The sequence below is a fragment of the Modicisalibacter coralii genome, from assembly GCF_004117855.1.
Lineage (GTDB): Bacteria > Pseudomonadota > Gammaproteobacteria > Pseudomonadales > Halomonadaceae > Modicisalibacter > Modicisalibacter coralii.
Map to the genome: position 1 here is coordinate 1 of NZ_QWBW01000001.1, position 51,831 is coordinate 51,831.

Genomic DNA, 51,831 nt, shown 5'->3' on the forward strand with positions numbered 1-51,831 from the left:
CGTGGGGCAGACCGCCCAGGATCGACGCCTGGCGGGCCGGGTTCTGGCCGCAGGCGGCGGTCAAGACGTGGCCGAGCAGGACTTCGTCGACCTGCTCCGGGGCGACGCCGGTATTGGCGAGGATATCCTGAATCACCTTGGCGCCCAGCTCGGCGGCGGGAATCCCGGCGAGCGACCCGCCGAAGGTGCCGATGGCGGTGCGGCGTGCCGCGACGATGACCACGTCTTGCATGTGAGACTCCTTGACTCGAGGACGAAATGCCCAGTCAGCATAGGAGAACCTTGTGCGCCGCGACAATTGCCAATCCGTCGAAATTTGACGGTGGGCAGCATTGTCGCGGCGGCGTGCCGGGCAGGCGACGCGGGCGTCTCTCCGCTTGCGCTCGCCCGGCGGCGGTCAGCGCGGCAGCGTGACCCTGACGTTGTCGATCAGGCGCGCCGGCCCCAGATGGGCAGCGGCGAGCAGCACGGCGTGGCGGGTGGTGTCGGTGACCGGCCCCAGATCGTCGGCGCGGCGCAGTTCCAGGTAGTCGGGCTTGAAACCCGCCTCGACCAGATGCGCGGTCCCCTCGCGCAGCGTGGTGGCGGGCTCGTCGCCACGCTCCAGCGCCTCGCGGGCCTGGGCCAGCATGGCGTAGAGACGCGGTGCCCGGGCGCGCTGACCGGCATCCAGGTAGCCGTTGCGCGACGACAGGGCCAGCCCGTCGTCGGCCCGCACGATGGGCACGCCGACGACCTCGATGGGGACGTGCAGATCGGCGACCATCTTGCGGATCACCGCGAGCTGCTGGTAGTCCTTTTCGCCGAAGCAGGCCAGGTCGGGCTGGAACAGATTGAACAGCATCGTCACCACCGTGGCGACGCCGTCGAAATGACCGGGGCGGCTGGCACCGCACAGGCCGTCGGAGACCCCGGGCACGCTGACCGTCGCTTGGCGGTCGGTGCCGTTGGGGTAGAGGGCCTCGGCGGGCGGCGCGAAGACCAGGTCGCAGCCGGCGGCCTCGAGCGCGGCGCAATCCGCGTCGAGGGTTCGCGGATAGCTGGCGTAATCCTCGCCGGGACCGAACTGCAGGGGATTGACGAAGATACTCGCCACCACGAAATCGGCACGCTGCCGGGCGGCGGCGACCAGCGCCAGGTGGCCGTCGTGGAGGTTGCCCATGGTCGGCGCCAGACCGATACGCCGTCCGCTGCGACGGACATCCGCCAGGGTGCGGCGCAGGCTCTCGATGTCGCTGAGGGTCTGCATCAGAAGGAGTGCTCCTTGGCCGGGAAGCGACGGGTCTTGACCGCGTCATGGTAGGCCCGGAAGGCGCCCTCGATCGACCCCGTATCGGTCAGGAAGTTCTTCGCGAAACGCGGGATGTAGCCGCTGCTCACGCCGATCACGTCGTGCATGACCAGGATCTGGCCGTCGGTATCGGCGCCGGCGCCGATGCCGATCACCGGGACGTCGAGCGCCGCCTGGGCGGCGCGGCCCAGGCTGGCGGGCACGCACTCGAGCAGGATCACCGAGGCGCCGGCCTCGACCAGGCGCCGGGCATCGGCGATCAGCCGCTCGGCGTGCTCGGCATCGCGCCCCTGGACCTTGAAGCCACCGAACTGATGCACCATCTGCGGGGTCAGGCCCAGGTGGGCGCATACCGGCACGCCGCGGCGGGTCAGCTCGCGGATCCCTTCGGCCATCCAGGCCTCGCCCTCGATCTTGACCATCTCGGCGCCCGCCCGCATCAGCGCTCCGGCGTCCTTGAGGAGACCCTCGAGGGAGGCGTTGCTCATGAACGGCAGGTCGGCCATCAACAGGCTCGTGCCCTTGGTGCGGGCCACGCAGCGGGTGTGGTAGACGATGTCGTCGAGCGTTACCGGCAGCGTGCTGGTATGGCCCTGGAGGACCATGCCCAGCGAGTCGCCGACCAGCAGGACCTCGATACCGGCCTGATTGGCGGCCTGGGCGAAGGAAGCATCATAGGCGGTCAGGCAACTGAACGGTTCGCCGGCGCGCTTGGCCGCCTGCAGCGTGCTCAGAGTGACGGTTTTCATGACTGGCGTTCTCGTCGGCTTGGCAAATGGCGCCCGGCTCGGGGACGCCAACGGGCGTGAGCGTTACTGCTGCTGTTACCCGTTACAGGGCAGGAAGTGTGGAATGGTAACAAAAGCGCTGCAACCCTACTTTCGCGGTGACACCCGGTGCAACCCGTCGTCGCCGAGGGTCGCCGCCAGACGGGCGACGGGAACGCCGTCGAGTTTGAGGTCCGGGGCGATGTCGGCCAGCGGCACCAGCACGAAATTGCGCTCGCCGATGCCGGGATGCGGCAGCGTCAGCCGCGGCGAGGTCTGACGACGTTGTGCGTAGAGCAGCAGATCGAGATCCAGGGTGCGCGGCCCCCAGTGGCGCTGGCGGCGGCGGCGGTGGCGCTGCTCGAGCGCCTGCAATTGATCGAGCAGCGCCAGTGGCGACAGCCGCGTGATCAGCTTGGCGACGGCATTGATGAAGTCGGGCTGGTCCGCGGGACCCATCGGCGTACTGGCGTAGAGCGGCGATGCGCTGACCAGCCGGGTCGTCGGCAGGCGGTCGAGTTCCGAGAGGGCTCGTGTCACCTGGTCCCGAGGCCCCTCGAGGTTGCTGCCCAGGCCGACATAGGCCACCGGCAGCGCCTCTTCAGTCATGGTTGCCGGAGTCCGGGCGCGTGTTGTTGCGCCGACGCTTGCGGGGGCGGCGCTTGCGCGGGGCCGCAGTGCCCGCCGGGTCGGCGTCGACCTTGCCGAGCAGGCGCCGCTGGTCGTGCTCGTCGCCCTCCTGGAAGGCGGTCCACCAGTCGCCGAGGCCGGGCTTGACCTCGCCGGCCGCCTCGCGCAGCAGCAGGAAGTCGTAGGCGGCCCGGAAGCGCGGGTGCTCGAGCGTCTGGTAGGCGCGCTTGCCACGGCGGCGCGGCAGACGCTGCTGAAGATCCCAGATGTCGCGCATCGGCAGGCTGAAGCGCTTGGGGATCGAGGTGTGCTGGAGCTGGCGGGCGATGGCCTGCTGGGCGGCGGTCTGCTGGGCGGGGATCGGCGGCATGCCTTCCGCCTGCAGGCGCTGGACGCGCTGCTGCACGCCGGGCCAGAGCAGGGCGCCGAACAGGAATGCCGGCGTCACCGGGCGCTCCCGGCGCACGCGGTCGTCGGTGTTGGCCAGGGCCTGAATGATCAACGGCTCCGCCCAGTCGAGTTCGTCCAGGGTCTCGTCCGCCTCGGGGAACAGCATGGCGAACAGCCCGTAATCGCGCAGCAGATGATAGGTGGCGACGGCCTGGCCCGACATGAACAGCTTGAGCACTTCCTCGAACAGGCGTGCCGGCGGAATCTGCAGCAGCAACGGGGCGAGCTCGCGAATCGGCGCCTCGGTCGCCGGCGCCAGGGTGAAGTCGAGCTTGGCGGCGAAGCGGATGGCACGCAGCATGCGCACCGGATCTTCGCGATAGCGCACCTGAGGATCGCCGATCAGGCGTAGCGTGCGGTGCTCGAGGTCGTCGAGGCCGCCGGCCCAGTCGTGAAGCGAGAAGTCGGCAATGTTGTAGTACAGCGCGTTGACGGTGAAGTCGCGGCGCAGGGCGTCTTCCTCGACGTTGCCCCAGACGTTGTCGCGCAGCAGCAGCCCCGCTTCGGACTGTTGCGAGACGTGTTCGCCGTGGTCGTCGGTGTGGCGGCCGCGGAAGGTGGTGACCTCGATGATCTCGCGACCGAAGCGGACATGCACGATGCGAAAGCGCCGGCCGATGATCCGCGAATTGCGGAACAGGTCGCGCAACTCTTCCGGGGTGGCGTTGGTGGCGACGTCGAAGTCCTTGGGGGTCTGGCCGAGCAGGGCGTCGCGCAGGCAGCCGCCGACCAGATAGGCCTCGTACCCCGCGTTGTGCAGCCGATAGAGGACCTTGAGCGCGCTGTCGCTGAACAGCTGGCGCGAAATGTCGTGTTCTTCTCGGGGAATGATGCGAAGCCCGGGAGCCTTGCCGGTGCCATCCTGATTGCCGAACAGAGTCTTCAAACGTTCACCGGGGCGTTGGAGAAAGCGAGTAAATCCTTTGAACATGCCGCGATAGTGTCTCGCCGTTCGCGAAAAGGCCAGTGTAGCCGAGCGTCCGGAGGATGCAAAGCGTTACGACCATCGTCCGGCCAGGAACCATGAGAAAGGGGAGACCTTTCGGCCTCCCCTATCAAGCAATTCGACAGCATCCGTGCTGTTGATTCTTCTTCGTGATGGCGCATCGCCTTGAATACGCACCACAGTCACCAATTCGGAGTCATCAGGCAAGCAATGGTCTTGTTATTGGTCATCTTCCTGATGGCGACCGTCTCGTATTCAAAACAATAATCCAACCACGACGGCAGGGTGTCTGCCTTCCCCCGGCGATTTGTTGTTGTTGCCGGAGGTGCTCCTCAGACAGGTATTTGTCGTTGTTCGACCTGTGCGCGGAGCGTCGCGTCCCGATACGGTTACCGGATCGTCGCGGCCATTGTCGTTATTGTGGTCGCTCGCTTTCTCGACAGGCGGTTTATGGTTGTTGGGCCTGGAGAACGCGTGTCGTCGTCTCGGTTGTTCTTGTTGTTGCCGGACTGACGAAAATCCTTCCGACGAGCCTGTTGTTATTGTTGCCGTCGGTGGCATCCGGTTGTTGTTCTTCTTGCCCTGGTAGTTGCAGTGGTCATGCCAGATTCAGGTTTTTTCTTTAAAAACAATAGATTAAAGATATATGGTCGGAATCGGCGCCTCGGGAGGCCGTGCTGTGTTACCCCGAGTGCGCCGTTATGGGGAAAAAGCTGTGTGGGATGGTAACAAGTGGTGCGAACCCGCTGTCCGGGCCGGCCTTCGCGAGGCGCTCGGCGACGAAAATGCGTGTTAGACCATGGTATTGCCTGCCCAGCGGCGGCTCAGGCGGAGCGGGTGCGGGGGCTCTTCTTGCGGGGGATTCCCAGGCGCTGGCGACGCTCCCAGAGGCACTTGCGGCTGATGCCGAGCTTCTGGGCGAGCTCGGTCTCGCTCATCTGGTCCTGGTGCTCGAGCACGAAGTGCTGGAAGTAATCCTCCAGCGACAGGTCTTCTTCGGCCGCCTCCGGGGACGCCGCGCCACCCCCGCCCGGCGCGCTGCCGCGGGATGCCGCGGTTCTGGCGGGCATCGACACCGGATTGAGGCCCAGGTCCTCGGGGTGGATGAGGTTGCCCTCGGCCAGGATCACCCCGCGCTCGAGGGCGTTCTCCAGCTCGCGCACGTTGCCCGGCCAGGGGTAGTCGCGAATGTCGCGCCGCGCCGCGCGCGAGAGCTTCAGGCCGTCCCGGGCGTGGCGCCGGCAGGCGGCGGCGAGCAGGACATCGGCGATCTCGAGGATGTCGTCCTCGCGCTCGCGCAGCGGCGGCAGATCGATCTGCATCACGTTGAGGCGATAATAGAGATCGAGCCGAAACTCCCCGTTACGCGACAGCGCGTGCAGGTCGCGGTGCGTGGCGGCGATCAGGCGGACATCGACGTGGCGGGTCTCCACCGAGCCGATCTTGCGAATCTCGCCCTCCTGCAGCACGCGCAGCAGGCGCGCCTGGGCATCCAGCGGCAGCTCGCCGATCTCGTCGAGGAACAGCGTGCCGCCGTCGGCCGCCTCGACCAGGCCGGTGCGTGCCGCGCTGGCGCCGGTGAAGGCGCCCTTCTCGTGGCCGAACAGCTCGGACTCGATCAGCGTCTCGGGGATCGCCGCGCAGTTGACGCAGATCAGCGGCGCCTGGGCGCGGCGGCTCTGGCGGTGGATGGCCCGGGCGACCAGTTCCTTGCCGGTGCCCGATTCGCCCTGGATGAGCACGGTGACGTCGGCCGGGGCGGTCTTGCGAATCCGCGTGTAGACCGCCTGCATGGCCGGGCAGTCGCCGATCATGTCCTGGGGCGTGGCGTCCGCGGGGGCGGGCGGCGTGGCGGACGCCGGGGGCTCGCGGGTCGGCTCGTGAGCGTCGAGCGTTCTGGCCACGGTGGCGAGCAGCTCGTCGTGATCGAAGGGTTTGGCGATGTAGTCGACCGCGCCCTGCTTGAGGGCGTCGACCGCCGAACGCATGCTGGCATAGCTGGTCATGATCAGCACCGGCACCGGCGCAGCGGCATCGATCAGCGCGGTGCCGGGGTCGCCGGGCAGGCGCAGGTCGCTGATGATCAGGTCGAAGTTCCTGAGCTCGAGACGACGTGCCTCGGCCACCGACTCGGCTTCGCTGACGATATACTCGTGACGCTCCAGGAGCCGACGCAAGGCGGTACGGATGATGGCTTCGTCTTCAACGATCAGGATCTGGCTCATCAGCATCTCTGTCAGCGTGAGGGGCTTGGGGCAGCCACAGGCTTATGCGGGTGCCGTGACCGAGTTCGGGCAGGGGCGATTCGACGCGTACCTGGCCATGATGCTCCTGGACGATGCTGTAGACCAGCGACAGACCGAGCCCGGTGCCCTCGCCCGGGGGCTTGGTGGTCGTGAAAGGCTCGAAGAGGTGGTCGCGGATCGAGGCGTCGATGCCGTGACCGGCGTCCGTCACCGTGATCCGCACGCCACCGTCGTGACGTCTCGCGTCGACCACCACCAGACCGCCGGGAGGACTGGCGTCCCGCGCATTGCCGAGCAGGTTGACCAGCACCTGGACCAGGCGCTGGGCATCGCCCTGCACGGTCAGGGCCGCGGGGCATGCATTGCGATATTCGATATCCTGGCCCGAGCGGGCCAGACGTATCAAGTGCAACGCCTCGTCGGCGATCGCCTGCACGTCGAGGGTGGCATGGCGTGATCCGGCGTTGCCACGATCGCCGCCATGGGCGAAGCCGACCAGCGAGCCGACGATGCGCGAGACACGGTCGGTGAGTGCCTGGATCTGGTGGGCGGTATCCAGCACCAGGGCGTCGTCGGTGTCGTAGCGCAGGTTCTGCGCCAGCGAGGAGATCCCGGTAATGGGGTTGCCGATCTCGTGGGCGACGCCGGCGGCGAGACGCCCGATCGACGCCAGTCGCTCGGCGTGGACCAGCTCGTCCTCCAGCCACTTCATCTCGCTGTGGTCCTCGATCAATACCACCGTGCCGCCGCGTTCGTCGTCCTCGACGGCCAGGTCCGCCGTGTGCAGGGTCAGGTAGCGGGTGCCCCCGACGAGTTCCACCGGCTGCTTGTAGAGGTGGCTGCCGGGGCGCTCGAAGGTCCGCTCGAGCAGTCCCGCCCAGGGCGCCGGCAGGCTCTCGCGCCGCGCGCCGATCACGCTGGCGCCGGCGATGCCCGAGAGCCGGGCCAGGGCGTCGTTCCACATCAGCAGTTCGTCGTCGTCGCCGAACGCGCACAGGCCGATGGGCAGCTGGGTCAGCGTGCGGCGATGGTAGCGGCGCAGGCCGTCGAGTTCGCGGGCGAGGCCGGTGAGCCGCGAGCGGTAGGCCTCGAGCAGGCTTTCCACGTAATGCACGTCGTCGGTCGCCGCCTTCGGCCCCTGCTGATAGGGCAGGAAGCGGTCGACGATGTCGCGCGCCACCGAGGGGCCCATCAGCCCCGAGAGGTTGGCCTGCAGGCGGCCACGCAGGCGCCGCAACGCATAGGGCCGGCTCTCCTGGGGCGACATGCCCAGCGCGTCGAGCGCGGCGTCCACCTCGCGGTCGGCGACCTCGGGGCCCAGGGCGTCACTGAGATGACGCTTGAAGTCCTCGCCGGTGCGCGCGCTGAGCGGCAGTCGCTTGGGCCGGATCACCGCATCCACCGAGCAGGCCTCGGCGGCGGCGCGCTCGGCCTCCGAGGTACGGGTGACCAGCGAGACCAGGATCAGCGTCAGGGTGTTGGCGGCCAGCGAGATCAGCGTCACCGTGTACCACACCGGCTCGCCGGCGAGCAGTTCGAGGCCGGGCGGGATGAACAGCAGCGCCGGCCAGCCGGTGAGCATCGGCAGCCACTGGCCGGCCAGCCACAGCAGGCTGCCGGCGATCAGCCCGCAGACCATGCCCTTGCGGTTGGCGCCCGGCCAGTAGAGCAGGGCCAGCATGCCCGGCAGGAACTGGGCGATACCCACGAAGGCCACCAGGCCCAGGCTGGCGAGGTCGTGCTCGCCGCCCAGCGCCCGGTAGAACACCCAGCCGCCGAGAATCACCGCGACGATCAGTACCCGGCGCAGCCCCAGCAGCCAGCGGTAGAGGTCGTCGTGGCGGCCGGGCGGGTGCGCGACCAGCACCAGATGGTTGAGCACCATCCCCGCCAGCGACAGGGCGATCACGATCAGCGTGCCGCACACGGCGGCGAGACCGGCCAGCAGGGCGAGGCCGGCGAGCCCGGGGGTGTCGAACAGCGTGAACACCAGGTAGGCGAGCCCGGCCTGGGGGGGCGCGACGTCGCGATACTGCGCCGCCCAGAGAATCAGCGGGGCCGGCAGCGCCATCAACAGCAGATAGAGCGGCAGTTGCCAGCTCGACTGCAACAGCGCCTGGCGAGACGGGGCCTGGGCGAAGGCCATGTGGAACATGTGGGGCGACAGGAAGGCGGCGGCGAAGAACAATAACAGCAGGGTGCGCCATTGCCCCGGATCGAGACGCCGGGCGATCACCTGGAAGGATTGCCCCGGGCCGTCGAGCCAGTGCTGGAGATCGCCCGGACCGGCGAACACACCGTACAGGGCGACGCCGGCCAGCACCAGCAGTGCCACCAGCTTGACCAGCGACTCGACGGCGACCGCGGCGACCAGGCTGGCATGGTCGGCGGTGAGATGCGTGCGTCGCGCGCCCAGCACCAGGGCCATCGCCGCCACCAGGGCACAGAACAGCAGCGCCAGGAGGGCGGGCGAGGCGCTGCCGGTGAGCAGGTGAGCGACATCGCCCACCACCCGGACCTGCTGGGCGAGCAGCGGCAGCACGGCGAGCAGGGTGATCAGCGTGACCAGGGCGCCGATCCAGCGGCTGCGGAAACGAAAGGCGAACAGGTCGGCCAGGGACGCCAGCTGGTAGGTGCGGGTCAGGCGCAGGATGGGCACCAGCAGCACCGGGGCCAGCAGGAAGGCGCCGGCCACGCCCAGGTAGAAGTCCAGGTAGCCGTAGCCGATCTGCGTCGCCAGGGCGACGCTGCCGTAGATCCCCCAGGCGTTGACGTAGATGCCCAGCGACAACCCGTAGACCAGCGGATGATGGACGACCCGGGCCGGAATCCAGCCGCGCCGCGTCGCGCCGGCGACGACGAGCAGCAGGGCCAGGTAACCGACGACCAGGGCCGTCAGGCCGGCCAGGCTAATGCTCATCGAGCTTCCTCTTTTGCTCCAGCCATACCGACAGCGCGATCAGCGCGCCCCAGATCAGAAACGGCCGGTACCAGGCCATGCCGGGGACGGCCCAGCCGCTCATCAGCATCGGCGACAATAGATAGCCGCCGAAGACCAGGAACAGCATGATGCGGTAGACGTACATCCGGGTACCTGCAGGAAAGCGGAGGCCCGAGTGTAGGGAGGGGCGTTGTCCGGCTCAACCCGACCTGAGTCGCAGGGGCCCGGGCCCGGTGGCGTCACGGCTCAGGGGCGGGGCATGCGGTGGTGCTTCTGCGCGCGCAGGCGCGCGGGGTCCCAGCGCGCGATGGCGTGAGCCAACTGCTCGGCGACCGGTGCCTCGCGCAGGGTTGTCGGGGGCTGCTGCTCGAGGGCGATCAACGCCTCGTGAAGCCAGCGATTCACCGCGCCCGGCGCTGTCGGCAGGGCCGGGGCGAGGTTCTGCTTGGACAGCTTCTGGCCGTTGGCGGCGACGATCAGCGGCAGGTGCAGGTAGCGCGGCGTGGCCATGCCCAGGGCGGCCTGTAGCTGTAGCTGCCAGGGGGTGTTGTCGAGCAGGTCGACGCCGCGCACCACGTCGGTGATGCCCTGGTCGGCATCGTCGACCACCACCGCCAGCTGGTAGGCCCACAGGCCTTCCTTGCGCTTGAGCACCACATCGCCGAAATCGACGGGGTCGAAGCGCTGCTCGCCGAACAGCCGGTCCTGCCAGCCGACCGGACGTGGCCCGCGGTCGGTGCGCAGGCGCCAGGCCACCGGGCGGTGAGGATGACGCAGGCCGTCGCGACACCAGCCGGGGTAGATCGGGTAGTCGCGCCATTCCTTGCGCGAGCAGCTGCAGGGATAGGCGAGGCCGGTCTCGGCGAGCCGTTCGAGAGCGGCCTGGTAGGCCACGTCGCGAGCGTGCTGGTAGCGGATTTCGCCGTCCCAGTGAAGGCCGTAGGTCTCGAGCTGGCGTCGGATCGTCTCGCTGGTGCCGGGCGGGCAGCGCGGCGGGTCGACGTCCTCGATGCGCAGCAGCCACTCGCCACCGGCGTGGCGGGCATCGAGGAAGCTCGCCAGCGCGGCGACCAGCGAGCCGAAGTGCAGTGGCCCGGAGGGGGTGGGCGCGAAGCGGCCTCGATAACCGGACATCGGGCTCTCCTGAAAGGCAAACGGGCGCCCAGGGGCGCCCGTGATATCGAGAAGCGGGAGCGATCAGCCGCCCAACTGCTTCTCCTTGAGTTCCGCCAGGGTCTTGCAGTCGACGCACAGGGTGGCGGTGGGGCGCGCCTCGAGGCGGCGGATGCCGATCTCGACGCCGCAGGCCTCGCAGAAGCCGTAGTCGTCCTCGTCGATCTTCTCGAGGGTCTCGTTGATCTTCTTGAGCAGCTTGCGCTCGCGGTCCCGGGTCCGCAGTTCCAGGTTGAAGCCCTCTTCCTGCGTGGCGCGGTCGGCCGGGTCGGCGTAATTGTTGGCGTCTTCCTGCAGGTGGCGAACCGTGCGGTCCACCTCCTCCATGAGATCCTGTTTCCAGCCGAGCAGGATCTGGCGGAAGTGCTCGAGCTGATTGTCGTTCATGTACTCTTCACCCGGCGCCGGCTCGTACGGGGTGAATTTCTTGGGCGCTTCCGTTTTCTGTTCCGCTACTGGCATGGGGCTGCCTCATTACTCACAGTGACTTGGGCCGGGGCCCGGCCGCTCGGATCGCGCGTCGGCGTGCCCGACGGGTCCGCGGATGGCATGCCCACCCGAAGCCTTGCTTATTTAGCGAAAAAGCCGGCGCATTGCAACCACCGGCGTCGCCCGAGCGGCCCGGGATTGACGCGGGTCGTTACCACGGGCCAACTGGTCGGTCCGCCCCGATGGCGGCAACGAAACGAGGACAGCCATGAACTGGAATCCACGCGTCGAGCGGGTGCAACCGTTTCGCGTGATGCATCTGCTGGAGCAGGCCCAGGCCCGCGAGGCGGCCGGCCACGACGTCATTCATCTGGAGATCGGCGAGCCCGATTTCGCCACGCCCCGGCCGATCATCGAGGCCGGTCGGCAGGCGCTGGCCGAGGGCCATACGCGCTATACGCCGGCCGGCGGCATCCCCGCCCTGCGCGAGGCGATCGCCGGGCATTACGCCGAGCGCTTCGGCGCGACGGTCGATCCGGCCCGGATCCTGGTCACCCCCGGCGCCTCCGGCGCGCTACTGCTGGCCAGCCAGCTGCTGGTGGGGCGCGGCGACCGGGTATTGATGGCCGACCCGACCTACCCGTGCAACCGTCACTTCATGGCCCTGGCCGATGCCGAGGTGGATTGCGTGGCGGTGGGCGACGACAGCGGCTGGCAGCTCGACGCCGGCCTCGTCGAGCGCCACTGGCAGCCGGCGACCCGTCTGGCGATGCTCGCCTCGCCCTCCAACCCCACCGGGCACGTGCTCGACGCCGAGGCACTGCGCGCCGTGGCCGATGTCGTCGCGCGGCGCGATGGTGCCCTGCTGGTCGACGAGATCTATCAGGGGCTGAGCTACGACGTCGAGCCGGTCAGCGCGGCGGCGGTGGCCCCCGAGGCGTTCGTCGTCAACAGCTTCTCGAAGTACTTCGGCATGACCGGCTGGCGACTGGGCTGGCTGGTGGCCCCCGAGGCGGCCGTGGAACCGCTGAGCCGGCTGGCGCAGAACGTCTTCCTCGCCGCGCCGACGCCGTCGCAGCATGCCGCGCTGGCGGCCTTCACGCCGGCATGCACGGCGGAACTCGAAGAGCGCCGCCGCGAGTTGCACCGCCGCCGCGACGCCCTGCTGGCGGGACTCGGGCGCCTCGGGCTGGCGCCGGCGGTGCCGCCCCAGGGCGCCTTCTACCTGTGGCTCGACGTGTCGCAGTACACCCGCGACAGCCAGGCCTTCTGCCAGCGGCTGCTCGAGACCGAGAACGTCGCCATCACGCCGGGCGTCGACTTCGCCGTGCGCGGCGGCGAGCACCACGTGCGCATCGCCTTCACCAACGACGTCGCGCGGCTCGAGGAAGCGGTGGAGCGCCTCGGCCGCTTCCTGGCGCGGGAGGGGCGCTGACGTGGACTACCCCGAGCTCGTCCCCGGCACCCTGCGCCGGCGCTACAAGCGCTTCCTCGCCGATGTCGAGCTGGCCGACGGCACGCTGGTCGTGGCCCACTGCCCGAATACCGGCTCGATGCGTGCGGTCAATGTGCCGGGCTGCCGAGTGTGGCTGTCGCCGAGCACCAACCCGGCCCGCAAGCTGGCCTGGACCTGGGAGCTGATCGAGCTGCCGCAGGCGGCGGGCGGGGTGGCGACGGCCTCCGTGCATACCGGGCGCACCAACGCCATCGTCGAGGAGGCGCTGCGTGCCGGGCGCATCGAGCCGCTGGCCGGTTACGCCGCGCTCAAGCGCGAGGTGAAGGTCGAAGGCGCCCGACGTAGCGACGCCCGACTCGACTTCCGGCTCGACGACCCACAACGCGGCACCGCCTTCGTCGAGGTCAAGCAGGTCACCCTCAAGGAGCGCGACGGTCACGGCTACTTTCCCGATGCGGTGAGCGAGCGCGGTACCCGGCACCTCGAGACGCTGGCCGGGCTGGCCGCCGCCGGGCAGCGCGCGGTGCTGCTTTTCTGCGTCGCCCACGAGGGCATTCACGATGTCGCCCCGGCCGCGCATCTCGACCCGCGTTATGCCGAGACCCTGCGACGCGTCGCGGACGCGGGCGTCGAGGTGCTGGCCTACGGCTGTCGGGTGGGGCGGCGCGACGAACGGCCGGTGACCATCGAACTGGCTGGCCGTCTACCGGTGTCACTGCACCGCGAGATACACGACCCCGGCCTCGTCGACTGACACCGCCAGGGCGTCAACCGCTCGCCCTGGCAGGGGCTGGACAGGCATTCGCCGCTAGCGGTCAGCTCTGCTGGCGCGCATGGCCGCGGCCGACCCGGAAGATCGCGATCTCGCCGAACAGGTTGGGCCACAGCCGACTGCTCCAGTGGCTCTGGTGCGCGCCGTTGCCCACCGCGCGGTCGGTGATGACCAGCTGCTTGTCGAGACACAGCCGTTCGAAGTCGTTGAAGGTCGACAGGTGGATGTTGGGGGTGTCGTACCAGGCATGGGGCAGGGTGCGCGACACCGGCATGAAGCCCTTGAAGCCCAGGTAGAGGCGGTGGCGCCAGTAGGCGAAGTTGGGGAAGGTGATGATCGCCTCGCGGCCGATGCGCAGCATCTCGTCGAGCATCAGGTCGGGGCGCCGCAGGGCCTGCAGTGCCTGGGTCATGATCACCAGGTCGTAGGCGTCGTCGTCGAAGTTGGCCAGGCCCTGATCGAGGTCCTGTTCGATGACGTTGACGCCGCGCTCCAGACAGGCGGTGATGCCGTCGGGGTCGATCTCCAGGCCGTAGCCGAAGACGTCCTTGTCGCGGGCCAGGGCGTCGAGCAGCGTGCCGTCGCCGCAGGCCAGGTCGAGCACCCGGGCGCCGTCGTGGACCCAGTCGTGAATCAGCGTGAGATCGGCGCGCATCACGAGCCCTCCAGGCCGAGGTCGCGGGCCACGCGCTTCATGAAACCGCCGAACACCGCCTGGTAGCGGGTATCGGGGAGCAGGAAGGCGTCGTGGCCGTACAGGGAGTCGATGGCCGCGTAGCTGACCGGCTTGCCGGCGCGCACCAGGGCGTCGACCAGCTCCTGAGAGCGTTCCGGGGCGAAGCGCCAGTCGGTCGAGAAGCTGACCACCAGGAAGCGACAGGTGGCCGGCGCCAGGGCCGCGGCCAGGTCCCCCTGGTGTGCGGCCGCCGGATCGAAGTAGTCGAGCGCCTTGGTCATCAGTAGATAGGTGTTGGCGTCGAAGGCGGTGGAGAAGGTGTCGCCCTGGTAGCGCAGATAGGATTCGACCTGGAACTCGACGTCATAGCCGAAGTTGAGCTCGTCGCTGCGCAGGTCGCGACCGAACTTGGCGCCCATCGAGTGCTCGGAGAGGTAGGTGATGTGGCCGACCATGCGCGCCAGCTTGAGCCCGCGCTTGGGCACCGTGCCCTCGAGCGCGTACCAGCCGTCGTGGAAGTCGGGGTCCGAGCGGATCGCCTGGCGGGCGACCTCGTTGAAGGCGATGTTCTGCGCGGTCAGGCGCGGCGTGGCGGCGATCACCACGGCGTTGGCGATGCGTTCGGGATAGGCCAGCGCCCACTGCAGCACCTGCATGCCGCCCAGGCTGCCGCCGACCACCGCGGCGAAGCGTTCGATGCCCAGCCGGTCGGCGAGCCGGGCCTGACTGTTGACCCAGTCGCCGACGGTCATCACCGGAAACTCGGGGCCCCACAGGCGGCCGGTATCGGGGTTGACGCAGCATGGCCCGGTACTGCCGTGGCAGCCGCCCAGGTTGTTCAGCGAGATGACGAAGAAGCGCTCGGTGTCGATGGTCTTGCCGGGACCGATATGGGCGTCCCACCAGCCGGGCTTGCGCTCGTCCGCGCTGTGATAGCCGGCGGCATGGTGATGGCCCGACAGGGCGTGGCAGATCAGCACCGCGTTGTCGCGTGCGGCGTTGAGCTCGCCGTAGGTCTCGTAGACCAGATCGTAGGCCGGCAGGGTCTTGCCGCAGGCCAGCGGCAGCGGGTCGTCGAAGTGCTGCTGCTGCGGCGTCACCAGGCCGACCGAGTCGGCGGGAAGCGTCTCGGGCATGAAGCGTCAGTGTCCAGTTCGGCGCAGGGCCTTTGCGGCCCTGTCTCTCGTTGTCTTGGCCGCGCGGCGGTTACAGGCCGACCAGGACGCCGGAAATGCCGGCGGCGCGGGTCAGCGAGCCGACCACGATCCCATCGATCAGGTTGATGACGATGAACACCACGATCGGCGAGAGGTCGATCATGCCCAGCGGCGGAATCACCCGGCGCACCGGCGCCATGATCGGTTCGACCAGTTGCATGATCAGCAGGGCCCCCGGATGGCTGGCGTTCGGCGCCACCCAACTGAGGATGATCATGCCGATCAGCGCGAAGAAGTAGATCTTGAGGATCGCACTGGCCAGCGCCGCCACCGAGGCGATGGCGATGCCGCCCAGCGGCGGAAGACCGCCGATCGCCACCTGCACGATCAACGCGATGCTCAGCGCCTTGATGATGAAACCGGCGCCCAGGGTGGCGAGATCGATGCGGCCCATCGGGCGCAGGAAGCTCTGCAGCGGCTTGACCACCGGCTGGGTCACCTTGACCACCGCCTGGCTGATCGGGTTGTAGTAGTCGGCACGCGATGCCTGCAGCAGGAAGCGCAGCATCAGCAGGAACAGGTAGATGTTGATCAGGGTGTTGACCAGCATCAGGCCGGCGCTTCCCAGTTGACTGCCCATGAATCCCCTCCGTTATCGGTTCGGCGTCTTGCCCAGTTCGCTGGCCATCTCGCGGGCCCGCGCGGCACAGGCCTCGGTCGCCTCGGCGAACAGGGCCCGCAGGCCGCCGTCTTCCAGGCAGTGGATGGCACGTTCGGTGGTCCCGCCCGGCGACATCACGTTCTGGCGCAGCCGGGCCGGCTCGACGTCGCTGCGTTGCGCCATCGTGGCGGCGCCGAGGCCGGTCTGCAAGGCCAGGCGGCGGGCGGTCTCGGCGGGCAGGCCGAGGCGCTGACCGGCTTCCTCGAGGGCCTCGAAGATCAAGAAGAAGTAGGCCGGGCCGCTGCCCGACACCGCGGTGACCGCCTCCAGCAGGGCTTCGTCGTCGACCCACTCGACGAGACCCACCGCCTCCAGCAGGGTGGTGGCGAGCTCGCGCTGGGCGTCGCTGACGCGGGCATTGGCGAACAGCCCGCTGGCGCCGGCACCCACCAGCGACGGGGTGTTGGGCATGCAGCGCACCACGGCGAGACCGCCGCCGAGCCATTCGTCCAGCGTCTCGGCGGTGAGACCGGCGGCCACCGAGACGATCAGCGGGCGTCGCGCCTGGATGGCGTCGCGCAGGCCGGCGCAGACGTCGTGCATCATCTGCGGCTTGACCGCCAGGACCACCACGTCGGCCTCGGCGACCGCGGCGGCGTTGTCGGTCGCGGTATGAATGCCGTAGTCGGCGGCGAGCGTCTCCAGGCGCTGTTCATCGGGGCTGGTCGCGGTGATCGCGGTGGCCGGATAGCCGCTGTCGATCATGCCGCCGAAGATGGCGCTGGCCATGTTGCCGGCGCCGATGAAGGTGACTTGGCTTGCCATGCGGGAGTCCTCTGCTTGGCGTGAATTGGGTCAGGGATGCGGCGCGCGGGCGCCGAAGATGGCGGTGCCCAGCCGGACCAGCGTGGCCCCTTCCAGGACGGCGGCTTCCAGGTCGTCGCTCATGCCCATCGACAGGGTATCCAGGGCGAGGGACGGATGCCGCGCATTGAGGGTGTCGCGCAACCGACGCAGGTGGGCCAGCGGGCGGCGTTGGGCCTCGAGGTCGTCGCTGGGCGCGGGAATCGCCATCAGGCCGCGCAGTGTCAGGTTGGGCAGATCGGCGACCGCCAGGGCCAGGGACTCGAGTTCCTCGGGGGCGACGCCCGACTTGCTGGACTCGCCGCTGACGTTGACCTGCAGGCAGACGTTGAGCGGGCCATGGTCGGCGGGGCGCTGTTCCGAGAGCCGCCGGGCGACCTTGAGGCGGTCGACACTATGCACCCAGGTGAAGTGCTCGGCCACGGCGCGCGTCTTGTTGGATTGCAAAGGGCCGATGAAATGCCAGACGATAGCGTCGAGATCGGCGAGTTCGGCCTGCTTGTCGAGGGCTTCCTGAAGGTAATTCTCGCCGAAGTCGCGCTGGCCGGCGTGGTAGGCCTCGCGGATCGCGCCGGCGGGCTTGGTCTTGCTGACGGCCAGTAGTTGGGCGTCGTCGTCGGGGCGCTGCGCTCGTTCCAGGGCCGCGGCCAGACGTCGACGGGCGCGCGACAGTGATTCACTGACCTGAGCGTCTGGCATACTGGCGTCGACCTCAACAAGAAACAAACGAAAGCAGGGGAGTGCATGGATATTACCGAATTACTGGCGTTCTCGGCAAAGCAGAACGCCTCCGACCTGCACCTGTCGGCGGGCCTGCCGCCGATGATCCGCGTCGATGGCGACATCCGGCGCCTCAATGTGTCGGCGCTGGAGGACCGCGAGGTCCGCAAGATGATCTACGACATCATGGGCGACAAGCAGCGCCGCGACTACGAGGCCTACCTGGAGACCGACTTCTCCTTCGAGGTGCCGGGCGTGGCGCGCTTTCGTGTCAACGCCTTCCACCAGGATCGCGGTGCCGGCGCGGTGTTCCGGACCATTCCCGGACGCGTGCTGACCCTCGAGGAGCTCGAGCTGGGCGAGGTGTTCCGCCACTTCTCGCAACTGCCGCGGGGGCTGGTACTGGTGACCGGCCCCACCGGCTCGGGCAAGTCGACGACGCTGGCGGCGATGATCGACTACATCAACGACACCCAGCACCACCATATCCTGACGATCGAGGATCCGATCGAATTCGTGCATGCCAGCAAGCGCAGCCTGGTCAACCAGCGCGAGGTCCATCGCCATACCCAGGGCTTCACCCAGGCGCTGCGCTCGGCGCTGCGCGAGGATCCCGACGTGATCCTGGTCGGCGAGCTGCGCGACCTGGAAACCATTCGGCTGGCGCTGACCGCGGCGGAAACCGGCCATCTGGTGTTCGGCACCTTGCACACCACCTCGGCGGCCAAGACCATCGATCGCGTCATCGACGTCTTCCCGGGCGACGAGAAGGCGATGGTGCGCTCGATGCTTTCCGAATCGCTGCAGGGGGTGATCTCGCAGACGCTGCTCAAGCGTCACGGCGGGGGGCGGGTCGCCGCCCACGAGATCCTGGTGGCGACCTCCGCGGTGCGCAACCTGATTCGCGAGGACAAGGTGGCGCAGATCTATTCGGCGATCCAGACCGGCGGCAATCTGGGCATGCAGACGCTGGATACCGCGCTGGCCAAGCTGGTCAGCCAGAACGTGGTCAGCCGACAGGAAGCCCAGGCCAAGGCCAAGGGGCACCTGCCGGAAGCCTGACCATGACCCCGGGATGCCACGGACGAGGAGCGCGGCGATGACCCCCGCTGAATGGCTGCAGCAGTTGCTGGACATCATGATCGACAAGCAGGCCTCGGACATGCTGATCTCGACCAACGCGCCGGCCTCGCTGAAGATCAGCGGCAAGCTGGTGGCGCTGGGCGAGACGGCGCTGTCGATCGGTCAGGTGCGCGAACTGGTGTTGGCGGCATTGCCCGAGGGGTTGCGCACGCGCTTCGAGGCCGAGCACGAGGCCAACTTCGCGCTCAGCCTGCAGGGCAAGGGGCGCTTCCGGGTCAGCGCCTTCTACCAGCGCAGTCAGATGGCCATGGTGATTCGCCGCATCGCCTTCGACATCCCCGGCCTCGACGCGCTCGCGCTGCCGGCCGCGCTGGGCGAGCTGGCGCTGCTCAAGCGCGGCCTGGTGTTCGTCGTCGGCGGCACCGGCACCGGCAAGTCGACCACCCTGGCGTCGATGATCCAGCATCGCAACGAGACGGCCGGTGGCCACATCATCTGCATCGAGGACCCGATCGAGTACATTCATCCGCACCGCCGCGCGATCATCAACCAGCGCGAGGTGGGCATCGACACCGAGTCCTTCGAGGTGGCGCTGAAGAACGCCCTGCGCCAGGCACCGGACGTGATCATGATCGGCGAGATCCGCACCCGGGAGACCATGGAACAGGCGCTGACCTTCGCCGAGACGGGCCATCTGTGCCTGGCCACGCTGCATGCCAACAATGCCAACCAGGCGCTGGAGAGGATCATTCACTTCTTCCCCGGCGAGCGCCACGAGCAGGTCTGGCTGGACCTGTCGCTCAACCTGCAGGCGGTGGTCGCCCAACAGTTGTTGCCGCGGCAGGATGGCAAGGGCCGCGTGGCGGCGATCGAGGTGCTGCGCCGTTCGCCGCTGATCGGCGACCTGGTGCGCAAGGGGGAGGTGGGCGAGATCAAGGCGCTGATGGCGCGCTCGCGCGACCTGGGCATGCAGACCTTCGATCAGGCGCTGTTCGAGCTGTATCGACGCGGCGATATCAGCGAGGACGTGGCGCTGGTGCACGCCGAATCGGCCAACGACCTGCGCATGATGATCAAGTTCGCCGATGGCGAACAACGCGGCGTGGACGAGGCGATGAATGCCGCCGACCGGTTGTCGCTGCGCGACAGCGACGACTACTGAGCGTCTGGCGCGCCGGGCGACTCAGGCGCTGTAGACACCGCCCAGCACGCGCGGCCCGGCGGCGCCCGTCACCGCGGGGAGGTTGCCGGGCAGACCTTCCAGGCGTCGCCAGGCCAGCCAGGCGAAGGCGCCGGCCTCCAGCCAGTCGGCCGACCAGCCGAACGTCTGGCAATCGGCCAGCATCAGGGTCGGCAGCTGGCGGCCCAGGCGTTGCAGCAGATCGGCGTTGTGGGTGCCGCCGCCGCAGGGAATCAGGGTGGCGGGCACCGGGCCGAGAGTCTGAGCGACGCCCAGTGCGACACTCCTTGCGGTCAGTTCGGCGAGGGTCGCCTGCACGTCCTGCGGCGCTTCATGACCGCTCAGGTGGGCCTCCAGCCAGGCGAGGTGGAAGTATTCGCGGCCGGTGCTCTTGGGCGGGTGCCGGGCGAAGAAGGGGTCGGCCAGCAGACGCTCGAGCAGGGCGGTATCGACGCTTCCGCCGGCGGCCCAGCGGCCGTCGGCATCGTAGTGGCCGTCGCCGTGATGACGGGCGTACCAGGCGTCGAGCAGGGTGTTGGCCGGCCCGGTATCGAAGCCGGTGACCGGCATCGCCCTCGAGCGGGGCGGCAGCAGGGTCAGATTGGCGAAGCCGCCCAGGTTGAGCACCACCCGCCATTCGGCGTCGTCCGCGAACAGCGCGGCATGAAAGGCCGGTGCCAGTGGCGCGGCCTGCCCGCCGGCGGCCAGGTCGCGGCGGCGGAAGTCGCCGACCACGCGGCAGCCGGTCAGCTCGGCGAGCAGGCTGGGGTTGTCGAGCTGGCAGGTGTAGGGCGCTTCGCCCTGCGGGGCGTGCTCGATGGTCTGGCCGTGGCTGCCGATCGCGGCGATCGCGCCGGCGTCCAGCCGGTTGCGCTCGAGCAACTGCTCGACCGCCTCGGCCTGCACGTGGCAGAAGGCCTGTTCGGCGCTCGCCAGATCGGCGAAGCGCACTGCCTCGGCCTGGCACAGGGCCAGGAGCTGCTGGCGCAACGCCCCCGGCATGGCCACGCCCACGGCGTCGAGCAGTTCGACGTGCTCGGTGTCGCAGCGGACCAGGGCCGCATCGATACCATCCAGACTGGTGCCCGACATCAGGCCGACAAACAGGGGCATGGGCGTTTCTCTCCTTCGTTGACCGCGCTCAACCGTCACGTCGAGACATGCTACCATCTTGCTCCATTCGCCAGACCACCCTTATGACGGGCCACCATTTACGAGAGAGGGGTACGATGACCGACGTCGCCGATGCGCTGGCGCTGCTCAAGCGCGGCGCCCACGAGATCCTGCTCGAGGAGGAGCTGGAGAAGAAGCTCGCTTCCGGGCGCAAGCTGCGTATCAAGGCCGGCTTCGATCCCACGGCGCCGGACCTGCACCTCGGTCACAGCGTGCTGCTGACCAAGATGCGCCAGTTCCAGGACATGGGGCACGAGGTGATCTTCCTGATCGGCGACTTCACCGGACGGATCGGCGATCCCACCGGCAAGAACGTCACCCGCAAGCCGCTCACCGAGGAAGAGGTCAAGGCCAACGCCAGGACCTACCGGGAGCAGGTCTTCAAGGTGCTCGACCCCGACAAGACCATCGTCGCCTTCAATGCCGACTGGATGGGCAAGCTCTCGGCGGCGGACATGATCGAACTCGCCGCCCAGTCCACCGTGGCGCGGATGCTCGAGCGCGACGACTTCGAGAAGCGCTACAAGGCCAATCAGTCGATCTCGATCCACGAATTTCTCTACCCGCTGGTCCAGGGCTACGACTCGGTGGCCCTGGAGGCCGACGTCGAGCTGGGCGGGACCGATCAGAAGTTCAACCTGCTGATGGGGCGCGAGATCCAGAAGCACTTCGGCCAGGAGCCGCAGGTCGTCATCACCATGCCGCTGCTCGAGGGGCTGGATGGCGTGCAGAAGATGTCCAAGTCACTGGGCAACTACGTGGGGCTCGACGAGGCGCCGGGCACCATGTTCAACAAGCTGGTGTCGATGCCCGACAGCCTGATGTGGCGCTACTTCGAACTACTCTCGCTGAAGTCCAACGAGGAACTCGAGGCCCTCAAGCGTGACGTCGAGGCCGGCGCCAACCCGCGCGACATCAAGATGGCGCTGGCGCGCGAGCTGATCGGCCGCTATCACGGGGAAGACGCGGCGGCCAACGCGCATCGCAGTGCCGGCAACCAGCTCGCCGAGGGCGAGCTGCCCGAGGACCTGCCGGAGGTCACCGTCGATTTCGACGGTGAGCAGGCGCCGATCGCCGCGGTACTCAACCGCGCCAATCTGACCAACAACAGTGCCCAGGCCAAGGACATGCTCGGCAACGGCCGGGTCAAGGTCGATGGCGAGGTCGTCGCCAAGGACCACATGCTCGACACCGGCAGGAGCTATGTGATCCAGGCCGGCAAGAAGCGTTATGCGCGGGTCATTCTGAGCTGATGCGCATCGGCCCAGTCGCTGCTGAACGCCCGCCTCGCGCGGGCGTCTTGTTATCCACAAGGGGTTGGCGGGCGGCGGTCGTGACCGGGTGTGGATAAGCCGTCTCGGGCGGTCGTGAAATTTTTCTCGAACGAGGGCTTGTCAGGGCCGAATGTGAGGCGTAAAGTACGCATCCGCTGCCGACGACGGGACACGTCACCGGCGGTGACGGGAGAAGCAAGTGGCTGTTTCTTCGAGGGTTTTGGAAAACGGCGGTGAACAAATCGCTTGCCGGATCGCCTCGAAGGCTGTAGACTTCGCTCCCACGATTCGCCGGCCTTTCGGGGTCAGCGGTCAAGCGCGGCCGAGATCGATGGCTGATCTCATCCGGTGTTCGGCACCGGCCACCGAGGCTTGACAGCGCAGCGCGAATCGGTAGAATACGCCTCTCTCGCGGCGAGGCGCCTTCGGGCAAACGACGCGATGCTCTTTAACAAGTCGATCAGGTAATTCATGTGGGCGCTTGGCCACGATACGGTGACACTGTCACATGATATCAAGGCAAGCGACTCGTCAAGAGACGTTTGAACCTTGAGCCAGGTTTGGTCCGCCTAACGGACCATCAGACTTTCAACTGAAGAGTTTGATCATGGCTCAGATTGAACGCTGGCGGCAGGCTTAACACATGCAAGTCGAGCGGTAACGGGTCCAGCTTGCTGGATGCYGACGAGCGGCGGACGGGTGAGTAATGCATAGGAATCTGCCCGGTAGTGGGGGATAACCTGGGGAAACCCAGGCTAATACCGCATACGTCCTACGGGAGAAAGCAGGGGATCTTCGGACCTTGCGCTATCGGATGAGCCTATGTCGGATTAGCTGGTTGGTGAGGTAACGGCTCACCAAGGCGACGATCCGTAGCTGGTCTGAGAGGATGATCAGCCACACTGGGACTGAGACACGGCCCAGACTCCTACGGGAGGCAGCAGTGGGGAATATTGGACAATGGGCGCAAGCCTGATCCAGCCATGCCGCGTGTGTGAAGAAGGCTTTCGGGTTGTAAAGCACTTTCAGCGGGGAAGAAAGCGTGCCGGTTAATACCCGGTACGGACGACATCACCCGCAGAAGAAGCACCGGCTAACTCCGTGCCAGCAGCCGCGGTAATACGGAGGGTGCAAGCGTTAATCGGAATTACTGGGCGTAAAGCGCGCGTAGGCGGCTAAGTAAGCCGGTTGTGAAAGCCCCGGGCTCAACCTGGGAATGGCATCCGGAACTGTTTAGCTAGAGTGCAGGAGAGGAAGGTAGAATTCCCGGTGTAGCGGTGAAATGCGTAGAGATCGGGAGGAATACCAGTGGCGAAGGCGGCCTTCTGGACTGACACTGACGCTGAGGTGCGAAAGCGTGGGTAGCAAACAGGATTAGATACCCTGGTAGTCCACGCCGTAAACGATGTCGACTAGCCGTTGGGTCCCTTGAGGACTTAGTGGCGCAGTTAACGCGATAAGTCGACCGCCTGGGGAGTACGGCCGCAAGGTTAAAACTCAAATGAATTGACGGGGGCCCGCACAAGCGGTGGAGCATGTGGTTTAATTCGATGCAACGCGAAGAACCTTACCTACCCTTGACATCCTCGGAATCCGCCGGAGACGGYGGAGTGCCTTCGGGAGCCGAGAGACAGGTGCTGCATGGCTGTCGTCAGCTCGTGTTGTGAAATGTTGGGTTAAGTCCCGTAACGAGCGCAACCCTTGTCCCTATTTGCCAGCGATTCGGTCGGGAACTCTAGGGAGACTGCCGGTGACAAACCGGAGGAAGGTGGGGACGACGTCAAGTCATCATGGCCCTTACGGGTAGGGCTACACACGTGCTACAATGGCCGGTACAAAGGGTTGCAATCCCGCGAGGGGGAGCCAATCTCGGAAAGCCGGTCTCAGTCCGGATCGGAGTCTGCAACTCGACTCCGTGAAGTCGGAATCGCTAGTAATCGTGAATCAGAATGTCACGGTGAATACGTTCCCGGGCCTTGTACACACCGCCCGTCACACCATGGGAGTGGACTGCACCAGAAGTGGTTAGCCTAACTTCGGAGGGCGATCACCACGGTGTGGTTCATGACTGGGGTGAAGTCGTAACAAGGTAGCCGTAGGGGAACCTGCGGCTGGATCACCTCCTTAACCGACACGTCAGCAGTTCGAGTCTGCCCAGACCCACCAAAACAAGCTGTAAGCCATAAGCTGTCAGCTTTAAGTCAAGCCCGCCAGGCATGGTGTTGGTTTTTCTTACAGCTTAAAGCTTCCCGCTTAAAGCTGATGTTCAGGGGCCTTAGCTCAGCTGGGAGAGCGCCTGCCTTGCACGCAGGAGGTCACCGGTTCGATCCCGGTAGGCTCCACCATCCTCCCGATGTCCCAACAGTCTTTCCAATAAGTCCTAAGCTATAGGTTTTGGGTGACATGTCGATGACTGTCACGTAAAGCTTACAGCTTAGAGCTTATGGCTCTAAACGCTCTTTAACAATGTGAATCAAGCTGACAACGTTTCTTCCGARAGGAAGAGACAAACGAGATACGACTCTCGAGCGTATCCGGCGATCGTGTCATCGCACCAGACCCCTTGGGGTTATATGGTCAAGCGATGAAGCGCACACGGTGGATGCCTAGGCAGCCAGAGGCGATGAAGGACGTGACAGCCTGCGATAAGGTTCGGCGAGGTGGCAAATGACCTGTGACCCGGACATCTCCGAATGGGGCAACCCACTCAGGGTAACCTGAGTATCGCCATGTGAATCCATAGCATGGCGAGGCGAACCGGGGGAACTGAAACATCTAAGTACCCCGAGGAAAAGAAATCAACCGAGATTCCCCCAGTAGCGGCGAGCGAACGGGGAGTAGCCCTTAAGCGTTGTGACCGATAGGCGAACAGGCTGGGAAGCCTGACGATACAGGGTGATAGTCCCGTAGCCGAAATCCGATCAGCGTGAAATCGAGTAGGTCGGGGCACGTGAAACCTTGACTGAAGACGGGGGGACCATCCTCCAAGGCTAAATACTCCTGGCTGACCGATAGTGAACCAGTACCGTGAGGGAAAGGCGAAAAGAACCCCGGAGAGGGGAGTGAAATAGACCCTGAAACCGTGTGCGTACAAGCAGTGGGAGCACTYNYGTAGTGTGACCGCGTACCTTTTGTATAATGGGTCAGCGACTTATATTCAGTGGCGAGCTTAACCGNATAGGGGAGGCGTAGGGAAACCGAGTCTTAACTGGGCGACCAGTCGCTGGATATAGACCCGAAACCGGGCGATCTATCCATGGCCAGGGTGAAGGTTGAGTAACATCAACTGGAGGCCCGAACCGGGATCTGTTGAAAAAGATTCGGATGAGCTGTGGATCGGAGTGAAAGGCTAATCAAGCTCGGAGATAGCTGGTTCTCCTCGAAAGCTATTTAGGTAGCGCCTCACGTATCACCGCCGGGGGTAGAGCACTGTTTCGGCTAGGGGCCCATCCCGGGTTACCAAACCGAGGCAAACTCCGAATACCGGTGAGTGCAGCGTGGGAGACACACAGCGGGTGCTAACGTCCGTTGTGAAAAGGGAAACAACCCAGACCGTCAGCTAAGGCCCCCAAATTCTGGTTAAGTGGGAAACGATGTGGGAAGGCTTAGACAGCTAGGAGGTTGGCTTAGAAGCAGCCATCCTTTAAAGAAAGCGTAATAGCTCACTAGTCGAGTCGGCCTGCGCGGAAGATGTAACGGGGCTAAACCAGATGCCGAAGCTACGGGTTCGCCGAATGGCGAGCGGTAGAGGAGCGTCGTGTACGCCGATGAAGGTGTGTCGAGAGGCATGCTGGAGGTATCACGAGTGCGAATGCTGACATGAGTAACGATAAGGGGAGTGAAAACCTCCCCCGCCGGAAGACCAAGGGTTTCTGTTCGACGTCAATCGGAGCAGAGTGAGTCGGCCCCTAAGGCGAGGCCGAAAGGCGTAGTCGATGGGAAACGGGTCAATATTCCCGTACCTCGCGTGATTGCGATGGGGGGACGAAGAAGGCTAGGTGAGCCGGGCGTTGGTTGCCCCGGTGAAAGTGCGTAGGCCGAGGGCTCAGGGAAATCCGGGCGCTCAAGGCCGAGACACGAGACGAACRGACTACGGTCCGGAAGTCATCGATGCCACGCTTCCAGGAAAAGCCTCTAAGCTTCAGATCACGTGAGACCGTACCCCAAACCGACACAGGTGGTCAGGTAGAGAATACCCAGGCGCTTGAGAGAACTCGGGTGAAGGAACTAGGCAAAATGGTGCCGTAACTTCGGGAGAAGGCACGCCGGCATTACGTGAAGCCCCTCGCGGGTGGAGCGGAAGCCGGTCGAAGATACCAGGTGGCTGCAACTGTTTATTAAAAACACAGCACTCTGCCAACGCGTAAGCGGACGTATAGGGTGTGACGCCTGCCCGGTGCCGGAAGGTTAAGTGATGGTGTTAGCGCTTGCGCGAAGCTCCTGATCGAAGCCCCGGTAAACGGCGGCCGTAACTATAACGGTCCTAAGGTAGCGAAATTCCTTGTCGGGTAAGTTCCGACCTGCACGAATGGCGTAATGATGGCCACGCTGTCTCCACCCGAGACTCAGTGAAATTGAAATCGCAGTGAAGATGCTGTGTACCCGCGGCTAGACGGAAAGACCCCGTGAACCTTTACTATAGCTTCACACTGGACGCTGATGTTGCTTGTGTAGGATAGCTGGGAGGCTTGGAAACCCGGACGCCAGTCCGGGTGGAGCCGACCTTGAAATACCAGCCTGGCATCATTGGCGTTCTAACTTCGCACCGTGATCCGGTGTAAGGACAGTGTGTGGTGGGTAGTTTGACTGGGGCGGTCTCCTCCCAAAGCGTAACGGAGGAGCACGAAGGTACCCTCAGCACGGTTGGAAATCGTGCATTGAGTGCAAGAGCATAAGGGTGCTTAACTGCGAGACAGACACGTCGAGCAGGTACGAAAGTAGGTTCTAGTGATCCGGTGGTTCTGTATGGAAGGGCCATCGCTCAACGGATAAAAGGTACTCCGGGGATAACAGGCTGATACCGCCCAAGAGTTCACATCGACGGCGGTGTTTGGCACCTCGATGTCGGCTCATCACATCCTGGGGCTGAAGTCGGTCCCAAGGGTATGGCTGTTCGCCATTTAAAGTGGTACGCGAGCTGGGTTTAGAACGTCGTGAGACAGTTCGGTCCCTATCTGCCGTGGGCGTCGGAAGTTTGCGAAGTGCTGCTCCTAGTACGAGAGGACCGGAGTGGACGTACCGCTGGTGTTCCGGTTGTGATGCCAATCGCACTGCCGGGTAGCTATGTACGGACGGGATAACCGCTGAAAGCATCTAAGCGGGAAGCCCCCTTCAAGATGAGACTTCCCTGGGGCCTCGCGCCCCCTGAAGGACCCTCGAAGACGACGAGGTTGATAGGCGCGATGTGGAAGCGCTGCGAGGCGTTGAGCTAACGCGTACTAATGGTCCGTGAGGCTTGACCATATAACACCCAAGGGGCCTGAGTGGCCCTGTGGGCGAGACACGACGGATACGTCGCGAGAGTCGACTCGATCAGCTTGATCACGTTGTTGAAGCGCACCAGGTACTTGGGTGCTGCAGAGCCTGCAGCACGCCACGGTTACGCCTGACGACCATAGCGAGCGGGTCCCACCTGACCCCATGCCGAACTCAGCAGTGAAACCGCTCAGCGCCGATGGTAGTGTGGGGTCTCCCCATGCGAGAGTAGGTCATCGTCAGGCATCTTTTCGGAAAACCCCAGCCAATCGGCTGGGGTTTTTGCGTTTCGGGGCGGCGAAAGGGCGCGTCAGGCCCATGAGCCGGGTACCCCTGCGAGAGTCCCGGGGCGGCGGCCGCCGGAGCGCCGGCCGAGACATCCTCAGGCATCTTTTCGAAACCCCAGCCAACTGGCTGGGGTTTTTGCGTTTCTGGGCAGCGGAAACCGCGAGCCGGCCCTGGTGACCGTCGTTGCTTGAAGTTTGCGAGATTTCTTACATCGGCTGTGAGAGATCTCGGACAGCCCATGTCCCGAGCATCCCGTATCGTGACCCCGAGCGAGGGAGATGCTCAGGGAAAGTCCTCGGCCGGGATGGCTGAGGCACTACCCATCTCTGGCCTGCCGGCGGCTATCGCCGCGGTATCTCATCGAGCCCGGCCGCACGGAACAGCGCATTGAGCGTCTCGAGCAGCATCGCGTACTGGCGTTCCTCATGGGGCGTATCGGCCATCGCTAACAGGGTTGCCTGCGTCATCTCCGGCGGGATGCCGCCAAACCCGACGATGCGACGGCACAAGCGGTTGTACCAGCTTTCGAGTCTTTCATTGTCACGACCGCGCTCCGGTCGACGGGTAAGCGTCAGGCTCCTGGCCATCTGACGGAGGATCGCGGCGTAGGACGTCATGGTCAGGCCGTCGTGAGGTGCCAGTAAGCAGCGCGCAGCCTCGCTATCCGGGTGGCAGACATCGGCGATTTCCCCGTCTGGCGTATGAGCCGCCTGGCTGCGGTGCGGGGAAGCCTCGTCCTGCTGCGGAGTCATGTCGATCGTTTGCCGGACCATTGCCGAACATCCCTTTGTTGTATGACCTTCAATTCGCCTCGAGGTAATAATTCCGATAAGAAAAGATTCTTAGTGTAATCATTTGTCAGCATGATTGGCCAATCTACCGATGTCCTGGTTACCGCCTGCCGCCGATCGAGTCCGTCGATGCGGCGTGAGTTCTCAGCTCAGGCGTGTAACGCATTCGCGTCACGCAAAGACAAGGTCTCCGTGCGCCGACAGCTCAGGCAGGTGACGCAGGTGAGGGTACCGATGAGGGGCTGATGTTCGAACCTTGCCCACCGATGCGGCTCTCCGTTGGCAGGCTCCCGATTACCGCAGTCGCACATGAGTATCGGATTGCCCTGCGGATCGTAACTACTGACGATGCGTTTCATGGCGGTCTTCTCCCTGGTCATGGGGAGAGACTACGCGTATTGCCGATAAGGTGTTGTCAGCCAGGGGCGGGAGAAAATGTAGGCGATTTCCTACAGATCGTTCGGGAATTCTCCTATCCTCTCCGGGCGCGTTATGCGCCATGATGTCATTGATCTGTCTGGATCAGGGCTTTCGAATGTGTCAGAAAGCTCAACGGCTTGAGTCCCTTTCTTGCCCCGCCTTCATGGCGGGGCTTTTTATTGACGGGATTGCCGTACTGGTGTCTGCATGTGGAGCGATCAGCCGATCTGTACGGAGCCGCGGGCGTACTTGAGTCCCCGCTGACGGCGGGCTGCCATGAAATAACCCAGCGACAGAGGGCCGACACGGCCCAGCAACATGGTCACGATGAGTGCCAGCTGACCCGGCATGGACAACTCCCCGGTGACGCCCCGCGACAGGCCCACGGTGCCGAAGGCGGAAACCGTCTCGAATGCCAGATCGAGAAATGGCTTGCCGGGTTCCGTCATCGTCAGTACGAACAGGCAGGTGAAGATCAGCAGCATCCCGGCCAGGGCCACGGCAACCGCCTTGATGACCGTCTCCTGGGGGATCGAACGACCGAAGACCACCGGCTGGGCGTTGCTGCGCAGGAAGGCACGCGCCACCAGCAGCAAAACGACGAAGGTCGTGACCTTGATCCCGCTGGCCGTGGAACCCGACCCGGCACCGATGAACATCAACAGCATGGTCAGCAGGGTCATGGGGTCGGTCAGCGAACCGGTGTCGAGGGTATTGAAACCGGCCGTGCGTGGCGTGACGGCCTGGAACCAGGCGGCCTGAAGCTTGGCCCCGAGACCGTCCAGGGCTCCGAGCGTGGCGCTGTTGTCCCATTCCAGCAGCAGCATGGCTGCCATGCCGGCCAGAGACAGCCACAGCGTGGCATGCAGCACGATGCGTGCATGCAGGGAAAGCGATCGACCGCGCCGCCATTCGAGCAGTTCGCCGATCACCGTGAAGCCCAGTCCGCCGACGATGAACAGGGCGCTGACGACGACGTTGATCAGTGGATTGGCCACATGGTCGGTCAGGCTGTCGGGCCAGACCGAGAAGCCGGCATTGTTGAAGGCGGAAACGGCGTGAAAGAAGCTGACCCACAAGCCTCTTTGCAGCCCGTATTGCGGCACCCAGCTCAAGGCCAGCAGGGCGGTGCCGATGGCCTCGGCGATCAGGGCGAAGGCGATCACCAGGCGCACCAGGCTCATCAATTCACCGAAGGAGGTGTGGTTGAGGCTCTCCTTGACCAGGTTGCGTTGATAGAGCGGCAGGCGCATGCCCATCAGGGCCAGCGTCAGTGCCGCGAACGTCATGAAGCCAAGACCGCCGACCTGGATCAGGCATAGCAGCACCCACTGGCCGAACAGGGTCAGGTCGGCGGCCTTGACCACGCTGAGACCGGTCACGGTGACGGCGGATGTGGCGGTAAACAGTGCCTCGTGCCAGGACAACGGGTCGCTCGCCGAGACCGGTAACCATAACAGCAAGGTACCGATGCCGCTGAGCAGGGCAAAGCCGAGCAGCAGGATCTCGGGTGGCGAGAGCTGAATGATGCGACCGTGGGGCAGTTGACGCAGCGGATGGGCAATGCGTTGGCGATATCTCATGGTGATGTATGGCTCAGATCGGCATCAGAGCTTCTTGCCCAGTTCGCGCAGATCATCGAGGTCGCCCATCAGCACCAGATGATCCTTGTCGTGAAGTTCCGCCTCGCCGCTCGGCGCGTGAAGGACCTCCTTGCCGCGCTTGATGGCAACCAGGGCCAGGTTGGCCTTGTCGAGTTCCAGGTCGGCTACGGTGGGGCAATTGTCGTTGAGCTTTTCGGTGGTCTGCAGTTCGACGATGAACTGGCGATCGCCGAGCTGAATGAAATCCACCATGGCACGATAGTGCAGGCTTTCGGCGACGCGCAGGCCGGTATCGTACTCGGGGTAGACGACATGGTCGGCGCCGATGTGCTTGAGCAGGCGATAGTGGGTATCGGAGTGGGCCTTGACCCAGATCTCCTGAGCGCCCTGCTCGCGGGCCAGCAGCGTGCAGATCATGCTGGCCTCGATGTTGTCGTCGACATCGACCACCACGGCGTCGTACTCACCGAGGGAGAGTTCGGCGAGTGCCTTCTCGTTGGTCACGTCGGCGACCACGGCATGGGTGAGCAGGTCGGACAGCGCATTGACGCGATCCTCGCTGTGGTCGACGCCGAGCACGTCGTTGTGTTGGCGACGCAGCTCCTGGGCAACGGTGACGCCGAAATAGCCCAGCCCCAGAATCGCGAACTGATGCGTCATGTGAACTCCTTTCGTCCCTGATGAGATGGCAGCGACCGGCTAGTCGTCGGGGATCGCCGGTGCCCGGGAATCCAGTCCGGCTTCGAGCTTGGCCAGCAGGCGGAAAAAATCACGATACTCCGCCTCGCTCAAGGTCGCCACCAGATCGCTTTCCCAGGCCAGGGCGCTGGGGATCACCGAGTCGAGCAGATCGTGGCCGGCATCGCTCAGGGTCAGCCAGCGCGTGCGCTGGTCGGCCTCGTCGCGGCGTCGCTGGATCAGGTCGCGCGCGAGCAGTTGGGCAACGGCGCGGGACACCCGGGCCTTGTCCATGGCCGTCAACTGGCAGATCCGCTTGGCGGTGAGCGGTTGAGATTGTTGCAACCAGGCCAGCACCCGCCACTGAGCGATGGTCAGATCGTACCGCTCGGCGTAGATGGTCGACAGTGCCTGGCTGATGCGTTCGGCCAGGTTGGCCAGGCGGTAGGGGAGAAAGGTCTCGAGGTCGAGTTCACTGCGCGGGGTCGACGGTGTCGGGGGCAAGTCACCCTCCTGAAAGCCGGTATCATGAACGTTACCCGAGTGTAGCGGGCGGTTCGGGGTGTGGCAGACGAGCCTCTCGATCGTATCAAAAACTTGACACTAGTGGGGCGCTTCTACGACCAACGGTAGACGAGGTTGGCTTGTGACCGGCGCAGTCTTTCCATATGGTTTCAATTGAAACTTTATCGGGCGCTCGGTGGAGTCGCACCATGAACCGATGCCGTGCAGCTAGCGTTTTTCGCTGCAAAAGGTTCAAGTTCTGGCAAGACGGTGCGCTGCATTGGTGCACGATTCCCGGAAGGCGCTACAATCGGCGGCTTGTGCGCAAAAACGTGTTGGCGAGATTTGGCACAACAACAAAACCCGCAAGGTGTTTCTATGACGACGAGAGAGAAACCTCAGAACCTCTGGATAGGCCGCTGGGGCTTCGTGCTGGCGGCGACCGGCTCCGCGGTGGGGCTGGGCAATATCTGGAAGTTCCCCTACATGACCGGTGAGTACGGCGGCGGCGCCTTCGTGCTGGTCTATCTGCTGTGTATCGCCGCCATCGGTATCCCGATCATGATGGTCGAGATCGGCTACGGGCGCCGGGGGCGCGGCAGTCCCATCGACGCCATCCGCCGGGTGGCGCGTGAGTCGGGGCAGAGCGCGGGCTGGTCGCTGATCGGCTGGATGGCCATGCTCTGCGGCTTCATGATCCTGTCCTTCTACGTGGTCGTGGCCGGCTGGTCGGTCTCCTACCTGTGGAAGACCGTCACCGGCGGGCTGACCGCGGACAGCGTCGACGGCATGGCGGCGATCTTCGGTGCCAACAATGCCAATCCCCTGAACCTGGGCTTCTGGAGTACGCTGGTGACGGTGGTCACCATGCTGATCGTCGGCAAGGGCGTTCAGGAAGGCATCGAACGCAGCGTGCGCTGGATGATGCCCGGCATGGTGATCATGCTCGGGATCATGATCGTCTACGCCATGTTCTCCGGCGGTTTCGGTCAGGCGCTCGACTTCCTGTTCGCCTTCGAGATCGGCAAGCTCTCCAGCGCCGGTCTGCTGGCGGCCATGGGCCACGCCTTCTTCACGTTGTCGCTGGCCTCGGGGGCGATCCTCACCTACGGCTCCTACCTGCCCGACGGCAAGTCGATCGCGCGCACCACCTTCACCGTGGCGGTCTGCGATACCCTGGTCGCCCTGATGGCGGGCCTGGCGATCTTCCCGGTGATCTTCGCCAACGGGCTGGATCCGGCGAGCGGCCCGGGGCTGATCTTCATGAGCCTGCCACTGGCCTTCGAACAGATGCCGCTGGGCCGGGTGCTGGAAGCGATCTTCTTCGTCATGCTGACCATGGCCGCGTTGACCTCGGCGATCTCGATGATCGAGGCCACCGTCGCCTGGCTCAACGAGAGCAAGGGCATCCCGCGCGCCAAGGCGGCGTGGGGCACCGGCATCGTGCTGTGGATCGTCAGCACGCTGGCCATGCTGTCGTTCAACATCGGCGCGGACTGGACCCTGGCCGGCAAGAATTTCTTCGACTGGCTCGACTATCTGACCTCGCGCTGGATGATGCCGCTGGGCGGTCTGGGCATGGCCATTCTCGCCGGCTTCGTGCTGCGTAACGAGATCTTCAAGTCCGAGCTGGGCCTGAGCGATGCCCAGCACGCCCTGTGGCTGTTCATGATCCGTTATGTCAGCCCACTGGGCATCGTGGTGATCTTCATCGATGCGCTGGGCCTGATGTCACTCGACATGGCCAGCCAGTGGCCCTGGTTCCTGGGGATCCTGGTGGCGATCACCCTGATCGGCGAGACACTCAGCCCACGGCTGCGTCGTCAGTCCGCCAAATGACGATCGCGCCACCCCTGTGTCATCGTGCCCCGGCCGTGTGCCGGGGCATGCTTGCATTTGGACGTTGCGTTATAAGCTGGCAACCAGACGTTACTGGCAATCCGCCCGGTTGATCATTATTTTGGCGTCTAAAGCAGGTTTTTCTCCTTTGATTTCGTTATATAGGCCGATCGATGACCCGGACGTCCTTCTCACCGGAAACCGCTTCGACCCCGACTCGGCTCGCGGCGCTCCGCGACTTTCCGCGGGGGCAGGTGTGCCTGGTGGGCGCCGGCCCGGGCGACCCCGAGTTGCTGACGCTCAAGGCCTTGAAGCGTCTCCAGGCCGCCGAGGTGATCCTGCATGATCGCCTGGTGAGTGGCGAGATCCTGGCCATGGCCAACCCGCGGGCGCGCTGTTTCTACGTGGGCAAGGCTCGCTCCCGGCACAGCCTGCCCCAGGAGGGGATCAACCGGGCGCTGGTCGACTGGGCGCGGCAGGGCAAGCGTGTCGTGCGCCTCAAGGGGGGGGATCCCTTCATCTTCGGCCGCGGCGGCGAGGAGCTGCAGACCCTGGCCGAGGCAGGTGTCGACTTCGAGGTGGTGCCGGGGATCACCGCGGCGTCGGGGTGTGCCGCCTATGCCGGGATTCCGTTGACCCACCGCGATCACGCCCAGTCGGTGCGCTTCGTCACCGGGCATCTCAAGAGTGGCAGCTGCGACCTGGACTGGGCGACGCTGGCCCGACCCGGTCAGACACTGGTGTTCTACATGGGGCTGGGCAGTCTCGAGACCATCCGTCGCGAACTGCTGGCCCACGGTCTCGCCGCCCAGACGCCGCTGGCGCTGATCGAGCAGGGCACCACGGCGCGCCAGCGGGTACACGTCGGCTCGCTGTCGAGCTGGCCGCCGGGCTTCGACCGCGAGCGGGTCAAGCCGCCGACGCTGATCGTGGTCGGCAGCGTGGTCGCGTTGCATGAGTCGCTCGCCTGGTTCGACGACAGCCGTTCGGCCAGTCGGGGCTGGGAAGAGGGCAAGCATCCCACGCCGCTCAACGATGCCGATAGCGCCTGAGCGGCGTGACATTGACGCCGCCGGAGGTGCTCCCGAGAATGAGGGTATCAGGGACGTGGAGGGCGGCATGAACGTCGAACAACTGGATATCCGGGACCATCTGGCGCGCTACGCGCCGTTCGATAGTCTCCCCGACGCCTTGCTGGATCGCATCGCCGAGGGTATCGAGGTGCGCTATTTCCAGGCCGGCACCGATCTGCTGGTCAAGGACCAGGCGGTCGAGGAGCTCTGGTACATCCGTAGCGGTGCCGTGGAGATGTTCCAGCGTAGCGGACGGCTATTCAACCGCCTGGGCGAGGGCGACGTCTTCGGCTATTCGGATCTGCTGCGCAATCGTCGCGTGCGCTACCCCGTGCGGGCGCTCGAGGACACGCTGATCTATTTCATCCCCGCCGCGATCTTCGATGAGGTCTGCGAGCAGGACGACGACTTCGCCGAGTTCTTCGATACCGGCGGTCGGCGGCTCAAGGCCACGGTGGAGCAGCATCGCGACGACAGCGACATGATGTCCACCCGCGTTCGCAAGCTGATCGATCGCCCGCCGGAGATGGTCGACGTCGATACACCGCTGCAGACGGCCGCTCAGCGCATGCGCGACACCAATGCCACCAGCCTGCTGGTTCTCGATACGGCGATGGAAGCGTCGGCGCGGACCTTCACCGACCGCGACGGTCACAATCGCCAACTGGTCGGCATTCTCACCGATCGCGATTTCTGCGCCCGGATGGCGGCCGGGGGGCTCTCACCGGACGTGCCGGTGGGCGAGGTGATGTCCCGACGGGTGATCGTCGTGCAGTCCGACGAGACGGTGCACGAGGCCATGCTGAGCATGTTGCGCAATCAGGTGCACCACCTGCCGGTGCTGCATCGCCGGCAGCCGATCGGGGTGCTGCACATCTCCGACATCGTCCGCTACGAGACCCCCACCAGTCTGTTCCTGGTCAACAACATCTTTCTCCAGAACGACATCGATCAACTGGCCCGGCTGTCCGGTGAAGTGCGTACCGCCTTCGCGCGCATGGTCGCCGACGGCGCCAACTCGGAAATGGTCGGCCGTTCCCTGGCAACCATCGGCCGCAGCTTCACCCATCGCCTGATCGAGCTCGCGGAAGCCGAGCTGGGGCCGCCGCCGGTGCCGTACTGCTTCATGGTGCTGGGCTCGATGGCGCGTGACGAGCCGACCATCACCGCCGATCAGGACAATGCCCTGGTGCTCGACGATCGCTTCGATCCCGAGCAGCACGATGCCTATTTCGCGGCACTCGCCAAGTTCGTCAGCGACGGCCTGGCGGCCTGCCGCTACCCGTACTGCAAGGGCGACGTGATGGCCACCAACCCGCGCTGGCGTCAGCCCCTGGCGGTCTGGAAGCGCTACTTCACCGAGTGGATGGACGAGCCCAATCCCGAAAGTCTGCTGCACAGCTCGATCTTCTTCGACCTGGCGGCGGTACATGGCGACGAACCGCTGGTCGAGGCCCTGCAGGATCTGATCGCCGAACTCGCCCCCAAGCGGCCCTACTTTCTCGCCGCCATGGCGCGCAACGCCCTGGGGCGTACGCCACCGCTGGGCTTCTTCCGCACCTTCGTCATGGAACAGGACGGCAAGCATCGCAAGTCGATCAATCTCAAGCGGCGTGGCACCGCGCCGCTGGTCGATCTGGTGCGCGTGCATGCGCTCGCTTGCGGTTCCAAGGCGCAGAATACCTTCGCCCGGCTGGACGATATCGCCAGGACCCGGCTGCTGGCGGACGGCGTCAACGATCGGCTGCGCTACGCCTTCGAGTTTCTTTCCATGGTACGCATTCGCCATCAGGCCCATGACATCGAGCAGGGCGACGAGGCGGACAACAACGTCGAACCCGAGAACATCGCCAGTCGCGAACGTCACCACCTCAAGGATGCCTTCGAGGTCATCAGTCATGCCCAGAAGTTCCTGGGCTTTCGCTATCCGATGCCCTCGAAGACCAAGAAGGCCCGCTGATCAACATGAGCAACGCGATGCGATTCGGCGAGCAACGCCCCGATTGGCCCGAATACCTGGCCGGACGGGCCAATCAGACCCGCAACCGGAAGCTGGCCGACTATTTCTCGACGGGCTCGCTTTCCGCCGACATGGCGATCGGCGAGGCACCGCTGGTGGCGCTGGATCTCGAGACCACCGGCCTCGACGCCACGCGCCACGACATCGTCAGTATCGGGGTGATGCCCTTCACCCTCGAGCGTATCCGGGTCAGCGACGGCCGTTACTGGGTCCTCTCGCCGCGCCGCGCCCTGAGCGACGAGTCGGTGGCCTTCCACCACATCACCCATACGGAAGTGGCCCAGGCGCCGGACTTTGCCGCGATCATCGACGAACTGCTGGCGTGCCTGAAAGGACGCCTGGTGGTCGTGCACTACCGACAGCTCGAGCGCAGTTTCATCGATGCGGCGGTTCGCGAACGGCTCGGCGAGGGCCTGCTGTTCCCGGTGATCGACACCATGTCGCTGGAGGCGCGCATTCATCGTCAGTCATGGTGGGCACGACTGCGTCGCTGGGCGGGGCGGCCGGTTGCCTCGATACGGCTGCACGAGAGCCGGCTGCGCTACAATCTGCCGGCCTACACGGGTCACCATGCGCTGGTGGACGCCCTGGCCACCGCCGAGTTGCTCCAGGCGCAGATCGCTCGCCACTATCGCTGGGAAACGCCGGTCGGTGAACTCTGGCGCTGACCGGCCCGATCCTCCCTCGATGTCCGGTGGTCCCGCCCCAACTACTCATCAGGCCTGCCTGGCATAAAAAAGGAGCGGCCCCGTAGGGCCGCTCCCGCTGGTGATGCCAGGACGGCGAACGTCAGATCTTGGGTTCGGAGCGCAGCCCCTGGATGATGGCGTAGCAGGCCGCCAGCAGTACCAGGGTGAAGGGCAGGCCGGTCGAGATCACCGCGGCCTGCAGGGCCGTCAGCCCGCCGCCGAGAAGCAGCGCGATGGCGATGGCGCCCTCGATCAGGGCCCAGAACACCCGCTGTGACTTGGGCGCGTCGACCTTGCCCCCGGCGGTGATCGAGTCGATCACCAGCGAGCCGGAATCCGACGAGGTGATGAAGAACACCATCACCAGCACGATGCCGACGAAGGAGGTGATGGCGGTCAGTGGCAACTGGCCGAGCATGGTGAACAGCTGCAGTTCCAGCGCCGCATCCTTGACCCCCTGGAAGCCGTCGTTGACCAGCTGGCTGATGGCCGTGCCACCGAAAGCGGTCATCCACAGTACCGAGACCAGCGACGGTACCAGCAGTACCGCGATCAGGAACTCGCGCACCGTGCGGCCGCGACTGACGCGGGCGATGAACATGCCGACGAACGGTGACCAGGAGATCCACCAAGCCCAGTAGAAGGCGGTCCAGCCGTGCACGAAGTTGACGTCGTCACGCCCGAACGGATTGGACAGGGCCGGCAGGTATTTCAGATAGGAGAACAGGTTCTCGAAGAATCCGGTGGCGATCATCAGCGTGGGGCCGACGAAGATCACGAAGGCCAGCAGCAGGAAGGCCAGGGCCATGTTGAGCTGCGACAGTCGTTGCACGCCCTTGTCGACGCCGGCGACCACCGAGCCCAGTGCCACCAGGGTGATCCCCATGATCAGGATGACCATGACCACGTTGTTGTTGGGCGTGTCGAACAGGTAGTGGAGCCCCGCGGACGCCTGGGTGGCGCCGAGCCCCAGCGAGGTCGCCAGACCGAACAGGGTGGCGAACACCGCCAGGATGTCGATGATGTGGCCCGGCCAGCCCCAGACGCGCTCACCCAGGATCGGGTAGAAGATCGAGCGCATGGTCAGTGGCAGCCCCTTGTTGTAGGAGAACAGTGCCAGAGCCAGCGCGACCACGGCGTAGATGCCCCAGGGGTGCAGGCCCCAGTGGAAGATCGTCGCGGCCATGCCCAGCGAGATGGCACCCTGCTCGTTGCCCTGGGCGCCGCCCAGCGGGGCCCAGGAGTCCCCGGAGAGAGAGGTGCCGAAGTGGGTGATCGGCTCCGACACGCCGTAGAACATCAGGCCGATGCCCATGCCGGCGGCGAACAGCATGGCGAACCAGCCGGCGTAGCTGAAATCCGGTCTGGCGTGCATGCCGCCGATACGCACCTTGCTCAACGGCGTGAAGATCAGCACCACCGCGAGGATGACGAAGATATTGGCGGCCAGCAGGAAGAGCCAGCTCAGGTTGCTGGTCAACCACTGGCGGGTGCCGTTGAAGATCGGCCCCATCTGGTCGGGCAGTGCCAGCGTGATGATCACGAAGAACAGGATCAGCAGCGACGAGATGGTGAAGACCTTGCCATGCAGGTCCACATCGAAGCCGAACTTTTTGGTGGTGATGTTGTCCTGACCGATCACGTAATCGGTATCGATGAGATTGGAAGGGCCTTCCGGCGCAGGAACGCCCTCCTGAGGCGGTTCCGGCTGGTTGTTGGTATTTCGATCCACGGGACTTCTCCGTTTTTCTGTACGATGTGCAAAGCGCCAAGCTCGAGACGGAATGCCGTCTTTGCAGGCCTCGCCGGGTCTCCTGGCTCGTCTCCGGCAAGGGCGCAGTAACAACAGGGATTATCCTGAAGCAATCTCTCGTCGCATGCCACCGCCAAACGCCTGACTGGCGCGATCGGCGATGAAGCGTGTCGCTGTCGGGGTTACCCGGTCGCTAGACGATGCCGGCGTCCAGCGCGGCGGCCAGATAGAGACCGAGTTCCTCCGTCTGGTCCGCGAAGGACGGCTGCCACTCCCCGCGCAGTCGCAGAGGCGGCTGCACCCACTGCCAGCCGAGGCCCGCCACGATCGCTTCCACCGCGCGACAGGTGCCGGTGCCGTCGTGACCGGCACGCACGTAGAGGGCACAAGGCAGCCCGCGACATTCTTCGAGCAGCGGGTAGTAGCTGCGGTCGAAGAAGTCCTTGAGCGCGCCGCTCATGGTTCCCAGGTTCTCGGGGGTACCCAGCAGGATGCCATGGCAGCCCAGCACGTCGTCGGGGCCGGCCTCGAGCGGGGCTCTGACCGACACCGATACCCCCTCGATGGCCTCGTGGCGAGCCCCTCGCTCCGCGGCGTCGCGTAGCCGGCGGGTGTTGGGCGAGGGCGCATGGGCGACGATCAGCAGATGCCTGGACATGCGCCCATGGTGGCACGTCGCGGCCCGATGTCCAGCCAGGGCGCCACTGGCGGGTGACGCTTCCCGGGGTTGTGGGCTATATTCAAGCGATCGTTTGAATACAGTCGTCCGGGAGAACAACAGCCATGGCTTACTATCAGGCGCCGTTGCGCGACATGCGTTTCGTGCTCAACGAGGTCCTCAAGGCCGGTGACGAGTGGGCAGCCATGCCCGCTACCGTCGAGGTCACCCCCGACCTTGCCGATGCCATTCTCGAGGAGGGCGCGCGGGTCACCCGGGCCGAACTGTTCCCGCTCAACCAGAGTGGCGATGCCGAAGGCTGCCGGTTCGAGGGCGGTCGCGTCAACACCCCGTCGGGGTTCAAGGCCGCGTTGCGTACCCTGGCCGACGGTGGCTGGCTGGGGCTGGGTGGCAATCCCGATCACGGCGGACAGGGGCTTCCCAAGCTGTTGACCGTGGCTTTCGAGGAGATGCTCTACGCCACCAATGCCAGCTTCGCGCTATACCCGGCGCTGAACACCGGCGCCACGCTGCTGCTCGATCAATACGCCCCCGAATCGATCAAGCGTGTCTACCTGCCACGCATGTACGCCGGTGAATGGCTGGGCACCATGTGCCTCACCGAACCGCACTGTGGTACCGACCTGGGGCTGATAAAGACGCGTGCGGTGCCGCTCGACAAGGCCGGCGGCGAAGGGCCGAAGCGTTACGCGATCACCGGCAGCAAGATCTGGATTACCGGCGGCGAGCACGACATGGTCGACAACATCGTGCATCTGGTGCTGGCCAAGCTGCCCAATGCGCCGCCCGGGACCAAGGGCATCTCGTTGTTCCTGGTTCCCAAGTACCGGGTGAACGCCGATGGCGAACCGGACGCCCCCAACGGGGTGAGCTGCGGGGGGCTGGAGCACAAGATGGGCATCCAGGGCAGCGCCACCTGCGTGATGCATTTCGAGGACGCCGAAGGGGTCTTGATCGGCGAACCGCACCAGGGGCTGGCGGCAATGTTCACGATGATGAACTACGAACGTCTGTCGATCGGTCTTCAGGGGTTGGGGCTCGGCGAGGTGGCCCATCAGAGCGCCATGGATTTCGCCCGCGAGCGGCGCCAGAGCCGGGCGCCGGGCGGCGCGAAGGCGCCCGATGCCGACGCCGATCCCATTCTGGTGCACCCCGACGTGCGTCGCATGGCGCTCAATGCGCGGGCCTGGAACGAGGGCGGCCGGGCCTTCGCCGCCTTCGTCGCCAGCCAGCTCGACCGCGCCAAGTTTCATGCCGACGCCGAGGTGCGCGACGAGGCCGAGGCGCTGGTGGCGTTGCTCACGCCGGTGGCCAAGGCGTTTCTCACCGATCGCGGCTTCGACACCACGGTGGAGTCCCAGCAACTCTACGGCGGCAGCGGCTACTGCGTGGAGTGGGGCGCCGAGCAGTACGTGCGCGATGCGCGAATCGCGATGATCTACGAAGGCACCAACGGCATCCAGGCCATGGACCTGGTGGGGCGCAAGCTGTTCCGCAATCAGGGGCGTTACGTCAAGCGCTTCGCGAGTCTCATGCAGGCCGATCTGGGCGAGCGCCCCGACCCCGCGTTGGCCGATGCCCACACCCGCGCGACGCTGGCGCTGGTCCTGCTCGAGAACGTCACCGTCGATCTGCTGCAACGCGCCAAGAACCACCCCGAGGAACTGGGCGCCGCGGCCGCCGACTATCTCTCGCTGTTCGGCCATGTCGCCTATGCCTGGATGTGGTGGCGCATGATGCGCGCGGCCCAGCACGGTCTGGAGACGCAGGGGCCCTCCGGCGAGGCCTTCTACCGGGCCAAGCTGGCGGTGGGGCGTCACTATCTGACCCGCATGCTGCCGCGTATCGAAGCCCTCGAGCGTCAGATCGAGGCGGGCGCCGAGCCGCTGATGGCCCTGCCCGAGGAGGCCTTCCATCCGCAGGGCTGAGATGCCATGATCCCGCGCCCGAGACTCCATTAGCAGGGCGTGTTATAACGACGTCGGACTCGAGACGGCAGGCAAGGCGGGCCGACGGTGACCTGAGCGATGGGGCGGCGGGACATGGTGACAACGTGGCGGCGAATCCAGGCGGCGTGCTGGCGGCTCGTGGCGGGCGAGGCCTTGTCGCCGTTGCAACGCATGCACCTGGCCTTCCTGTTCGTCGCCGCCTTGACCGCCGCCATCTCGGGGGCCTTCAACGTCATCGTCGGGCTGAGTTCGCCGACCTATGCCCTGGTGCTCGAGGGCATCGCCCTGGCCGTGCTGTGGATGTGGTATCGCTCGCGCTGGCATGGCGACGTGGTGCGCATGGCCTGGTGGTTCTGCCTGCTGGCGATCTTCGGCATCATGCCGCTGAACTGGTTGTTCAACCAGGGCATGAGCGGCCCCACCTCGATGTTCTTCCTGATGGGCGCGGCCTACGCGCTGGGTGTGATCCCGTCCTGCGGCTTCCGGCGCTGGGTCGTGCTGGCGGGAATCGTGGGCATGCCGCCGCTGATGATCCTGCTCGAGTATCACCACCCGGGTTGGGTGACGGATTATCCCGACCGGTTTTCCCGGGCACTGGACCTGGGGGTGAGCTATCTGATGAACGTGGCCATTCTGCTGATCCTGGTCAGCGGTCATCTGAAGCGGGTCCGTCGCGAGCAGCGAGTGAGTCGCCGTTACGCCGAGCGGCTGCGGGAACTGGCGCGACGCGACAGCCTGACGGGGCTGCTCAATCATGCGGCCTTCCACGAACGGGTCGCCATCCGGCAGGGCGAGTGTCGACACGACGGCACCTCGGCGGCGCTGCTGACCTACGATCTCGATCACTTCAAATGGCTCAACGATACCCATGGCCACCCCTATGGCGACACGGTCATCGTCCGCTTCGCCGACTGTCTGAACGACGTCGCGAGCGATTTCGGTGCCGTGGTGGGGCGTTGCGGCGGCGAGGAGTTCTCGGTCCTGATCGCGCCGGCGACACCGGCGGAGATGCTGGCGTTCGATACCCGATTGCGTGAGGCGTGTCGGGCGCGGCCGCTCGCCCACGGCGATATCCAGTTCAGCGGGGGTGGAGCCCTGCTGGAAACGGACGGGCCGGTCAGCCGCTGGTTCGAGCGGGCCGATCGCTCACTGTATGCCGCCAAGTCGGCGGGCCGACAGCGTTTCTCGATGGATGACTCGCTGGATAACGAGTGCCTGCCCGGATAAGAGGGTGTTTACAAATTAGGCGAGCGAAGGCAAGACAAGGCAAAATCGGCCGAAAAAGCGGAGTTTACACGGGGTAAATGAGCATTTTGAGGCCGATTTTAACGCCGTATTGTCGAGCGCAGGCATTTTGTAAACACCCTCTAAGAACGCCTTTCACAACCGCTAGACGAAGTGAGCTTCTCCGGCGGCAGGACGTCGCGAGGGCGCTGTGAACCCCTCCCTGGGCGCTACCTTTGCCATCCATGGCAAAGGACCCTCGCTTTGCCCTGCCACCGGTGCCCCTCATCAGGGGGTTTGGAGATGCATTCCAAGCCCTCCTGCTTCTTTCCAGCCCTTGCCGTGGACGCGCCCGAATTCCCTGCGTTGCCGGGGCGGGTGCGCCTTTCCAGGACGCCCGGTCGCCGCTGCACCATTATAGTGCGATGCGCTGCCCGAATTCGGGCGTTTTCCGAACCCGTGGCAAACGCCATGCACCATTGTGGGGCGTCGAGGGGCTGCGGTGTGGCTGTCGTATTTCTGTAAGTCTCTAAATTTAAAGGGTTAATGGAGGATTTCAGGAGGTTGGCATGTCCCTTGCGCTTTGTGAGGTGATGGCTCCGTGAATGGGGGCGCTCGTCGCTGGACACGATGAACAACCATAAACGCAAGGAGACTCAAGTGAACGCATCCAAGTCCCATCGCTGGATCGCCGCCGGCCTGCTCGGCCTGGGTATCTCGGTTCCTGCTCTGGCCCAGGAGGACACCATCAAGGTCGGCATTCTCCATTCGCTGTCGGGCACCATGGCGATCAGCGAGTCGACGCTCAAGGACGAAATGCTGATGCTGATCCAGCAGCAGAACGACAAGGGCGGCCTGCTCGGCAAGCAACTGGAGCCGGTGGTGGTGGACCCGGCCTCGGACTGGCCGCTGTTCGCCGAGAAGGCCCGTCAGCTGCTGGCCAAGGACAAGGTCGACGTGATCTTCGGCAACTGGACCTCGGCCTCGCGCAAGGCGGTCCTGCCGGTGGTCGAGGAACTCGACGGTCTGCTGTTCTACCCGGTGCAGTACGAGGGCGAGGAGTCTTCCGAGAACATCTTCTACACCGGCGCGGCGCCCAACCAGCAGGCGATTCCGGCCGTCGACTACCTGATGAACAATGTCGGCGTGCAGCGCTGGGTGCTCGAGGGCACCGATTACGTCTACCCGCGCACCACCAACAAGATCCTCGAGACCTATCTCAAGGAGCACGGGGTCGCCGACGACGACATCATGATCGACTACACCCCGTTCGGTTATTCGAACTGGCAGAACATCGTCTCCAACATCAAGCAGTTCGGCAGCCAGGGCAAGAAGACCGCCGTGGTCTCGACGATCAACGGCGACGCCAACGTGCCGTTCTATCGTGAGCTGGCCAACCAGGGTATCGACGCCGCCGACATCCCGGTCATGGCCTTCTCGGTGGGCGAACAGGAGCTGTCGGGTATCGATACCGCGCCCTTGGTCGGTCACCTGGCGGCCTGGAACTACTTCATGAGCGTCGATACCGACGCCAACTACGACTTCATCGACAACTGGATCGCCTATAACGACGGCGACGACACCGTGGTCACCAACGATCCGATGGAAGCCCATTACATCGGCTTCAACATGTGGCTGCAGGCGGTCAAGAAGGCCGGAACCACCGAGGTCGATGCGGTCAAGGACGCGATCATCGGTGTCACCGTGCCCAACCTGTCGGGTGGCTACGCGACGATGATGCCCAACCACCACATCACCAAGCCGGTGATGATCGGCGAGATCCAGGACAACGGGCAGTTCTCGGTGGTCTGGCAGACGCCGTCCACCGTGGCCGGCGATGCCTGGTCCGACTACCTGCCGGGCTCGCGGGATCTGATCAGCGACTGGCGCAAGCCGCTCGAGTGCGGCAACTACAACGTGGTCGAGAAGACCTGCGGCGGCAGCGCCGAGGAAACCGCCAGTCAGTAAGACGGGCGCGATCCCCCGGCCGTGCCCGTCACGGCCGGTCCCGATAACCGTCGGAATCGGCAGCGTGCCCTCGGTGCCGGTCCCGCGACACGCCACTCGAAGGATTCCCGCATGACGCTCTTGCGGACCATTACCGCGACCCTGATGCTGGGTTGTCTCATCGCCCTGGGCGCGGGCAATGCCCTGGCCCTGGACGCCGCCTCGCCCCAGCAGGCGCCGGACGAATTGCGCGCCCTGGCCGCCGATTCCTACGCCGCCAAGGCCCGGGCCATCAAGGATCTCGTCGCCAGTCAGGCGCCGCGTACCCGCGTCTGGTTGCAGGCGCTGCTCGACGGCAAGCTGCAGCGGCTTGAGGACGACGGTCGCTTCGTGATCGTCACCGACAACCGAGGCCGTGACTGGACGGTGATCGATGCCGTCGACGACGCGCCGCTGGGCGAGGTCTCGCGGCGCAGGATCGACCGCATCACCATCAACAATGCCCTGCGCAATCAACTGCGCAGCGCGATGGCGATTCTCGATCTCGACGCCGATGATCCGGCCGAACGCCTGGCCAGTGCCGATCGCCTGATCGGCGAGGTCGACGCCGACCTGGCCGAGCCCCTGGCAGCACGCCTCGACGCCGAGAGCGACGGCGACGTGCGCGCCAAGCTGGCCCAGGCGCTGGCCCTCTACCGATTGCAGTCGGGCGATGCCGCGCAGATCGATGCCGCCATCGACACCCTCTCCGGCAGCCTCAATCCCACCGTGCGCGCTGCGCTCGCCCAGGTCGCCCGGGGCGACGGCGAGGCCGCCGAGGCGGCCCGCCAGGCGCTGGCCGGCATCGAGCAGGCGCTCAGGCTCAACCACGCCGCCGAGACGCTCTATTTCGGCCTCAGCCTGGGCTCGGTGCTGGTGCTGGCGGCGATCGGCCTGGCGATCACCTTCGGCGTGATGGGCGTGATCAACATGGCCCACGGCGAGCTGATCATGCTCGGCGCCTACACCACCTGGATGCTCCAGCAACTGCTGCCCGGTCAGCCCGGCCTGGCGCTGATCCTGGCGATCCCCGCCGGCTTCCTGGTGTCGGCGCTGGTCGGCGTGATCATCGAGCGCAGCGTGATCCGCTTTCTCAAGGGGCGGCCGCTGGAAACCCTGCTGGCGACCTTCGGCGTCAGCCTGATCCTGCAGCAACTGGTGCGCACGGTGATTTCGCCGCTCAACCGTACCGTGGTCACGCCGGAGTGGATGAGCGGCTCGCTGGTGGTCAACGAGGCGCTGTCGCTGACCCTCAACCGGCTCTACGTGCTGGGTTTCGCGCTGGTGGTGTTCGCGGCGCTGATGCTGGTGATGCGCCGCACCCGGCTGGGCCTGGAAGTGCGCGCGGTGACCCAGAACCGCACCATGGCCCGGGCCATGGGGATACACGCCACCCGCGTCGACATCCTCACCTTCGCCCTGGGCTCCGGGGTCGCCGGACTCGCCGGGGTGGCGCTGTCGCAGCTGACCAACGTCGGCCCCAACCTGGGCCAGAACTACATCATCGATTCCTTCATGGTGGTGGTGTTCGGTGGCGTGGGTAACCTGTGGGGCACGCTGGTGGCCGGCATGTCGCTGGGCGTGATCAACCAGGTGATCGAGCCCTGGGCCGGCGCGGTGCTGGCCAAGGTGATCGTGCTGGTGTTCATCATCCTGTTCATTCAGAAGCGCCCGCGCGGGTTGTTCCCGCAGAAGGGCCGCGCGGCGGAGGGCTGAGCCATGAACTGGTTTCTCAAGCCGGCCACGGAGCGCTCGACGCAATGCTTCGTCGGCGTGCTGATCGTCGCCCTGGCGGTGGTCTGCGTGCTCAACCTGGCGCTGCCGGCGGCCAATCCCCTGCATGTCTCGACCTACACGGTGGCACTGCTCGGCAAGTACCTGTGCTATGCGCTGCTCGCCGTGGCGGTCGATCTGGTGTGGGGCTACCTGGGCATCCTGAGCCTCGGCCACGGCGCCTTCTTCGCCCTCGGCGGTTATGCCATGGGCATGTATCTGATGCGCCAGATCGGCGATCGCGGCGTCTACGGCGATCCGGTGCTGCCGGATTTCATGGTGTTCCTCAACTGGGATCACCTGCCGTGGTACTGGCAGGGCTTCGACATGGCCGGATTCGCCTTCCTGATGGTGCTGCTGGCGCCGGGGCTGCTGGCGCTGGTGTTCGGCTTCCTGGCGTTTCGCTCGCGGGTCACCGGGGTGTATCTGTCGATCATCACCCAGGCGCTGACCTTCGCGCTGATGCTGGCGTTCTTCCGCAACGAGATGGGCTTCGGCGGCAACAACGGCCTGACCGACTTCAAGGAACTGCTGGGCTTTCCGATCAGTGCCGACGGCACCCGGCTGGGCCTGTTCCTGGCTTCCGGCGTGGCGCTGGGGCTCGGCTACTGGCTGTGCCGGGCGATCGTTGCCAGCAAGCTGGGGCGGGTCTGCGTGGCGTCGCGGGATGCCGAGGCACGGGTGCGCTTCATCGGCTACCGGGTCGAGCGCGTGCAGCTTTTCGTGTTCGTCGTCTCGGCGATGCTCGCCGGTGTCGCCGGCGCGCTCTACGTGCCGCAGGTAGGGATCATCAACCCCAGCCAGTTCTCGCCGCTGTTCTCCATCGAGATCGTCGTCTGGGTGGCGCTGGGCGGCCGCGCCACGCTCTACGGCGCGGTGATCGGGGCGATCCTGGTCAACTACGCCAAGACGGTGTTCACCGGGGTGATGCCCGATGCCTGGCTGTTCGCCCTGGGCGGGCTCTTCGTGGTCTGTACCGTGCTGTTGCCGCGCGGCCTGGCGGGCCTGATGCAGTGGCGCCGCAACGCGTCACGCCATGACGAGCGGACGACGGAGGCGACGGCATGAGCATCCTGCAATCACTGGCCGATCGCGAACGGGTCTTCGATTTCCTGATTCCCGACGCCTCGCCGGTCGACGTGCGCCACGGGCCGATCCTCTATCTCGAGGACGTCAGCGTCAGCTTCGACGGCTTCAAGGCGATCGACGATCTCAACCTGACCATCGACGACGGCGAGCTGCGCTGCATCATCGGCCCCAACGGGGCCGGCAAGACCACCATGATGGACATCATCACCGGCAAGACGCGGCCCGATCGCGGGCAGGTGTGGTTCGGCAGCCGCCACAACCTGCTGACGATGAACGAGCCCGAGATCGCCACCCTGGGAATCGGCCGCAAGTTCCAGAAGCCCACGGTGTTCGAGGCGCTCGGCGTGTTCGAGAATCTCGAACTGGCGATGAGCGCCGACAAGCGTGTGCTGCCGACGCTCACCGCGCGACTCTCCGGCGCGGCGCGCGATCGCATCGACGAGGTGCTGTCGCTGATCGGCCTCGATGCCCAACGCCGCCGACCGGCGGGAATCCTGTCCCACGGCCAGAAGCAGTGGCTGGAGATCGGCATGCTGCTGATGCAGCGCCCGCGCCTGCTGCTGGTCGACGAGCCGGTGGCGGGCATGACCGAACAGGAGATGGAGCGTACCGGCGAGCTGCTCACCAGTCTGGCCGGCAAGCAGTCCGTGGTGGTGGTCGAGCACGACATGGGCTTCGTGCGCTCGATCGCCCGCAAGGTCACGGTACTGCACCAGGGCAGCGTCCTGGCCGAAGGCAGCATGGATCAGGTATCCAGCGACCCGCGGGTGGTCGAGGTCTATCTCGGGGAGGAGGCGTGATGCTGGCCATCGACACGCTCAACCAGTTCTACGGCGAGAGCCACACCCTGTGGGATCTGTCGCTCGACGTGCCCAGTGGGCAATGCACCTGCGTGATGGGCCGCAACGGGGTGGGCAAGACCACGCTGCTCAAGTGCGTGATGGGCGAAGTGCCGATCAAGACTGGCGAACTCACCTATGATGGAGAGATACCGCTGACCCGCCGGCGTCTCGAGGATCGCTCGCGACTGGGGATCGGCTACGTGCCCCAGGGCCGCCAGATCTTCCCGCTGCTGACGGTGGAGGAAAACCTGCGCACCGGGCTGGCGGCGCGCCGCGACGGCGCGAAGCGCATCCCCGAGCGGATCTACGAGCTGTTTCCGGTGCTCTGGGAGATGCGCCATCGCCGTGGCGGCGATCTGTCCGGCGGCCAGCAGCAGCAGTTGGCGATCGGCCGGGCCCTGGTGCTCGAGCCGCGGTTGCTGATCCTCGACGAGCCGGGCGAGGGCATTCAGCCCAATATCGTCGCCGAGATCGGCGAGGTGATCCGCAAGCTCAATCGCGAGGACGGCATGACCGTGCTGCTCGCCGAACAGAAGCTGCCGTTCGTGCGCAAGTACGCCGATCGCTTCGTGATCCTCGATCGCGGCCGGCCGGTGGCGCAGGGCGCCATCGACGAGCTCGGCGACGACCTGATCAAACGACACCTGACCGTATGACGCTGTTTCACGATCTCACCCCGGCGCGACGCGCCGTCGCCCGCCACGACTCGGGCCATCGTTTCGATGCCGAGCGGCGCTGGGCGGCCTCGCTCGCACTGGGTTTCGCTCCCGGCGAGCGGGGCACGCGGCTGATCAAGACGCGCCACGAAGGTCCGCTGCGCGTCCAGCGCCCCTTCTATCCGGAAGGGCGCGACGCCGGAGCCCCTTGCCATGTCTACCTGCTGCATCCCCCGGGCGGGCTGGTGAGCGGCGATGCCCTGGCCATCGACGTGGACGTCGCGGGGAATGCCCACGCGCTGCTGACCACGCCGGCCGCCGCCAAGCTCTACCGCGCCGACAGCCAGGGCGTGAGCTGGAGCCAGCACGTCCGGCTGGGGGTCGCCGAGGGCGGCACGCTGGAGTGGCTGCCCCAGGAGACCCTGGCCTTCGACGGTTCGCGTGGCAGTCAGTCGACGACCATCGAGCTCGCCGGTGGCGCACGTTGCCTGGGTTGGGAGCTCATGGCGCTGGGCCGGCCGGCCAGCCGCTTGCCGTTCGCAAGCGGCCGGGTCGAGCAACGCTTTCGTCTGACCCGCGACGGCCTGCCCTTGTGGCTGGAGCGTCAGCCCCTCGATCCCCGGCATCCGCGTTTTCAGGGGCGCTGGGGGCAGGGCGGGGCGACGGTGCAGGCCACGCTGTGGGCGGTGGGCCTCGACGCGCCGCGCTCGGCCGTCGAGGCGTTGCGCGAGGGACTACCCGCGTCACCATGCTGGGCGGCGACGCAGCGCAACGACGTGCTGCTGCTGCGCTATCTCGGCGACTCCCGCAACGCCGCCTGGGATCTCTGCCAGCGCGCCTGGGAATGCCTGCGTCCGCGCCTCGTCGGCCGCGAGGCTCATGCGCCGCGCATCTGGGCCACCTGACCCGACACGCCAGTATCAATCACGCAGAACAGCGACGAGAGGAACGATCACCATGGAACTCACGCCCCGCGACAAGGACAAGCTGCTGCTGTTCTCCGCCGCGCAGCTCGCCGAGCGCCGCCGCAACCGTGGCCTCAAACTCAATTACCCGGAGGCCGTGGCGCTGATCAGCTTCGAGATCCTCGAGGGCGCCCGCGACGGCAAGAGCGTCGCCGAGCTGATGAGCGAGGGTCGCGAGATCCTGACCCGTGACGACGTGATGGACGGCGTGGCGGAAATGGTCGACGAGGTGCAGGTCGAGGCGACCTTTCCGGATGGAACAAAGCTCGTGACCGTGCATAACCCAATTGTCTAAGGAGCTCGCCATGATTCCCGGTGAATACCAATTGAAGGACGGTGAGATCGAGCTCTGCGCGGGACGCAGCCGGATCACCGTCGAGGTCGCCAATACCGGTGACCGGCCGGTCCAGATCGGCTCGCACTACCACTTCGCCGAGGCCAACCCGGCGCTGGTCTTCGATCGCGCCGCCGCGCGCGGCTATCGTCTCGACGTGGCCGCGGGCACGGCGATTCGTTTCGAGCCCGGTCAGAGTCGCGAGGTCACGCTGATTCCCTACGTCGGTCGGCGGCATGTCTACGGCTTTCGCGGCGAGGTCATGGGCTCGCTCTCTAACGCGCCCGAGGCCACGCGAAAAGCGCAAAAGCCTGATGAAGGAGGCCAACCATGAAGCCTGCTAGCACGATCACGCGCCAGGCCTATGCCGACATGTACGGCCCGACCGTGGGCGATCGCGTGCGCCTCGGCGACACCGAACTGTGGATCGAGGTCGAGTGGGATCATACCCATTACGGCGACGAGGTGAAGTTCGGCGGCGGCAAGGTCATCCGCGACGGCATGGGCCAGAGCCAGCGCAACGACGCCGCGGTGATGGACACCGTGATCACCAACGCGCTGATTCTCGACTGGTGGGGCATCGTCAAGGCCGACGTGGGGGTCCAGGGCGGGCGCATCGCCGCCATCGGCAAGGCCGGCAACCCCGATACCCAGCCGGACGTGACGATCGTCATCGGCCCCGGCACCGAGGTCATCGCCGGCGAGGGCAAGATCCTCACCGCCGGCGGCATCGACGCGCACATCCACTTCATCTGTCCGCAGCAGGTGGAAGAAGCCCTGATGAGCGGCGTGACCACCATGCTCGGCGGCGGCACCGGCCCGGCCACGGGGTCGAACGCCACCACCTGCACGCCGGGCGCCTGGCACATCGGCACCATGCTCCAGGCGGTCGACGAACTGCCCATGAACATCGGCCTGCTCGGCAAGGGCAACGCCAGCCTGCCCGAGGCGCTGGAAGCGCAGCTCGAGGCCGGCGCCATGGGCCTCAAGCTCCATGAGGACTGGGGCACCACGCCGGCCTCGATCGACAACTGCCTGAGCGTGGCCGAGCGTTACGACGTGCAGATCGCCATTCATACCGACACGCTCAACGAATCGGGGTTCGTCGAGGATACCCTGGCGGCGTTCAAGGAGCGCGGCATTCACACCTACCATACCGAAGGGGCGGGTGGCGGCCATGCTCCGGACATCATCACCGCCTGTTCCAAGGACTACGTGCTGCCGTCGTCGACCAATCCCACCCGGCCCTACACGGTGAATACCATCGACGAGCATCTCGACATGCTGATGGTCTGCCACCACCTGGACCCC

Annotated in this window: 42 protein-coding genes, 1 tRNA gene and 3 rRNA genes; 24 read left to right on the plus strand and 22 right to left on the minus strand. The window is 65.6% G+C overall.

What is annotated here, in order from left to right:
• The 10 genes from D0901_RS00005 to dksA form a co-directional block, all read right to left on the minus strand.
• Positions 1-232, minus strand: a 232-nt coding sequence (locus tag D0901_RS00005; RefSeq protein ID WP_482194146.1) for a thiolase family protein, incomplete at its 3' end; no start/stop codon positions are given.
• A gap of 165 nt (positions 233-397) precedes the next feature.
• Positions 398-1,249, minus strand: a complete 852-nt coding sequence (panC, locus tag D0901_RS00010; RefSeq protein ID WP_129138244.1) for a pantoate--beta-alanine ligase — start codon at positions 1,247-1,249, stop codon at positions 398-400.
• Complete coding sequence (gene panB / locus D0901_RS00015) at positions 1,249-2,040, minus strand: 3-methyl-2-oxobutanoate hydroxymethyltransferase (protein ID WP_129138245.1); 792 nt, start codon at positions 2,038-2,040, stop codon at positions 1,249-1,251. The genes panC and panB overlap by 1 nt, the downstream gene beginning before the upstream one ends.
• 126 nt (positions 2,041-2,166) lie before the next feature.
• Complete coding sequence (folK, locus tag D0901_RS00020; RefSeq protein ID WP_129138246.1) at positions 2,167-2,667, minus strand: 2-amino-4-hydroxy-6-hydroxymethyldihydropteridine diphosphokinase; 501 nt, start codon at positions 2,665-2,667, stop codon at positions 2,167-2,169.
• The gene (gene pcnB / locus D0901_RS00025) at positions 2,660-4,069 is read right to left on the minus strand and encodes a polynucleotide adenylyltransferase PcnB (RefSeq protein ID WP_129138247.1); all 1,410 of its coding nucleotides are present in this window, start codon (positions 4,067-4,069) and stop codon (positions 2,660-2,662) included. Before pcnB ends, folK begins: the two co-directional genes overlap by 8 nt.
• 839 nt (positions 4,070-4,908) lie before the next feature.
• Entirely contained in the window at positions 4,909-6,309 is a 1,401-nt protein-coding gene (locus D0901_RS00030) for a sigma-54-dependent transcriptional regulator (protein WP_129138248.1), read from the minus strand.
• On the minus strand, positions 6,287-9,250 hold the full coding sequence (locus D0901_RS00035; protein ID WP_129138249.1) for an ATP-binding protein: 2,964 nt from the start codon (positions 9,248-9,250) through the stop codon (positions 6,287-6,289). The genes D0901_RS00030 and D0901_RS00035 overlap by 23 nt, the downstream gene beginning before the upstream one ends.
• Entirely contained in the window at positions 9,240-9,416 is a 177-nt protein-coding gene (locus D0901_RS21030; RefSeq protein WP_203234768.1) for a hypothetical protein, read from the minus strand. The genes D0901_RS00035 and D0901_RS21030 overlap by 11 nt, the downstream gene beginning before the upstream one ends.
• A gap of 101 nt (positions 9,417-9,517) precedes the next feature.
• A complete protein-coding gene (gene gluQRS / locus D0901_RS00040; protein WP_129138250.1) occupies positions 9,518-10,405 on the minus strand; it encodes a tRNA glutamyl-Q(34) synthetase GluQRS in 888 nt (295 codons plus the stop codon).
• 63 nt (positions 10,406-10,468) lie between these two features.
• Positions 10,469-10,906, minus strand: coding sequence for an RNA polymerase-binding protein DksA (dksA, locus tag D0901_RS00045; protein WP_129138251.1), 438 nt, complete (start codon positions 10,904-10,906; stop codon positions 10,469-10,471).
• A gap of 235 nt (positions 10,907-11,141) precedes the next feature.
• On the opposite strand from dksA, the gene D0901_RS00050 reads away from it, so the two are divergent.
• Both D0901_RS00050 and sfsA read left to right on the plus strand, forming a co-directional pair.
• A complete protein-coding gene (locus D0901_RS00050; RefSeq protein ID WP_129138252.1) occupies positions 11,142-12,308 on the plus strand; it encodes a pyridoxal phosphate-dependent aminotransferase in 1,167 nt (388 codons plus the stop codon).
• A 1-nt stretch (position 12,309) separates the two neighbouring features.
• The gene (gene sfsA / locus D0901_RS00055; RefSeq protein ID WP_129138253.1) at positions 12,310-13,083 is read left to right on the plus strand and encodes a DNA/RNA nuclease SfsA; all 774 of its coding nucleotides are present in this window, start codon (positions 12,310-12,312) and stop codon (positions 13,081-13,083) included.
• Between the two features lie 61 nt (positions 13,084-13,144).
• Here sfsA and metW read toward each other — a convergent pair whose 3' ends face one another.
• The 5 genes from metW to D0901_RS00080 form a co-directional block, all read right to left on the minus strand.
• Positions 13,145-13,756 (minus strand): methionine biosynthesis protein MetW, encoded by a 612-nt coding sequence (gene metW, locus D0901_RS00060; RefSeq protein WP_129138254.1) that lies wholly within the window; start codon positions 13,754-13,756, stop codon positions 13,145-13,147.
• Positions 13,756-14,913 (minus strand): homoserine O-succinyltransferase MetX, encoded by a 1,158-nt coding sequence (gene metX / locus D0901_RS00065; protein ID WP_129138255.1) that lies wholly within the window; start codon positions 14,911-14,913, stop codon positions 13,756-13,758. The genes metW and metX overlap by 1 nt, the downstream gene beginning before the upstream one ends.
• Before the next feature lie 70 nt (positions 14,914-14,983).
• The gene (locus D0901_RS00070) at positions 14,984-15,574 is read right to left on the minus strand and encodes a YggT family protein (RefSeq protein WP_129138256.1); all 591 of its coding nucleotides are present in this window, start codon (positions 15,572-15,574) and stop codon (positions 14,984-14,986) included.
• 12 nt (positions 15,575-15,586) lie between these two features.
• Positions 15,587-16,420, minus strand: coding sequence for a pyrroline-5-carboxylate reductase (gene proC / locus D0901_RS00075; RefSeq protein ID WP_129138257.1), 834 nt, complete (start codon positions 16,418-16,420; stop codon positions 15,587-15,589).
• 30 nt (positions 16,421-16,450) lie between these two features.
• A complete protein-coding gene (locus tag D0901_RS00080) occupies positions 16,451-17,158 on the minus strand; it encodes a YggS family pyridoxal phosphate-dependent enzyme (protein ID WP_129138258.1) in 708 nt (235 codons plus the stop codon).
• A 45-nt stretch (positions 17,159-17,203) separates the two neighbouring features.
• Here D0901_RS00080 and D0901_RS00085 point away from each other — a divergent pair, with 45 nt between their 5' ends.
• Both D0901_RS00085 and D0901_RS00090 read left to right on the plus strand, forming a co-directional pair.
• Positions 17,204-18,241: a type IV pilus twitching motility protein PilT gene (locus tag D0901_RS00085; protein WP_129138259.1), complete on the plus strand. Its 1,038-nt coding sequence runs from the start codon at positions 17,204-17,206 to the stop codon at positions 18,239-18,241.
• Between the two features lie 37 nt (positions 18,242-18,278).
• Complete coding sequence (locus D0901_RS00090; RefSeq protein WP_129138260.1) at positions 18,279-19,424, plus strand: PilT/PilU family type 4a pilus ATPase; 1,146 nt, start codon at positions 18,279-18,281, stop codon at positions 19,422-19,424.
• Between the two features lie 21 nt (positions 19,425-19,445).
• Here the strand turns inward: D0901_RS00090 and D0901_RS00095 are convergent, their stop codons facing one another.
• Positions 19,446-20,555 carry an anhydro-N-acetylmuramic acid kinase gene (locus tag D0901_RS00095; protein WP_129138261.1) on the minus strand — a complete coding sequence of 370 codons (1,110 nt, stop codon included), beginning with the start codon at positions 20,553-20,555 and terminating at the stop codon, positions 19,446-19,448.
• A gap of 116 nt (positions 20,556-20,671) precedes the next feature.
• Between D0901_RS00095 and tyrS the strand changes: the two genes are divergently transcribed.
• The 5 genes from tyrS (at position 20,672) to rrf (ending at position 27,609) form a co-directional block, all read left to right on the plus strand.
• Positions 20,672-21,868, plus strand: a complete 1,197-nt coding sequence (gene tyrS, locus D0901_RS00100; protein ID WP_129138262.1) for a tyrosine--tRNA ligase — start codon at positions 20,672-20,674, stop codon at positions 21,866-21,868.
• Between the two features lie 610 nt (positions 21,869-22,478).
• Positions 22,479-24,016, plus strand: a 16S ribosomal RNA gene (locus D0901_RS00105).
• Positions 24,017-24,158: 142 nt separating this feature from the next.
• Positions 24,159-24,234, plus strand: a tRNA-Ala gene (locus D0901_RS00110).
• Between the two features lie 230 nt (positions 24,235-24,464).
• A 23S ribosomal RNA gene (locus D0901_RS00115) occupies positions 24,465-27,352 on the plus strand.
• A 141-nt stretch (positions 27,353-27,493) separates the two neighbouring features.
• Positions 27,494-27,609, plus strand: a 5S ribosomal RNA gene (gene rrf, locus D0901_RS00120).
• Together the 16S, 23S and 5S rRNA genes with 1 tRNA gene alongside form the textbook arrangement of a ribosomal RNA operon.
• Positions 27,610-27,993: 384 nt before the next feature.
• Here the strand turns inward: rrf and D0901_RS00125 are convergent.
• The 4 genes from D0901_RS00125 to D0901_RS00140 form a co-directional block, all read right to left on the minus strand.
• Positions 27,994-28,425, minus strand: a complete 432-nt coding sequence (locus D0901_RS00125) for a hypothetical protein (protein WP_129138263.1) — start codon at positions 28,423-28,425, stop codon at positions 27,994-27,996.
• A gap of 656 nt (positions 28,426-29,081) precedes the next feature.
• On the minus strand, positions 29,082-30,446 hold the full coding sequence (locus D0901_RS00130) for a TrkH family potassium uptake protein (RefSeq protein ID WP_129138264.1): 1,365 nt from the start codon (positions 30,444-30,446) through the stop codon (positions 29,082-29,084).
• 24 nt (positions 30,447-30,470) lie between these two features.
• The gene (locus D0901_RS00135) at positions 30,471-31,127 is read right to left on the minus strand and encodes a potassium channel family protein (protein WP_129138265.1); all 657 of its coding nucleotides are present in this window, start codon (positions 31,125-31,127) and stop codon (positions 30,471-30,473) included.
• 39 nt (positions 31,128-31,166) lie between these two features.
• Complete coding sequence (locus D0901_RS00140) at positions 31,167-31,649, minus strand: MarR family winged helix-turn-helix transcriptional regulator (RefSeq protein ID WP_129138266.1); 483 nt, start codon at positions 31,647-31,649, stop codon at positions 31,167-31,169.
• Positions 31,650-32,027: 378 nt separating this feature from the next.
• Here D0901_RS00140 and D0901_RS00145 point away from each other — a divergent pair, with 378 nt between their 5' ends.
• The 4 genes from D0901_RS00145 (at position 32,028) to D0901_RS00160 (ending at position 37,249) form a co-directional block, all read left to right on the plus strand.
• Positions 32,028-33,488, plus strand: a complete 1,461-nt coding sequence (locus D0901_RS00145; protein ID WP_129138267.1) for a sodium-dependent transporter — start codon at positions 32,028-32,030, stop codon at positions 33,486-33,488.
• 173 nt (positions 33,489-33,661) lie between these two features.
• A complete protein-coding gene (cobA, locus tag D0901_RS00150; protein ID WP_129138268.1) occupies positions 33,662-34,540 on the plus strand; it encodes a uroporphyrinogen-III C-methyltransferase in 879 nt (292 codons plus the stop codon).
• Positions 34,541-34,607: 67 nt separating this feature from the next.
• A complete protein-coding gene (locus D0901_RS00155; RefSeq protein ID WP_129138269.1) occupies positions 34,608-36,521 on the plus strand; it encodes a putative nucleotidyltransferase substrate binding domain-containing protein in 1,914 nt (637 codons plus the stop codon).
• Positions 36,522-36,526: 5 nt separating this feature from the next.
• A complete protein-coding gene (locus D0901_RS00160; protein ID WP_129138270.1) occupies positions 36,527-37,249 on the plus strand; it encodes a 3'-5' exonuclease in 723 nt (240 codons plus the stop codon).
• 121 nt (positions 37,250-37,370) lie between these two features.
• Here D0901_RS00160 and D0901_RS00165 read toward each other — a convergent pair whose 3' ends face one another.
• Both D0901_RS00165 and D0901_RS00170 read right to left on the minus strand, forming a co-directional pair.
• Positions 37,371-39,002, minus strand: coding sequence for a BCCT family transporter (locus D0901_RS00165; protein ID WP_129138271.1), 1,632 nt, complete (start codon positions 39,000-39,002; stop codon positions 37,371-37,373).
• A 214-nt stretch (positions 39,003-39,216) separates the two neighbouring features.
• On the minus strand, positions 39,217-39,681 hold the full coding sequence (locus tag D0901_RS00170; RefSeq protein ID WP_129138272.1) for a flavodoxin family protein: 465 nt from the start codon (positions 39,679-39,681) through the stop codon (positions 39,217-39,219).
• Positions 39,682-39,806: 125 nt separating this feature from the next.
• Here D0901_RS00170 and D0901_RS00175 point away from each other — a divergent pair, with 125 nt between their 5' ends.
• The 11 genes from D0901_RS00175 to D0901_RS00225 all read left to right on the plus strand — a co-directional run.
• The gene (locus D0901_RS00175) at positions 39,807-41,630 is read left to right on the plus strand and encodes an acyl-CoA dehydrogenase C-terminal domain-containing protein (RefSeq protein WP_129138273.1); all 1,824 of its coding nucleotides are present in this window, start codon (positions 39,807-39,809) and stop codon (positions 41,628-41,630) included.
• Between the two features lie 114 nt (positions 41,631-41,744).
• Positions 41,745-42,878, plus strand: a complete 1,134-nt coding sequence (locus tag D0901_RS00180) for a GGDEF domain-containing protein (RefSeq protein ID WP_162500790.1) — start codon at positions 41,745-41,747, stop codon at positions 42,876-42,878.
• Between the two features lie 627 nt (positions 42,879-43,505).
• A complete protein-coding gene (gene urtA / locus D0901_RS00185) occupies positions 43,506-44,843 on the plus strand; it encodes an urea ABC transporter substrate-binding protein (protein WP_129138275.1) in 1,338 nt (445 codons plus the stop codon).
• A gap of 111 nt (positions 44,844-44,954) precedes the next feature.
• Positions 44,955-46,577, plus strand: coding sequence for an urea ABC transporter permease subunit UrtB (gene urtB, locus D0901_RS00190; RefSeq protein ID WP_129138276.1), 1,623 nt, complete (start codon positions 44,955-44,957; stop codon positions 46,575-46,577).
• A 3-nt stretch (positions 46,578-46,580) separates the two neighbouring features.
• Positions 46,581-47,702, plus strand: coding sequence for an urea ABC transporter permease subunit UrtC (urtC, locus tag D0901_RS00195; RefSeq protein ID WP_129138277.1), 1,122 nt, complete (start codon positions 46,581-46,583; stop codon positions 47,700-47,702).
• On the plus strand, positions 47,699-48,523 hold the full coding sequence (gene urtD / locus D0901_RS00200) for an urea ABC transporter ATP-binding protein UrtD (protein WP_129138278.1): 825 nt from the start codon (positions 47,699-47,701) through the stop codon (positions 48,521-48,523). Before urtC ends, urtD begins: the two co-directional genes overlap by 4 nt.
• Positions 48,523-49,221, plus strand: coding sequence for an urea ABC transporter ATP-binding subunit UrtE (gene urtE, locus D0901_RS00205; protein WP_129138279.1), 699 nt, complete (start codon positions 48,523-48,525; stop codon positions 49,219-49,221). Before urtD ends, urtE begins: the two co-directional genes overlap by 1 nt.
• Positions 49,218-50,126: an urease accessory protein UreD gene (locus D0901_RS00210; RefSeq protein ID WP_129138280.1), complete on the plus strand. Its 909-nt coding sequence runs from the start codon at positions 49,218-49,220 to the stop codon at positions 50,124-50,126. Before urtE ends, D0901_RS00210 begins: the two co-directional genes overlap by 4 nt.
• Before the next feature lie 52 nt (positions 50,127-50,178).
• Complete coding sequence (locus D0901_RS00215; protein WP_129138281.1) at positions 50,179-50,481, plus strand: urease subunit gamma; 303 nt, start codon at positions 50,179-50,181, stop codon at positions 50,479-50,481.
• Positions 50,482-50,491: 10 nt separating this feature from the next.
• Positions 50,492-50,854 (plus strand): urease subunit beta, encoded by a 363-nt coding sequence (locus tag D0901_RS00220; protein ID WP_129138282.1) that lies wholly within the window; start codon positions 50,492-50,494, stop codon positions 50,852-50,854.
• A partial coding sequence (locus D0901_RS00225; RefSeq protein ID WP_129138283.1) for an urease subunit alpha occupies positions 50,851-51,831 on the plus strand: 981 nt, incomplete at its 3' end. The genes D0901_RS00220 and D0901_RS00225, both read left to right, overlap by 4 nt.

Coding starts and splice junctions, on each gene's coding strand:
- panB (WP_129138245.1), bottom strand. CDS start 2,040: ATGAAAACCGTCACTCTGAGCACGCTGCAGGCGGCCAAGCGCGCCGGC.
- D0901_RS00220 (WP_129138282.1), top strand. CDS start 50,492: ATGATTCCCGGTGAATACCAATTGAAGGACGGTGAGATCGAGCTCTGC.
- folK (WP_129138246.1), bottom strand. CDS start 2,667: ATGACTGAAGAGGCGCTGCCGGTGGCCTATGTCGGCCTGGGCAGCAAC.
- metW (WP_129138254.1), bottom strand. CDS start 13,756: ATGCGCGCCGATCTCACGCTGATTCACGACTGGGTCCACGACGGCGCC.
- pcnB (WP_129138247.1), bottom strand. CDS start 4,069: ATGTTCAAAGGATTTACTCGCTTTCTCCAACGCCCCGGTGAACGTTTG.
- D0901_RS00035 (WP_129138249.1), bottom strand. CDS start 9,250: ATGAGCATTAGCCTGGCCGGCCTGACGGCCCTGGTCGTCGGTTACCTG.
- metX (WP_129138255.1), bottom strand. CDS start 14,913: ATGCCCGAGACGCTTCCCGCCGACTCGGTCGGCCTGGTGACGCCGCAG.
- gluQRS (WP_129138250.1), bottom strand. CDS start 10,405: ATGTCCGGTTATCGAGGCCGCTTCGCGCCCACCCCCTCCGGGCCACTG.
- D0901_RS00070 (WP_129138256.1), bottom strand. CDS start 15,574: ATGGGCAGTCAACTGGGAAGCGCCGGCCTGATGCTGGTCAACACCCTG.
- D0901_RS00085 (WP_129138259.1), top strand. CDS start 17,204: ATGGATATTACCGAATTACTGGCGTTCTCGGCAAAGCAGAACGCCTCC.
- urtC (WP_129138277.1), top strand. CDS start 46,581: ATGAACTGGTTTCTCAAGCCGGCCACGGAGCGCTCGACGCAATGCTTC.
- D0901_RS00170 (WP_129138272.1), bottom strand. CDS start 39,681: ATGTCCAGGCATCTGCTGATCGTCGCCCATGCGCCCTCGCCCAACACC.
- cobA (WP_129138268.1), top strand. CDS start 33,662: ATGACCCGGACGTCCTTCTCACCGGAAACCGCTTCGACCCCGACTCGG.
- D0901_RS00095 (WP_129138261.1), bottom strand. CDS start 20,555: ATGCCCCTGTTTGTCGGCCTGATGTCGGGCACCAGTCTGGATGGTATC.
- D0901_RS00215 (WP_129138281.1), top strand. CDS start 50,179: ATGGAACTCACGCCCCGCGACAAGGACAAGCTGCTGCTGTTCTCCGCC.
- D0901_RS00155 (WP_129138269.1), top strand. CDS start 34,608: ATGAACGTCGAACAACTGGATATCCGGGACCATCTGGCGCGCTACGCG.
- dksA (WP_129138251.1), bottom strand. CDS start 10,906: ATGCCAGTAGCGGAACAGAAAACGGAAGCGCCCAAGAAATTCACCCCG.
- urtB (WP_129138276.1), top strand. CDS start 44,955: ATGACGCTCTTGCGGACCATTACCGCGACCCTGATGCTGGGTTGTCTC.
- urtE (WP_129138279.1), top strand. CDS start 48,523: ATGCTGGCCATCGACACGCTCAACCAGTTCTACGGCGAGAGCCACACC.
- D0901_RS00160 (WP_129138270.1), top strand. CDS start 36,527: ATGAGCAACGCGATGCGATTCGGCGAGCAACGCCCCGATTGGCCCGAA.
- D0901_RS00030 (WP_129138248.1), bottom strand. CDS start 6,309: ATGAGCCAGATCCTGATCGTTGAAGACGAAGCCATCATCCGTACCGCC.
- D0901_RS00130 (WP_129138264.1), bottom strand. CDS start 30,446: ATGAGATATCGCCAACGCATTGCCCATCCGCTGCGTCAACTGCCCCAC.
- D0901_RS00135 (WP_129138265.1), bottom strand. CDS start 31,127: ATGACGCATCAGTTCGCGATTCTGGGGCTGGGCTATTTCGGCGTCACC.
- urtD (WP_129138278.1), top strand. CDS start 47,699: ATGAGCATCCTGCAATCACTGGCCGATCGCGAACGGGTCTTCGATTTC.
- D0901_RS00125 (WP_129138263.1), bottom strand. CDS start 28,425: ATGGTCCGGCAAACGATCGACATGACTCCGCAGCAGGACGAGGCTTCC.
- D0901_RS00180 (WP_162500790.1), top strand. CDS start 41,745: ATGGTGACAACGTGGCGGCGAATCCAGGCGGCGTGCTGGCGGCTCGTG.
- D0901_RS00145 (WP_129138267.1), top strand. CDS start 32,028: ATGACGACGAGAGAGAAACCTCAGAACCTCTGGATAGGCCGCTGGGGC.
- D0901_RS00210 (WP_129138280.1), top strand. CDS start 49,218: ATGACGCTGTTTCACGATCTCACCCCGGCGCGACGCGCCGTCGCCCGC.
- D0901_RS00080 (WP_129138258.1), bottom strand. CDS start 17,158: ATGCCAGACGCTCAGGTCAGTGAATCACTGTCGCGCGCCCGTCGACGT.
- D0901_RS00050 (WP_129138252.1), top strand. CDS start 11,142: ATGAACTGGAATCCACGCGTCGAGCGGGTGCAACCGTTTCGCGTGATG.
- tyrS (WP_129138262.1), top strand. CDS start 20,672: ATGACCGACGTCGCCGATGCGCTGGCGCTGCTCAAGCGCGGCGCCCAC.
- proC (WP_129138257.1), bottom strand. CDS start 16,420: ATGGCAAGCCAAGTCACCTTCATCGGCGCCGGCAACATGGCCAGCGCC.
- panC (WP_129138244.1), bottom strand. CDS start 1,249: ATGCAGACCCTCAGCGACATCGAGAGCCTGCGCCGCACCCTGGCGGAT.
- urtA (WP_129138275.1), top strand. CDS start 43,506: ATGAACAACCATAAACGCAAGGAGACTCAAGTGAACGCATCCAAGTCC.
- D0901_RS00090 (WP_129138260.1), top strand. CDS start 18,279: ATGACCCCCGCTGAATGGCTGCAGCAGTTGCTGGACATCATGATCGAC.
- D0901_RS00175 (WP_129138273.1), top strand. CDS start 39,807: ATGGCTTACTATCAGGCGCCGTTGCGCGACATGCGTTTCGTGCTCAAC.
- D0901_RS21030 (WP_203234768.1), bottom strand. CDS start 9,416: ATGTACGTCTACCGCATCATGCTGTTCCTGGTCTTCGGCGGCTATCTA.